General features: G+C 41.5%; 56 protein-coding genes (1 of these 56 running past the window's edge). 45 read left to right on the top strand and 11 right to left on the bottom strand.

Annotated features, from left to right (window positions below; all coding sequences use genetic code 11):
- The 12 genes from AB4160_RS17165 to AB4160_RS17110 form a co-directional block, all read left to right on the top strand.
- Positions 1 to 806: the 3' portion of an HD-GYP domain-containing protein gene (locus tag AB4160_RS17165; RefSeq protein WP_372005632.1), read on the top strand. 400 nt of this gene lie to the left of the window's left edge; 806 of the gene's 1,206 nt are visible here — the last part of the coding sequence; the start codon falls outside the window, past its left edge; its stop codon occupies positions 804 to 806.
- Between the two features lie 30 nt (positions 807 to 836).
- The gene (locus AB4160_RS17160) at positions 837 to 1,658 is read left to right on the top strand and encodes an SDR family oxidoreductase (protein WP_102440417.1); all 822 of its coding nucleotides are present in this window, start codon (positions 837 to 839) and stop codon (positions 1,656 to 1,658) included.
- An 88-nt stretch (positions 1,659 to 1,746) separates the two neighbouring features.
- On the top strand, positions 1,747 to 1,980 hold the full coding sequence (locus AB4160_RS17155) for an RNA-binding S4 domain-containing protein (protein WP_372005630.1): 234 nt from the start codon (positions 1,747 to 1,749) through the stop codon (positions 1,978 to 1,980).
- Positions 1,981 to 1,990: 10 nt separating this feature from the next.
- Positions 1,991 to 2,383 (top strand): ribonuclease E inhibitor RraB, encoded by a 393-nt coding sequence (locus AB4160_RS17150; protein ID WP_102440415.1) that lies wholly within the window; start codon positions 1,991 to 1,993, stop codon positions 2,381 to 2,383.
- Between the two features lie 131 nt (positions 2,384 to 2,514).
- Complete coding sequence (locus tag AB4160_RS17145; RefSeq protein WP_102440414.1) at positions 2,515 to 4,500, top strand: NERD domain-containing protein kinase family protein; 1,986 nt, start codon at positions 2,515 to 2,517, stop codon at positions 4,498 to 4,500.
- 107 nt (positions 4,501 to 4,607) lie between these two features.
- Positions 4,608 to 5,075 carry an N-acetyltransferase gene (locus AB4160_RS17140; RefSeq protein ID WP_102532116.1) on the top strand — a complete coding sequence of 156 codons (468 nt, stop codon included), beginning with the start codon at positions 4,608 to 4,610 and terminating at the stop codon, positions 5,073 to 5,075.
- 372 nt (positions 5,076 to 5,447) lie between these two features.
- Positions 5,448 to 5,801: a hypothetical protein gene (locus AB4160_RS17135; protein WP_102440412.1), complete on the top strand. Its 354-nt coding sequence runs from the start codon at positions 5,448 to 5,450 to the stop codon at positions 5,799 to 5,801.
- Between the two features lie 572 nt (positions 5,802 to 6,373).
- Positions 6,374 to 7,753 (top strand): DASS family sodium-coupled anion symporter, encoded by a 1,380-nt coding sequence (locus AB4160_RS17130; protein WP_102440411.1) that lies wholly within the window; start codon positions 6,374 to 6,376, stop codon positions 7,751 to 7,753.
- A 249-nt stretch (positions 7,754 to 8,002) separates the two neighbouring features.
- A complete protein-coding gene (locus tag AB4160_RS17125) occupies positions 8,003 to 8,764 on the top strand; it encodes a TSUP family transporter (protein WP_102440410.1) in 762 nt (253 codons plus the stop codon).
- A 76-nt stretch (positions 8,765 to 8,840) separates the two neighbouring features.
- Entirely contained in the window at positions 8,841 to 10,100 is a 1,260-nt protein-coding gene (gene sbcD / locus AB4160_RS17120; protein WP_102440409.1) for an exonuclease subunit SbcD, read from the top strand.
- Positions 10,100 to 13,897, top strand: coding sequence for an SbcC/MukB-like Walker B domain-containing protein (locus AB4160_RS17115; RefSeq protein WP_372005628.1), 3,798 nt, complete (start codon positions 10,100 to 10,102; stop codon positions 13,895 to 13,897). The genes sbcD and AB4160_RS17115 overlap by 1 nt, the downstream gene beginning before the upstream one ends.
- Before the next feature lie 436 nt (positions 13,898 to 14,333).
- Positions 14,334 to 15,608: a peptidoglycan DD-metalloendopeptidase family protein gene (locus AB4160_RS17110; RefSeq protein ID WP_372005664.1), complete on the top strand. Its 1,275-nt coding sequence runs from the start codon at positions 14,334 to 14,336 to the stop codon at positions 15,606 to 15,608.
- 60 nt (positions 15,609 to 15,668) lie between these two features.
- Here the strand turns inward: AB4160_RS17110 and AB4160_RS17105 are convergent, their stop codons facing one another.
- From AB4160_RS17105 to AB4160_RS17090, 4 genes are all read right to left on the bottom strand, one after another.
- Positions 15,669 to 16,103: an HNH endonuclease gene (locus AB4160_RS17105; RefSeq protein ID WP_102440406.1), complete on the bottom strand. Its 435-nt coding sequence runs from the start codon at positions 16,101 to 16,103 to the stop codon at positions 15,669 to 15,671.
- 41 nt (positions 16,104 to 16,144) lie between these two features.
- Positions 16,145 to 16,828 carry a M48 family metallopeptidase gene (locus tag AB4160_RS17100; RefSeq protein ID WP_102440405.1) on the bottom strand — a complete coding sequence of 228 codons (684 nt, stop codon included), beginning with the start codon at positions 16,826 to 16,828 and terminating at the stop codon, positions 16,145 to 16,147.
- A gap of 101 nt (positions 16,829 to 16,929) precedes the next feature.
- Positions 16,930 to 17,367: a DUF3010 family protein gene (locus tag AB4160_RS17095; RefSeq protein ID WP_102440404.1), complete on the bottom strand. Its 438-nt coding sequence runs from the start codon at positions 17,365 to 17,367 to the stop codon at positions 16,930 to 16,932.
- 79 nt (positions 17,368 to 17,446) lie between these two features.
- Entirely contained in the window at positions 17,447 to 18,814 is a 1,368-nt protein-coding gene (locus AB4160_RS17090) for a DEAD/DEAH box helicase (protein WP_102476081.1), read from the bottom strand.
- A gap of 118 nt (positions 18,815 to 18,932) precedes the next feature.
- Between AB4160_RS17090 and rssA the strand changes: the two genes are divergently transcribed.
- The 6 genes from rssA to AB4160_RS17060 all read left to right on the top strand — a co-directional run bounded on the left by rssA (position 18,933) and on the right by AB4160_RS17060 (position 25,146).
- Positions 18,933 to 19,907 carry a patatin-like phospholipase RssA gene (rssA, locus tag AB4160_RS17085; RefSeq protein ID WP_102476082.1) on the top strand — a complete coding sequence of 325 codons (975 nt, stop codon included), beginning with the start codon at positions 18,933 to 18,935 and terminating at the stop codon, positions 19,905 to 19,907.
- Positions 19,908 to 20,313: 406 nt separating this feature from the next.
- A complete protein-coding gene (gene nrdD / locus AB4160_RS17080; RefSeq protein WP_372005625.1) occupies positions 20,314 to 22,434 on the top strand; it encodes an anaerobic ribonucleoside-triphosphate reductase in 2,121 nt (706 codons plus the stop codon).
- A gap of 146 nt (positions 22,435 to 22,580) precedes the next feature.
- Complete coding sequence (nrdG, locus tag AB4160_RS17075) at positions 22,581 to 23,054, top strand: anaerobic ribonucleoside-triphosphate reductase-activating protein (protein ID WP_102440400.1); 474 nt, start codon at positions 22,581 to 22,583, stop codon at positions 23,052 to 23,054.
- A 139-nt stretch (positions 23,055 to 23,193) separates the two neighbouring features.
- The gene (locus tag AB4160_RS17070) at positions 23,194 to 23,550 is read left to right on the top strand and encodes a YibL family ribosome-associated protein (protein ID WP_076540062.1); all 357 of its coding nucleotides are present in this window, start codon (positions 23,194 to 23,196) and stop codon (positions 23,548 to 23,550) included.
- Between the two features lie 86 nt (positions 23,551 to 23,636).
- Positions 23,637 to 24,251, top strand: coding sequence for a GTP cyclohydrolase II (gene ribA / locus AB4160_RS17065; RefSeq protein ID WP_076540064.1), 615 nt, complete (start codon positions 23,637 to 23,639; stop codon positions 24,249 to 24,251).
- Positions 24,252 to 24,279: 28 nt separating this feature from the next.
- On the top strand, positions 24,280 to 25,146 hold the full coding sequence (locus AB4160_RS17060) for a hypothetical protein (RefSeq protein ID WP_372005623.1): 867 nt from the start codon (positions 24,280 to 24,282) through the stop codon (positions 25,144 to 25,146).
- 118 nt (positions 25,147 to 25,264) lie between these two features.
- Here the strand turns inward: AB4160_RS17060 and AB4160_RS17055 are convergent, their stop codons facing one another.
- The 5 genes from AB4160_RS17055 to suhB form a co-directional block, all read right to left on the bottom strand.
- Positions 25,265 to 25,615 carry a VF530 family DNA-binding protein gene (locus tag AB4160_RS17055; protein ID WP_102476086.1) on the bottom strand — a complete coding sequence of 117 codons (351 nt, stop codon included), beginning with the start codon at positions 25,613 to 25,615 and terminating at the stop codon, positions 25,265 to 25,267.
- Positions 25,616 to 25,729: 114 nt separating this feature from the next.
- Positions 25,730 to 26,395: an AAA family ATPase gene (locus tag AB4160_RS17050; RefSeq protein ID WP_102440397.1), complete on the bottom strand. Its 666-nt coding sequence runs from the start codon at positions 26,393 to 26,395 to the stop codon at positions 25,730 to 25,732.
- A gap of 42 nt (positions 26,396 to 26,437) precedes the next feature.
- Positions 26,438 to 26,740, bottom strand: a complete 303-nt coding sequence (locus AB4160_RS17045; RefSeq protein WP_102440396.1) for a PilZ domain-containing protein — start codon at positions 26,738 to 26,740, stop codon at positions 26,438 to 26,440.
- Positions 26,741 to 26,887: 147 nt separating this feature from the next.
- Positions 26,888 to 27,295 (bottom strand): phosphate-starvation-inducible protein PsiE, encoded by a 408-nt coding sequence (locus tag AB4160_RS17040; RefSeq protein ID WP_076540074.1) that lies wholly within the window; start codon positions 27,293 to 27,295, stop codon positions 26,888 to 26,890.
- Positions 27,296 to 27,489: 194 nt separating this feature from the next.
- On the bottom strand, positions 27,490 to 28,293 hold the full coding sequence (gene suhB / locus AB4160_RS17035; protein WP_076542340.1) for an inositol-1-monophosphatase: 804 nt from the start codon (positions 28,291 to 28,293) through the stop codon (positions 27,490 to 27,492).
- Positions 28,294 to 28,442: 149 nt separating this feature from the next.
- On the opposite strand from suhB, the gene trmJ reads away from it, so the two are divergent.
- From trmJ to AB4160_RS16955, 16 genes are all read left to right on the top strand, one after another.
- Positions 28,443 to 29,180: a tRNA (cytosine(32)/uridine(32)-2'-O)-methyltransferase TrmJ gene (trmJ, locus tag AB4160_RS17030; RefSeq protein WP_102440394.1), complete on the top strand. Its 738-nt coding sequence runs from the start codon at positions 28,443 to 28,445 to the stop codon at positions 29,178 to 29,180.
- 24 nt (positions 29,181 to 29,204) lie between these two features.
- A complete protein-coding gene (gene cysE, locus AB4160_RS17025; RefSeq protein ID WP_102476087.1) occupies positions 29,205 to 30,026 on the top strand; it encodes a serine O-acetyltransferase in 822 nt (273 codons plus the stop codon).
- Between the two features lie 313 nt (positions 30,027 to 30,339).
- Entirely contained in the window at positions 30,340 to 30,801 is a 462-nt protein-coding gene (gene iscR, locus AB4160_RS17020) for a Fe-S cluster assembly transcriptional regulator IscR (RefSeq protein WP_076542338.1), read from the top strand.
- Between the two features lie 79 nt (positions 30,802 to 30,880).
- The gene (locus AB4160_RS17015; protein WP_102440392.1) at positions 30,881 to 32,095 is read left to right on the top strand and encodes an IscS subfamily cysteine desulfurase; all 1,215 of its coding nucleotides are present in this window, start codon (positions 30,881 to 30,883) and stop codon (positions 32,093 to 32,095) included.
- A 39-nt stretch (positions 32,096 to 32,134) separates the two neighbouring features.
- Positions 32,135 to 32,518 (top strand): Fe-S cluster assembly scaffold IscU, encoded by a 384-nt coding sequence (gene iscU, locus AB4160_RS17010; RefSeq protein WP_076542320.1) that lies wholly within the window; start codon positions 32,135 to 32,137, stop codon positions 32,516 to 32,518.
- Between the two features lie 14 nt (positions 32,519 to 32,532).
- Positions 32,533 to 32,856: an iron-sulfur cluster assembly protein IscA gene (iscA, locus tag AB4160_RS17005; RefSeq protein WP_102440391.1), complete on the top strand. Its 324-nt coding sequence runs from the start codon at positions 32,533 to 32,535 to the stop codon at positions 32,854 to 32,856.
- Between the two features lie 60 nt (positions 32,857 to 32,916).
- On the top strand, positions 32,917 to 33,441 hold the full coding sequence (gene hscB / locus AB4160_RS17000) for a co-chaperone HscB (protein ID WP_102440390.1): 525 nt from the start codon (positions 32,917 to 32,919) through the stop codon (positions 33,439 to 33,441).
- An 89-nt stretch (positions 33,442 to 33,530) separates the two neighbouring features.
- Positions 33,531 to 35,393 carry a Fe-S protein assembly chaperone HscA gene (gene hscA, locus AB4160_RS16995; RefSeq protein ID WP_102440389.1) on the top strand — a complete coding sequence of 621 codons (1,863 nt, stop codon included), beginning with the start codon at positions 33,531 to 33,533 and terminating at the stop codon, positions 35,391 to 35,393.
- Positions 35,394 to 35,401: 8 nt separating this feature from the next.
- Complete coding sequence (fdx, locus tag AB4160_RS16990) at positions 35,402 to 35,737, top strand: ISC system 2Fe-2S type ferredoxin (RefSeq protein ID WP_102440388.1); 336 nt, start codon at positions 35,402 to 35,404, stop codon at positions 35,735 to 35,737.
- 287 nt (positions 35,738 to 36,024) lie between these two features.
- Positions 36,025 to 36,432: a GFA family protein gene (locus AB4160_RS16985; RefSeq protein WP_102440387.1), complete on the top strand. Its 408-nt coding sequence runs from the start codon at positions 36,025 to 36,027 to the stop codon at positions 36,430 to 36,432.
- Between the two features lie 15 nt (positions 36,433 to 36,447).
- Entirely contained in the window at positions 36,448 to 36,930 is a 483-nt protein-coding gene (locus AB4160_RS16980) for a Rid family detoxifying hydrolase (RefSeq protein WP_102532190.1), read from the top strand.
- Between the two features lie 92 nt (positions 36,931 to 37,022).
- Positions 37,023 to 38,426: an amidohydrolase family protein gene (locus tag AB4160_RS16975; protein ID WP_102440385.1), complete on the top strand. Its 1,404-nt coding sequence runs from the start codon at positions 37,023 to 37,025 to the stop codon at positions 38,424 to 38,426.
- Between the two features lie 126 nt (positions 38,427 to 38,552).
- Positions 38,553 to 39,200 carry a TetR/AcrR family transcriptional regulator gene (locus AB4160_RS16970; RefSeq protein ID WP_102519477.1) on the top strand — a complete coding sequence of 216 codons (648 nt, stop codon included), beginning with the start codon at positions 38,553 to 38,555 and terminating at the stop codon, positions 39,198 to 39,200.
- Between the two features lie 148 nt (positions 39,201 to 39,348).
- Positions 39,349 to 39,780 carry a nucleoside-diphosphate kinase gene (ndk, locus tag AB4160_RS16965; protein WP_102440383.1) on the top strand — a complete coding sequence of 144 codons (432 nt, stop codon included), beginning with the start codon at positions 39,349 to 39,351 and terminating at the stop codon, positions 39,778 to 39,780.
- 784 nt (positions 39,781 to 40,564) lie between these two features.
- Positions 40,565 to 43,192, top strand: coding sequence for a TonB-dependent receptor (locus AB4160_RS16960; protein ID WP_372005620.1), 2,628 nt, complete (start codon positions 40,565 to 40,567; stop codon positions 43,190 to 43,192).
- Between the two features lie 426 nt (positions 43,193 to 43,618).
- Complete coding sequence (locus AB4160_RS16955; protein WP_303445926.1) at positions 43,619 to 46,333, top strand: TonB-dependent receptor; 2,715 nt, start codon at positions 43,619 to 43,621, stop codon at positions 46,331 to 46,333.
- Positions 46,334 to 46,497: 164 nt separating this feature from the next.
- On the opposite strand, the gene AB4160_RS16950 is transcribed toward AB4160_RS16955, so the two are convergent.
- Together AB4160_RS16950 and AB4160_RS16945 are read right to left on the bottom strand one after the other, a co-directional pair.
- The gene (locus tag AB4160_RS16950) at positions 46,498 to 46,860 is read right to left on the bottom strand and encodes a TraR/DksA C4-type zinc finger protein (RefSeq protein WP_076542304.1); all 363 of its coding nucleotides are present in this window, start codon (positions 46,858 to 46,860) and stop codon (positions 46,498 to 46,500) included.
- A gap of 333 nt (positions 46,861 to 47,193) precedes the next feature.
- Positions 47,194 to 48,150, bottom strand: coding sequence for a tRNA-dihydrouridine synthase (locus AB4160_RS16945; protein WP_102476091.1), 957 nt, complete (start codon positions 48,148 to 48,150; stop codon positions 47,194 to 47,196).
- A gap of 314 nt (positions 48,151 to 48,464) precedes the next feature.
- On the opposite strand from AB4160_RS16945, the gene AB4160_RS16940 reads away from it, so the two are divergent.
- From AB4160_RS16940 to recR, 11 genes are all read left to right on the top strand, one after another.
- A complete protein-coding gene (locus AB4160_RS16940; protein ID WP_303445925.1) occupies positions 48,465 to 48,926 on the top strand; it encodes a hypothetical protein in 462 nt (153 codons plus the stop codon).
- A 155-nt stretch (positions 48,927 to 49,081) separates the two neighbouring features.
- Positions 49,082 to 49,915, top strand: a complete 834-nt coding sequence (locus tag AB4160_RS16935) for a DUF692 domain-containing protein (RefSeq protein WP_372005617.1) — start codon at positions 49,082 to 49,084, stop codon at positions 49,913 to 49,915.
- The gene (locus tag AB4160_RS16930; protein WP_372005615.1) at positions 49,915 to 50,664 is read left to right on the top strand and encodes a DUF2063 domain-containing protein; all 750 of its coding nucleotides are present in this window, start codon (positions 49,915 to 49,917) and stop codon (positions 50,662 to 50,664) included. The genes AB4160_RS16935 and AB4160_RS16930 overlap by 1 nt, the downstream gene beginning before the upstream one ends.
- A gap of 349 nt (positions 50,665 to 51,013) precedes the next feature.
- Positions 51,014 to 51,379 carry a YbaN family protein gene (locus AB4160_RS16925; protein WP_102436336.1) on the top strand — a complete coding sequence of 122 codons (366 nt, stop codon included), beginning with the start codon at positions 51,014 to 51,016 and terminating at the stop codon, positions 51,377 to 51,379.
- A 158-nt stretch (positions 51,380 to 51,537) separates the two neighbouring features.
- The gene (apt, locus tag AB4160_RS16920) at positions 51,538 to 52,089 is read left to right on the top strand and encodes an adenine phosphoribosyltransferase (protein WP_198589273.1); all 552 of its coding nucleotides are present in this window, start codon (positions 51,538 to 51,540) and stop codon (positions 52,087 to 52,089) included.
- A gap of 219 nt (positions 52,090 to 52,308) precedes the next feature.
- Positions 52,309 to 55,023, top strand: coding sequence for a DNA polymerase III subunit gamma/tau (gene dnaX / locus AB4160_RS16915; protein WP_372005613.1), 2,715 nt, complete (start codon positions 52,309 to 52,311; stop codon positions 55,021 to 55,023).
- Positions 55,024 to 55,153: 130 nt separating this feature from the next.
- Positions 55,154 to 55,483 carry a YbaB/EbfC family nucleoid-associated protein gene (locus AB4160_RS16910; RefSeq protein ID WP_076542292.1) on the top strand — a complete coding sequence of 110 codons (330 nt, stop codon included), beginning with the start codon at positions 55,154 to 55,156 and terminating at the stop codon, positions 55,481 to 55,483.
- Positions 55,484 to 55,604: 121 nt separating this feature from the next.
- Positions 55,605 to 56,000, top strand: coding sequence for a GFA family protein (locus AB4160_RS16905; RefSeq protein ID WP_102436332.1), 396 nt, complete (start codon positions 55,605 to 55,607; stop codon positions 55,998 to 56,000).
- A 114-nt stretch (positions 56,001 to 56,114) separates the two neighbouring features.
- Complete coding sequence (locus tag AB4160_RS16900; protein ID WP_102476095.1) at positions 56,115 to 56,612, top strand: hypothetical protein; 498 nt, start codon at positions 56,115 to 56,117, stop codon at positions 56,610 to 56,612.
- Positions 56,605 to 56,835, top strand: a complete 231-nt coding sequence (locus AB4160_RS16895) for a helix-turn-helix transcriptional regulator (protein WP_102436328.1) — start codon at positions 56,605 to 56,607, stop codon at positions 56,833 to 56,835. Before AB4160_RS16900 ends, AB4160_RS16895 begins: the two co-directional genes overlap by 8 nt.
- A gap of 219 nt (positions 56,836 to 57,054) precedes the next feature.
- A complete protein-coding gene (recR, locus tag AB4160_RS16890) occupies positions 57,055 to 57,654 on the top strand; it encodes a recombination mediator RecR (RefSeq protein WP_076542258.1) in 600 nt (199 codons plus the stop codon).
- The last annotated feature ends 17 nt before the right edge of the window (positions 57,655 to 57,671 follow it).

Raw genomic sequence — 57,671 nt, 5'->3', positions numbered from 1 at the left:
TACTATTAACCCATTTACATGAAACCAAACAGCCACAAATTGGATTAGTTAACTGTGCTGATAAAGAAATAAACATGGCTCAGCATGGGATCTCGGTTGCTGTGTTATCCATTTTAATGGGGCACAGCCTTGAGTTAGCCCCTGCGCAAATGCGAGATCTTGCGTTAGGCTGTGTGTTTCATGATATTGGCAAATTAAAAATACCTGATGCCATACGTCGCAAACGCATTGATTTAACTAGTCACGAGCGAAACTATATAAAGACCCATCCCAATATCGGCTATGAAATGCTAGATAGAAGTGGTTTATTCCCTAAAGCCATGTTGGATATTGTGCTACATCATCATGAGTATATCGATGGTAGTGGTTACCCCAATAAACTCACCAAAAATCACATTCCTTTATTGACCCAAATCGTGATTCTAGCGAATGACTATACGGTATTGTTAGAAAGCACAGGCTCAGCACAATTGGCATTAGGCACCTTATTTAAAAGCCGTGCTGATAAACATGATAAAGCCTTGATTAGCATACTAGTGAAAACGTTAGGCGTTTTTCCTCCGGGCTCCATTGTTAAATTGTCCGATGGTAGTATCGCCAAGGTAATGATGACATCAACCGCATCTAAGCAGCCCCATGTAGTTAGTTGTTCAGCTCATGGTACTCAGGCCAGATTTAGATGCTTAATTGATGAAGGGGTAACGATTGTTGAGACGGTAAAACTAGAAGATTTATCAAAAAAACTAGCTAACTTGCTAGAAGTTCACGCCCCTGTATGTTTTTATGTTTGCCATATTAATGATTAATTTTAGCGTTTTTTAACCCGTGGGATTTTCATGAACTGTATTGCAATTATCGGCTGTGGTTGGTTTGGCCTGCCATTAGCGACAAGATTAGTTAAACAAGGTTATCAGGTTAGCGGCACTAAGCGAACCCAAGCCGGTTGTGAGCAGTTATCCTCACTGGGTATTGATGCTTATAAGCTAGATTTAAGTGAGCAAAATATTGAAGCAACACAGCTTGAAGGCTTACTTGAAGCCGATGCGTTAATCATTAATATTCCGCCGGGCCTGCGCCGAGGTGAAAGTCATTATCTTGAGCATATTCAAACCTTGGTCAACTTGATTGCACCGCGCCAATATCAGCGGGTGATTTTTATCAGTACCACAGGGGTTTATCCTGCTAAAAATCGCATAATGACCGAAGCGGATGCTGCGGCATATGATGATAAAAGTGCAATATTATTGGCTGCGGAGTCGTTAATTGCTGCAATGGATAATGCTTGTATCGTGCGCTTTGCAGGCTTAATTGGCCCTAAGCGCCATCCGGGTAAGTTTTTTGCTGGTAAAACCGATGTTAGCGGCGCAAATGTCGCGGTTAATTTGGTTCATCTTGATGATTGCATTCAGGCAATAGAGGCCATATTGGCGGCGACGAGCTCAGGGAAAAATGTGTCGAGCTATTACAATTTAACTGCGCCGAGTCATCCTACTCGCGTTGAGTTTTACCAAGCAGCGACTGCTGACTTGGGCTTAGCAGCGCCGCAATTTAATCAAACCCAATTAGCCAGTAAAGTAATAAATGGTAATTTGATTTGCCAACAGCTTAATTTCAACTATATTCATCCCGATCCGCTAAAAATGCTAGCAGCTTGTTAATTGATAACTCGTTAGCGGCGAGATGGTTGGTATTAAGCAGTGATCAGGTATAATGCAACCCATATTTATGATTAAAGGCCAAAATTGAATGAGCAGCCAAGTTGCACAATTCGCACTTTTGAGTGGCGATGAGTTTGTTGAGTTATATAAAGTATTAAAAGTACAAGGTTTAGTCGATGGTGGCGGTGCAGCTAAGCATGTCATCTCTGAAGGCTTAGTCACAGTAAACAACGAAGTTGACACACGTAAGCGTAAAAAGTGTGTCGTTGGTGATGTCATTGAATTTAATGGCGATAAAATTCAAATTCTTGCCACAGCATAAGGATACAAGCATGCAATTCCCTGATGATGACAATGGTAAAATGTTAGCCGCAATGGCTGAGTCTGGTATTGACTTAACTGTAGCACTTGATGTTGATTTCTTTTTGATTTTTGATGATCAACGCGATGCAGAATCAGCATTAGAAGCACTCGCAGCAATGGGCTCAAATGGTGAGTTAGAGCTTAACTTTAGCGAAGAAATCGAAAAGTGGGAGCTGATTGTTTGTTTAAACATGGTGCCAACTTATGATGACTTGGTGGCTAAAGAACTTGAGTTAAACACCTTTGCCCAAGAGTTTGACGGCATGACAGATGGATGGGGCGTAATGCAACATCAAGAAGGTGATGACGAGTTTGCTGATGATGAGCATCAATGTGACGACAACTGCTCACACACCCACTAGTTAGCCTGTTAAAATATTGAAAACAAAAACCACCAATTAGGTGGTTTTTTTGTGTCTTTATATTATAGGATGGAGCCATATGCAGTTAAGGGAAGTTAATATCCCGCAGTATTTATGGAGTCGCATTTTAAATGGCAAGACACATTAGCTTTGGTACCCCAGTCAATGATGCCGAACGTTGGGCATTTTCTCTTTTATCTGACGAACTTCCTGAAGATTATCTCCTTTTAACCAATGTAGAAATTCCTACTCAAACTGGCCAAGCAATGGAGGTTGACGCCTTAGTTGTCGGTGAGTTTGGTGTGTATGTGGTTGACGTAAAAGGCTACATTGGTCGCTTAAACGCTGGTTTACATGCTTGGTCACTGGATGGTCGTCATGTGGACAATAGTTTATCAAAAGCCAATTATGTCGCCCGAGTATTAGCGGGTAAATTAAAGAACAAAATTCCTGTGGGCGTTTATGCTCCTTGGTGTCAGGGCATGGTGTTTGTTACAGGGCGTAAAGGCGAAGAAATTCTGGTTGAAAAAGATACCGGTAAACTGAGTATTTATACCCCTGCAAAAATCATCGCCGCGTTAACCAAAGAGTGGGGCTTAACGGCGCCGCATATTCATCCTGTGACCGACACTCAAAAAGAAATGGTATTAGACACCATAGGCCAGGTGGCACTGGTTGAGCAACGTAACAACAAAATTCAAGATTTCATTAAGCTCAAATGTTTATTCCTGCAGCAAGGCTTGGAAGTTTGGCAATCAGAATATAATCCGGGTGGCTGGACCGCGCCATGGCTGTTGAAAATACTGGTGACCAGTGAGTTTGACGACAGTATTGATGCCAATTATCACGAGCAAAAATTGCGTGATGAATTTAAACGGATTCAGTCACTTTCAGGTTGTAGCTGCGTGCCTTTTTGCGCGCCACTTATTCAAGATGGTGAACAGGTGGTCTTGCCCATCAGAATGCCCCGTGGTGTGCCACTGAATATTTTTGATATTGGACAGCAAACCACTTATCAGCTGTTAGAAATTCTGCGCCGCAGTGTCACCGGCTTACAGCAAATCCATCGCCGCGGTTACACCATAGGTGGCTGGGAAGATAATTGTATATTTATCTCAGATGACGCTGACGTTGAATTTATTGATATTAAAGATTCACTTAATACCAGTGAAGATATACAAGCTTATGCCACGGCCTTTTTAGAATTAGCTGAAAAAACCGTACAACCACGTATTTACCAATGGTATCGCGCTGCAGCCAAAGGCAGCACCATTGACCTTGACGCGATTCGTTGTGATTTATCTGCAGTTATCGATTTAGGTGTGTGTGACACTTTACCGCACAAAATCGTTATCGAGCAGGGCGCGGTGGTTGATCATCATTACCGCCTCGATCACTTTATTTCAGCAACGCCTCGCAGCCAGCTATGGCGGGCATTGCATTTACAAGGGAACTTCCCATGCTGCGTCAGTGTTTATCAAGATGTGGATAACCAATGGCACACCCTGAGTAACATGTATCGCAGCCTGGCTAAAATTTATCATCCACATGTTGAGCGTGTGCTGGCATTTGGGCAATTGCCACAGTCGGATGATTTATTCATTGCTAGAGATTGGGTACAAGGGGTCGCGCTAGATGAAGTGGCCACAATACAAGTGGGTCAACCCAGGTTGTGGTTTATTCAACTATTAACAGCACTACAATACTTGCACAGTTTAGATATTCACCATGGGGCCATTTGTCCTAAAAATATCATTTGCCGAGACGGTAAGGCTACCTTAGTAAACTTTGGTATAGGTTCTGATATAGCTGCCAGCCATTACGCTGCGCAATATGCCGATCCGACTATGTGGTCTGTAGAAGGCGATGCTGAAAAAGATTTATATGGCTTGGTCGCAAGTGTTGTCGATGCGATTTCTCCAGAGTCGATTAAACAAGGCAGTGGCGCAGATGCCATGATTAACGCCTTAATGAGCTTTGATAAGCAGTGGCTTGGCGAAGGCTTTTTTGAGGCTTGCTTAAGTATTTTGAAATTTGAATTTCGTATCGTTCCTAACCGCAGTTATGCCGAGCAGTTAGGGCTCGATGAAGTTGAGTATCAAAACTCTGGCTTGTAGTTATCTTGATTTATAGCCCTTCAGGCTTATGTGAAGGATGTTTGCCCCAAAAGCCGGTACAAGCCGTATTGGCTTATATGATTCGAGGATAATGTAAGAGGGATCCCATGATTATTAAACGCATTACTGCTGAACGACTTGATGATGTTTTGCCTCTGTTTAGCCAATATATGCATTTTTACGGGGTTGAGCAAGCCGTGACTGAGTATGCTACCTATTTGCTGGAACGGTTAAATAATCAAGAAGCGTTTATTTTTGGGGCTTACACTGAAGCGGATAAAGCGATTGGTTTCGTGCTTAATTATCAAAGTTTTTCATCCACAGAGCTAGGTAAAGTATTAGTGTTAAATGATCTATTTGTTGAGCCAGACTATCGAAATCAAGGCGCCGCTAATTTACTTATCCGATGCTCTATTGAATTGGCTCGCGGTATTCAAGCCGTAAGGGTTGATTTAAGCACCGCGAAAGTGAATTTTCCTGCTCAATCTGTCTATGAGAAAATTGGCTTTGTAAAAGATAGCCGCTTTTTTTCGTATAGCTTGTCGGTTAAAGATCATCCTTTGCTAAATGAATAGGCACAAGTGATGTGTAGCTTAGCGTGACTTTATAATTTTCTTGTTGGTTACTTTAACTAGAACGGCACTTCTTGGCTGATAAACTCGAAAAATACAGCGCCCCTATAAAGCCCATCAGTTTTTAGGCATGACACCACTAAAGGCCTTTATGAGTAATGATGTGATTAAAAAACGAATATCGATAGCGATGTTGGCCAATATAAAGCCCATTTAAGCGGCCTATTTGAAGGGTGAATCATCGCCAGTATTCTTATACTACACTTGAGTCATGCAAATTAGCTTGTGGTAGGGTCATATCCTTCATATGGGATTTATTCAATTGCTGTAAGTTGATTAAAATAGCTATAACTTACGATATTGAGGTAACACCTGATGAGCTCTTTTAAAAAAACACTACTCGTTTCAACTTTGAGCATCGCCGCGCTGACAGGTATGGCGCATGCAAGTGATCTATCATGCACTGTTGCTGGTGGTGATGATATCACCATGGCTAATATTGATATTTTACGTTCAAATGAACCTGTGGTTAACATTGATGGCTATAAATCGCCGATCTTAAGTAATATTTATCGCATCGATGCAGTTGATGGCCAGGACATCAGCGAAACACCCACTTACCTTTTATACAATCATTACCCGCTAGCTGATCATAAGTTATATGCCAAGGTTCAAGTGCACGGTGAAGAGGCCGTTACTGGTTACTGCATTGTGACGGGTGAAATCTAAGCTCGCGTTATTGCATCGTATAATCGCATAACGACTAATACTCAGTAAGGCGGATGTGCCTTACTGAGTTTTTATTTTACTTTTTTAACGCCCCTATTGAGCATTCCTGCTGCTAAAGGATCTTTTTTGCTAAGCTAGTTTTACTATTAATAGCCCGTCACCCATCACCCATCACCCATCACCCATCACCCATCACCCATCACCCATCACTATTTTATCATTTCTCTAAACGGCATTTAAAACCACTTATGGTTATTACAGATCACGAAACGCTAATTAACTTTGTCTTATTACAAGTTTATCCTGGGCCAGCTAGATCTATGTCACATTATTTAAACGCTAATAAACATTCAGTTTGAGAGTACTAAATGGCGAATTCCGTCAATTTGAAACTTAATAACCACAATACATCTAGTGTTACTATTGTTGCGCGTCACAACAGTGGCTGGTAATGGGATTCATCTCACGCCGCGCAGGCTTGACTATGTAATCAAGCAACCAAAAACAATGCTTTATCTTACCTATTACTCTGTTTACATTGTTGTCATTAAAAAATAAGGGAGAACGCTTTAATGGAAAACTGCCCAACAAAGTCGACGACAACCAAAAACAATAAAACTGACTTCATCATCTTGTTTGGCAACATTGCCTTGTTTGCCTTGCTATATCATTTATTACCCTTTGAACAAGGGGTCAATACCGGTCTATCGCTACTTATTTTTGCAGCTATTCTATGGTTAACCGAAGCGATTCATATCAGTATTACCGCCATTTTAATTCCGATATTAGCGGTGTTTTTGGGGGTGTTTGATACTTCCACCGCCATGAGTAATTTTGCTAACCCGATTATCTTCTTATTCTTTGGTGGTTTTGTGTTGGCGGCGGCGCTAAATCATCAGGGCATTGACCGCTTAATTGCGCAAAAGGTGTTGCTGCTGTCTCAAGGTAAGTTGAGTATTGCTTGTATGTTACTGTTTTTAGTGACCGCAGTGCTGTCGATGTGGATCAGTAATACGGCAACAGCCGCAATGATGCTGCCACTAGCCTTGGGTATTTTGCATCAACTGGATTTTAAACAGTACCGTAAAACCTATTTGTTCGTGCTACTGGGAATCGCGTATTCTGCCAACATTGGTGGAATTGGTACCCTAGTGGGCAGTCCGCCTAATGCCATTGCTGCGGCACAAGTGGGCTTAAGCTTTAGTGATTGGCTCGAGTTTGGTTTAATCACTGTGGCTATTATGTTACCAAGCATGTTAATCGCGCTTTATCTATTTTTAAAACCTGATTTATCGACTGTGTGTGAGATAAAAACAGAAAATGTAAAAATGACCGTTAGTGCAAAATTAACCCTGATTATATTTTTAGCTACAGTTTGTGGTTGGATATTCAGTAAACCATTAGCCCAAGCACTTGGTGGGATCAGTAAGTTTGATACCATTGTTGCTTTAGGTGCGGTAGTTGTGCTTGCCAGCCTTAAATTAGTGGACTGGAAAAAAATCGAATCGACCACGGACTGGGGAGTACTTATCCTGTTCGGCGGTGGCCTCACGTTAAGTGCAGTGTTAAAAGCCACAGGCACCAGTGTGTTTCTAGCCCACTTTGTGACAGATATTTTTGGCGATGCCCACATGGCGCTATTTATGATTGCAGTGATTACCTTTGTGGTGTTATTAACTGAGTTTGCCAGTAACACGGCTAGCGCCGCATTGCTGGTGCCAGTTTTTGCTGCAATTGCTGAGCCCTTAGGTTTATCGCCAGTGATGATTTCAGTGGTGATTGGTATTGCAGCTTCTTGCGCCTTTATGTTGCCTGTCGCCACCCCGCCTAATGCCATTGTCTTTGGCTCAGGTTATATCAAGCAATCTGAAATGATGCGTGCAGGTATGATTATTAACTTCATAAGTATGTTGGTGCTGTTTTTAATCACCAACTTGTTCTGGGGCTTTTAATTGCACTGTTAATCACAGTTAAAAAGCGCAATCACTTTACTCACTAATAAAAAGGTAACTTAGGTTACCTTTTTGCGTTTTTTAGCCGATATCTGTCAACAATTATTAAATGTTCACAGGCTCAGTGTTATTAAAAATAGCGACGTAAACGTTTGGATAAACTAAGGCACAATCTAATGCAGATAGCTTTTGAATTTTGCTATTAAAGCAGGTCTAATAGCGTATTATTTTGATTTATAGACCTATCTAATGTTCGAGTTAACCCTACAAATTGCTGTTATATTATTTTTCGTCGCCATATTGGCGGGTTTTATTGATGCCATTGCCGGTGGTGGCGGTTTACTCACTATTCCTGCATTGATGTGGGCGGGTTTACCGCCAGCTGCGGCTTTAGGTACTAATAAGCTGCAAGCTTGTGGCGGCAGCTTTTTTGCTAGTTTGTACTTTATTCGCAAAGGCATGGTTGACTTAAAACAAGCACGCTTATCCATTGTGTGCGCGTTTATTGGCGCTGCAGTGGGCACCATTATTGTACAAATGATTGATGTCACCGTATTAGAACTGGTATTACCATTTCTTATCCTCGCCATTGGCTGTTATTTTTTGTTTTCTAAAAAAATCTCAGAAGAAGATAAACAACAAGTGCTGACACCTGCCATGTTTGCTTTTACTGCCGCTCTTGGGGTGGGGTTTTATGATGGATTTTTTGGACCCGGAACCGGCAGTTTCTTTGCTTTAGCCTTTGTGTCACTGGCAGGTTACGGACTGGCTAAAGCCACCGCCCATGCCAAAGTGCTTAACTTTGCTACTAATGTGTCATCGTTAATCTTTTTTATGATTGGCGGCCAAGTGGCGGTTTTATTAGGGCTTATTATGTTAGTCGGGCAAGCTATCGGCGCAACTTTTGGCTCACGCTTAGTGATGACCAAAGGGGTAAAAATTATTAAACCGCTGGTGATCACCATGGCATTTTTAATGAGCTTTAAATTATTGTGGGCGCAGTACGGGTAAGTGACTTATATCTCCAGACTAATTAAGCGTTTTATGACAGATTTCAATAACAACACATCGAACAGAAAAGGTTTTCATGCGCATTATTCACACATCTGATTGGCACCTTGGTCAAAACTTTTACGGTAAAAGTCGCGCTGTTGAGCACAAGGCATTTTTGCAGTGGTTGTTAGCACAAATTAGCCAGCATCAGGTTGATGCACTGATTGTCGCTGGCGATATTTTTGATACTGGCACGCCGCCAAGTTATGCCCGCAGTTTGTACAATCAATTTATTGTCGATATTCAAGCAACAAATTGTAAGCTTATCGTTCTTGGTGGTAATCACGACTCTGTTGCTACCTTAGGTGAGTCAAAGCAGTTGCTGGCGTGCTTAAATGCCACGGTTATCCCAGGTGCGCTTGATAACGCAGCTGAGCATGTGTTGTTAGTGGCTGATAGTCATGATCACCCCTGCGCGATTGTATGTGCGCTGCCGTATTTACGCCCTAGAGATATAGTATTAAGTGAGTCGGGTGAGTCCAGTGAAGATAAACAGCGCAAGTTAGCTAATGAAATCGCCGATTTATATCAGCGCTGTTTTGCTCATGCCCAAGCAATTAATAACCAGCAAACTACGCCATTACCCATTATTGCCACAGGGCATTTAACCACAGTGGGTGCCAGCACCAGTGAGTCAGTGCGAGACATTTATATTGGTAGCCTTGATGCATTTAATGCCAACTTGTTTCCTGCAGCGGATTACATTGCACTAGGCCACATTCATCGACCGCAAAAAATCGCCAAAACAGAGCATATTCGCTATAGCGGCTCGCCAATCAGTTTAAGTTTTGATGAACTTAACAGTCAAAAAAGTGTGTATTTGGTTGAGTTTGATAAGGCTAAATTAGCCGAGGTCAGTGCCCTTGAAGTGCCCAAGTTTCAAGCCATGGCAAGTGTAAAAGGCAGCTTGGCCGAAATCGCATCCCAGCTTGAAACCTTAGTTGAGCAAGGCAGCGATCAAGTCACTTGGCTGAGTATCGAAGTGGCCGAGCAAGACTTTTTAACCGACTTACAAAGCCGAATAGCCGAATTGACCGACGCCTTACCTGTAGAAGTACTGCAACTTAAGCGTGCTCGTAGCCAGCGCCAACAGCAAATTCAGCAAATGGATAATGAAACCTTAACTGAATTAAGCGTCACAGAAGTGTTTGAGCGCCGTTTAGCCCAAGAAGACTTTTCAGAACCCGAGCAGCAACAGCGACTTGAACGGGTAAAACAACAGTTTGATATTATCCTTGATGAAATGAATGAGCAGCTTAATGGCACAGCGCAACATGTTGAGGAGGCAAAATAATGAAAATCCTTAGCCTGCGTTTTAAAAATATTAACTCATTAAAAAATGAGTGGAAAATTGATTTTACCCAGTCGCCATTTAAAGAAAACGGCCTGTTTGCCATTATTGGCCCTACAGGCTCGGGTAAAACAACCATTTTAGATGCTATCTGCTTAGCGCTGTATCATCAGACCCCGCGCTTAGGGGTAATTTCAAAAAACACCAATGAGCTCATGACTCGTGGCACCAGCGATTGTCTGGCCGAGGTTGAGTTTGAAGTGAAAGGTAAGGCGTATCGCGCCTTTTGGAGCCAACGACGCTCCCGTGGTCAAGTTGATGGCAATTTACAAGATGCCCAAGTTGAGTTAGCGCAACTTGAAGATGGTAAAATTCTTGCCAGCCAAATTAAGCATAAAACCGAATTAACCGAAGCCATTACCGGATTAGATTTCGCGCGATTTACTAAATCGATGATGTTATCCCAAGGTCATTTTGCCGCCTTTTTAAATGCCAAAGCTAATGAACGGGCTGAGTTACTTGAAGAGCTTACCGGCACAGAAATATACGGGCTTATCTCGGAGCAAGTACATCAAAAATTTAGCCAATCAAAGCAGGAGCTTGCCTTGCTTGAAGCTAAATCAAACAGCGTTGAATTACTAGATGATGACAGTATTAGCCTTAAACAAATAGAGCAAACTCAGTTAATTGAGCAAGCCGATTTATGCCAGCAACAACTGCAGCAACTGCAGCTGCAAGTCACGTGGGCTAAGCAGCTTGAGCAAGCAACTGAGCGACATCTTGCCAGTGAGCAACAATTACAACTAGCGCAGACTGAACTTAAAGCCCAGCAAGCCAGTTTAGCTAAGTTAGCTGCCAGTGAGCCAGCTGAAAGCTTAATTCCGTTATTTGAAGGCATGAGCAAACTTGAAAACAGCCATGCACAGTTGCAAAAGCAGTTACAGCAGCGCAATACTGAGCTTGAACAGGCCAGCGCACAATTAAGTCAAATCGCCACTGAGCAACAGTTGCAGTCTCAGCACTTTAGTTTAGCTAAGCAGCAACATACGGATTTAGTGACGTTAATTGATACTCAGGTGCAGCCACTTGATAATCAAATTGAGCAAGTGAGCTTTAAACATGCTCAGCAGTTACAGTCTCAGCAGCAACAAACCCAGCTGCTAGAGCAATTACAGCAAAAGCAGCAGGCCATCGGCGGACAAATACAAACCGTTACGGCATTACAAGCCCAGCAGCAGCAAGTCATCAACCAATATCCCCAGGGCAAGTTGATCCAAACTCGCCTTGGTGTGTGGCAGCAGCAATATGCTAACTACGCCGAGCAAGTGACTCAGCAAACTAAGTTGACGCAACAAATTGCCCGTTTTCAGCAACAGCAAATTCAGCTCCAACAGCAGCAAAGCACACTGACAGCGCAAGTAACCAGTGAGCAACAGTTACTTGGACAATATCAACTCAGCCGCCAACAAGCCCAGCTGCAATTACAGACCTTGTTAGCCGGTGATGAAGAAGCACTCATTGAGCAGCAATATAATGACATAGTGACTCAGCAGCCAAAGCGCAGTCAGCTTGAACACTTGTCGACCCGTTACAGTGAATTGCAATTAGATCTTAATCAACATCGCCAGCAAAACGCGCAAACCCAACACGATATTGAGTTAAAGCAAGCTGAGTTAACCCAAATACGAGTCTTGTGGACAGATAAAAATCAGCAGTTAAAAGACTTAACAAGCTTGCTAAAACAAGAGCAATATATTGCTGATTTAACCCAGCATCGGGCTAAGTTAGTAGAAGGTGAGCCATGCGCCTTATGTGGCTCGTTGGATCACCCTTTAGTGAGTGAATATCAAGCGGTTGATTTGTCGCAAACAGAGCTGCGCCATCAACAAACTAGCGCGCAATTAGATAAGATTAAAACCCAAGGCGAGCAAGCTAAATTGGCATTGCAAACCTTGCAGTTACAATATGAGTCAGCCTCACAAGCGGTGGCTAAGCTAACGGCGCAGAGTCAGCAATTACAACAGGACTGGCAGCAAACTTGTCAGCAACTTGGAATTGCATTTGCTATTGATGATAGCCAGCTGAGTGATTATGTAGCGCAAATGGCGCAGTTGCAGCAAAACTTATCCCAGCGATTAGCCGATATCAGGCAGGCTAAAACTCACCTGCAACAACAAAACGATCAGTACCAGCAAGCGAATAACGCCGCTGAGCAACAACAGCACCAATTAAGCTTATTAGCCCAAGAGCATACAAGCTGCAACAATGGCTTACAGGACGCTGAGCTGCAGCTTATTGAGGTGAATAAAACCCTTAATAACCTAGTGACTGAATTAAGCGATTCAATTGCGCAAACCGCAGAGTCTATGCCAGATATGGCTGGGTTTAAAGCGTGGTTAAGCGCCCTTGAACAACAAATAATGCAGTGGCAGCAAGCAAGCGATCAGCAACTTGAAGCACAGCAGCAATTACAATTATTGCAGCAGCAACAGCAAACCCAGGCGAGTCAACTAGAAGAGGCGTTGCAGCAATCACAGTCGCGGCAAGCGCAATTAACTGAAGTTGCAGCGGAGTTAGCCAAGTTGACGAGCCAAAGGCAGCAGCTATTTGCCGATAAGCAAACATTAACTGAAAAGCAGGCTAGCCAAGCCATGCTTGAGCAAGCAGAAAGCCAGTTAACAGCGCTACAAAGCCAATTGAATCAATATCAGCAGCAGCAAGATAATGTTAAGGCGCATATTGAAGCCGTTAATAAACAAATTGCAGTGGCATTGACTGAGTTAACCGCGGCAACCGAGCAGTGGCAGCAGCAATTAAGCCAAAGCCCATTTGCTAGCCAAGCGGAATTTGAGCAAGCCATTATTCCTCAGGCTGAGCGTGAGCAGTTAATTAACTTGCAGCAGCAACTTAATGAGCAGCAGTTAAAAGCGCGCACCTTGGTAGAACAAGCCAAGCAGCAATTAACAGCGTTAATGACCCAAGCAGAGCAATTTGGTTATGAGCAGCTAACGACTGAAAAGCAGCAACAAGGCTCAGACAAAGTCTTACTTCAAGGGGCTGATCTAGATTCAGAGCTAAAGTCAGAGCAAGAATCTGCGCAAGGCTATTTAGCACAGGTCAGTTTGCAGCATCAGCAAGTCGAGACCCAGTTAGGTGAGATAAAACAAACCTTATGGCAAGTGAACCATTTACTGGATGACGATAAACAAAAGCGCCTAAGTCAGCAGCAAATGCTGTTAGAGCTTAACCAAGCCAAACAAGCTTATGATGATATCGCCTATTTACACTCACTCATCGGTTCGCAAAAAGGCGATAAATTCAGAAAGTTTGCCCAAGGGCTGACATTAGATCATCTGGTTACTTTGGCTAATCGGCAGCTGGATAGGCTTCAAGGACGCTATTTGCTTGAGCGCAAACAATCAGTAGATCTAGAGCTGCAAGTATTGGATACCTGGCAAGGCGATGCAATTCGAGATACTCGCACCTTATCAGGTGGTGAAAGCTTTTTAGTCAGTTTGGCATTAGCGTTAGCGTTATCGGATTTAGTCAGTCATAAAACCAGTATCGACTCGTTATTTTTGGATGAGGGCTTTGGCACCTTAGACAGTCAAACCTTAGATACCGCCCTTGATGCGCTAGATAACCTTAATGCTTCAGGCAAAATGATTGGTGTGATCAGCCACATTGAAGCGATGAAAGAGCGCATTGGGGTGCAAATTAAAGTGCATAAAATGAATGGACTTGGAGTCAGTAAGTTGCAGAGTGAATATAAAGTTAATAGCGATGTCGAATTGGCTTAAGTTTGTTATCGCTCAGACTCGCGGCTAGGCTAACAACTAAACCGTCACTTGAGGTTAATGCAGCCGCATTAGCCTCATTATTTGCTTTGGGGTAGGGTTATTTTTAGGTCAATAAATTCTAATGATAAATCAACCATGCTGAGTAAAAAGCTGCCATTGTTGCAGCGCTTTTAGGTTAATTAAGCGAGTTATAGATGTAAATTAAAAACATCATGACTGATAACAGTCTTTTCCCATCTCAGTTACTTTCAATTGCCTAGTTCAAAGTTATGCAGGCGTGGTGAGTTTTTATATTTGTATTTGCAGTCTTTTTTGATATAACTCCCCCTTGGTATATAGTACTTAAGCACTCATTAAACTAGTGCTTAAGTATACATTCTTTTATACGTATATTAATACGTGCAGTAGGGCGGACACGAGATTGCTTTCAGCTCAAATGGATAAGCTACAAACGCTGGTTGGTAAAGCGCAAAACTTACCCACATTACATCGGAAATTATTGCTAGCAAGCGTGTTTATTGTCGCGGCGGCATTACTGTGGCCAACCCCGCAAGAATTTGCCTCACAGCGGATCCCTGTTGCCCTTGATATCGAAGCCTTGATCCCACAGGTAGCCAATCATACTCCGGTTGAAATTAGTGAGCCGGTTGCGCCGACATTTGAACGTATTATTGAGCAAGGTGACACCTTAAGTCAGTTATTTGAAATAGCTGGTATTGGTCAACAGACCATGTACAAAGTGCTTGAAGCTGATTTAAATGTACTGGCATTAGATACATTATCGCCGGGTAATCGTATTCGATTTTGGCAAGACGAAAAGCAAAAACTAACCAAACTAGAGTTGTATTTTAATCCAGCTTACCAAGTGGTATTTAGCCGTTTTGACGATGGCAGTTACGAGGTTAATGAGGTCAATATAGAAGGCATTTGGCAAAACCGCATTATTAGTGGGGATATCAATGGCTCATTTTATTTATCGGCCCAGCGCTCAGGTTTAACTGCAGCGCAAATACAAACCATAGAAACGCTACTTTCAAGCAAGCTAAATTTCTCCCGTGATTTGCGTGCAGGTGATCAATTTTCAGTATTAATGAATGATCAATTTATTGAAGGCGTATCCACCGGAGCCAGTAAATTAGAAGCGGTGCGTATTGAAACCAGAGGTAGAAATATTAGCGCCTTTCAAAATGTGGATGGTAATTTTTATGATGACAAAGGCCAAGGTCTAGCCAGTGCCTTTCAGCGAATACCGCTGGAAAGGCAGTATCGCTTATCTTCACATTTCAATCCGACCCGTAAGCACCCTGTTACTGGTAGAACCTCGCCACATAACGGTACTGACTTTGCCACTCCTACTGGCACCAGAGTGGTAGCGCCGGGGGATGGTGTGGTGTCAATGGTCACTAATCATCGCTTTGCAGGCAAGTATATTGTGATTGAACACGACAATAATGTTAGAACCCGCTATTTGCATATGTCGAAGTTCTTGGTCAGAAAAGGCCAGCGGGTTAAACGCGGGCAGGTGATTGGCTTATCAGGCAGCACAGGTCGGGTGACGGGACCACATTTACATTATGAGTTTCATGTTAATGGTCGCCCAGTTAACCCAATGAAGGTGAGTATCATTGAAGCCTCGGTATTGCCTAAAAAGCAAATGAACGCCTTTAAGCAACTGGTGAAAACCAAACAAATGATGATGGATTTAGGTTAACCCATTTAATCTTTTTATCGTTAAATTAAAACCACTTTTAATTCGTTTGAAAGTGGTTTTTTATTTGCGCCATTTGGTTTCTGAGTGATTTGATTTACCAAGGTTACATTGATCGCATAACACTTGTAGGTTATCGATATCGAGCGCAAGTTCAGGATATTTGGAGCGAGGTTTGATGTGGTCAACGTGCATGACTGCGCCATGTTGTGGGCTAGTGCCGCAGCACTGACAAACTGAGCCGTACTTTTCAAAAGCGTTTAGACGCAGGCTTAACCATTTTTGAGATGAATAAAAAGATACCGATTTGGGTTCTTCAAATGGGATTAACTCCCAATCATTAAATTCGCATGGCGCCAGATCGGGTCCCATCAAACCCACCGAAAACCCTTTAAGTTGATTATCCTTAAGCCAATTACGAATGGCTTTCATGGCTGCTTTTTCGGTTTTGTATTTTCGAGTGCGACGATTGTCGCCCCTAAAGCTTGCTACATACATTAATACCCTCCTAAGAAAATAGGTTTATGAATATCTTAAGCTTAATAAGGGGCTTTTCCTAGCTCAATACAGGTCAGTAATAAGCGTAAGTCGAATTCCAGCTGGTGGTAATCGCTGGTCATATATTCGCACAGTTGATAAAAAGCTTTGTTGTGATCTTTTTCTTTAAGGTGGGCTAATTCGTGCACCACCACCATTCTCAGTAATGGCTCAGGCACATGGCGTAGTCGTGATGAAATTCGAATTTCATTCTTAGCTTTGACCTTACTGCCTTGTACGCGATTGGCGTAGGTATGTAGGCCTAAGGCTTGATGACTGAGGGTGATTTTGTCGTCAAAAACCACTTTAGAAAGCGGCGCAGACTGTTTTAAGAATTGCTGTTTAAACACCATGGTGTAGTCATAAAGCGCTTTATCAGTGCGTATATCGTGCACACTTGGGTAACGCTTTAATAGCACGGCAGCTAAGCTGTCATTGGCAATATAGCCTTTTACCTGTTCGATGGTTTGGGCTGAATAACCGGCAATGTATTTAAGCTGGGCTGTTTGCTGTTTTTTGGCCTTTACCTCATCACTGGTTACCAGGCTTGCTAGGGCTTGCTTAGCCGCCAGTTTAGTCGCTGTAGCTTGATTAACCGCTTTTACCGTCATTTGCGGCGGCGCACTTGGTCTGACTTTTTTTGATGTAACAGGAGTGGAAAATGAGGCGGATTTTCTTGAATTCATAGGGATATTTATTGCTTACTTTAAGCTTATCAGTAAGCTGCTTTTACCCACAAACAGGCCATAAAGCAGCTTACTCACAAGAAAATCTAATTCAAACTGAGTTAGATTTTGCCATACATGTGGCGGTTTTGCTGAGCGTATGCGGCTTCAAAAGCAGGTAATTGCACACGTTTAAGCTCAAGGGTATCAAGATCGGCTTGTGGCGGATTACGCTTTAGCTCTTCTTTGATAGTCACTGGGCTAATAATCGCTACTGGTAATTCAGTAATTTGAATTGCTGCTTCAAGTTTAAAGCTAGTAGCAGAGCCGGAGAACTTGCCTTTTTGTTCACGTTCAATAATCACGATTTCATCAACTTTGTAATCTTCCATTAATTTATGGAAAGCAAAATGAAATTCACGAATTGATTCTGTTTCAACAGATTTTGAAATGCTGAACGAGATTTGACGACATTCCGGTACGTTGAATGACTCTTTCTCATAATTTAATAAGCTGATGATGGCTTCGCCACCTTTTAATTCTACACCACAAATCTTCATGTTATACCTTACTTAGAGCGAGTTTATTTGGCATGTTGTTGAGCTGTGCTCAAATATGTTCATGCTGTCAAAATTACGGTTATTCTTCGTCACTGACAATTGAATCATCTGTTTCGATAATTTTTGCTGGTTTTGCTTTACGGCGCATTGGTGCGTCACCAATATCAATACCGGTGGCAAAGCGCTTGTCGCGTTTAGGTGCCACTTTTGGCTTCTTGCTAGCGACACGCTTGGCATTACCTGTATTGGCATCAGCTGATTTTGCATTGGCGCTTGATGCCTTAGGCTTGTCTCTTAAGCCTTTAAATTTAGCTTCAAGGCCTGCGATAGTTGAGAAGTCAAAGTTCTTACGTAAGAACACCTGTACTTTCTTAAAGCTATCCCAGTCTTTCGGGCCTACTAATGAAATAGCATCGCCTTTAGCGCCTGCGCGGCCAGTACGGCCAATACGGTGAACATATTCTTCTGCAAACTTTGGCATGTCAAAGTTAATTACTAATGACACATTTAATAAGTCTAACCCGCGAGAAGCAACATCTGTGGTGACTAAAATCTTTTGTTGGCCACGGCTGAATTTGTCCATAATTTGATTACGTGCTGACTGACTTAAGTCACCACTGAGCGCAGCGGTTTCTAGCCCTTCAGCAGACAATAGTTTGGCGAGTCTGTCAGTGTCTGAGCGAGTTGCAGTAAAAATGATCACTTGCTTGTGTTGCTCATGTTTTAAAATATGCTGCAGCAGGGCTTGTTTGTGATCAAGGTGGTCAACTAAAAAGATGCGCTGAACAATATCTTTATGCTCTGCATGCGATGCGCCAATAGCCACATGGCTAGGGGTCTTTAATAATGTTGCGGCGATATCATTGATGTCATCGTGATCTAATGTCGCTGAAAACATCAAGGTTTGTCTGCGCTTATGATCTGCAGCGTCATTAATGGCTTTAAGTTGTGGCGCAAAACCAAGATCTAACATGCGATCGGCTTCATCAAGTACCAGTAACTCTAAGCCATTTAGGTATAAGTGGCGCTGTTGAAGATGATCGGCAATACGCCCAGGTGTTGCCACAATAAAGTGTGGGTCACGAGATAGCGATTTTGCTTGATCGTTAAAGTTCTCGCCACCTAAAATACTAATGGCTTTATATTGGGTATTGGCAACCAGTAAACGTAATTGACCATAGACTTGCTGAGCAAGTTCACGGGTTGGCAATAAAATCAGAACGCGAGGGTCTTTTTTAGAGAGGGCCCTAGTCGATATTACCCGCTGCAAAGCAGGTAATAAAAACGCCAGGGTTTTACCTGAACCGGTTTTAGATGATGCCATTAAATCTTTACCCGCTAGGGCAATTGGCAGGGCTTGCTGCTGAATTTCTGTTGGCTCAGAAATGCCCATATGCTTTAGACTGTCTAGTAAGCGTTTATCTAAAGAAAAATCGGTAAATAACAAAGGTAAATCCCCTAAAAAATGATAGCCAGATATTATAACGTGTAAGCGACTTGATAGCCAACAGCTTAAGCGTAAGATAAGCTACTTAGGTGTGCAAAAATGGTTAAGGGTTTGGTAAATGTCTAAGGCTTCAAAAGAAAATAAATCATCACTTCGTGTTGGGATCGCCCTCGGTAGTGGCGCGGCTAAGGGCTGGGCTCATATTGGGGTGATAAAAGAGCTGGCCGCCATGGGGATCCACCCTGAAAAGATTGCTGGCTGCTCTGTTGGGGCTCTGGTGGGCGCAGCTTATGCTAATGATCATTTAGAAGAGTTACATGAGTGGGTGAGTGGGTTTTCTAGTTGGGATGTTTTAGGCTTAATGGATTTAAGCTGGCGCAAAGGTGGCTTAATCAGTGGTGAAAAAGTATTTGATGTTTTAGCTGGTCGAATAGGCGATCTAAAAATAGAGCAATTGCAAAAGCCGTTTGCGGCAGTGGCGACCGATTTATATTCTGGCCAAGAAATTTGGTTCAAAGAAGGCGATTTACGTCATGCGGTAAGAGCCTCGTGTTCAATGCCGGGCTTTTTACCCCCAGTACAATTGCATGATCGCTGGTTAGTGGATGGCGCAGTGGTAAACCCTGTGCCAGTGTCAATGTGCCGCACCATGGACGTTGATGTAGTGATTGCAGTGGACTTAAATGGTCACCGCCGTAATAGTATGCATATGTTGCCTCAACAAATGACCAGCTGTGCGCCCACTGAAATTGAAAAGCAATTAGTGGCCAAAGAGCCAGAGTCGGCGTTTATGGATCTGCTAGGTAAAGGTAAAGAGTATATAAATAGTTTTTCAGAAAAGTTTTCCACAAGCACGAAATCTCACCCTGGGATGATTGCGGTGATGTCGCAATCAATGGATATTTTAGAGCAGCGCCATAAACGCGCCAGATTAATGGGCGATCCACCGGATGTGTGTTTAGTGCCACAGCTTGCTGATATCGGTACCATGGAGTTTCATCGTGCTGATGAAGCGATAGAAGCAGGCCGTCAATCTGTGCGCCAATCTGCGCATTTAATTTATGCAGCCCTTGGTATTAGCCCAAATGATTAACGCCAATTAAAGCGCTTTGCTTTAATCATACTGATTTTTAACGGTTGAAATGACCTGTTTAAGCATCAATATACCAGTATAAATCTGTGATAACTATTTGTATAAATCTGCGATAACTATTCGTATAAGCCTGCAATTACCAGTTTAAATCTGTAATAAATAGCAATCTATTTATAGGCGTTTCAGCACTCAGTAGCTGCTTTTTATAACCTGGTCAAGTTCAACTTTTCTAAATAGTGTTGAGCTTGGCAGTAATTTTTTTCATTTTGTTCCCCTTCATCAAAACATGATCTAGATCATGGATTTTTAGTGCCTATTATTGCTTAATGCACCATATATTGTGTTTGTTGATAATTATGTGTGGATATATAGTGTTTATATCCTGTGCATAAAAGGAGTAAAAGTAATGCCTGTAGTAATTAAAAGGGACGGTTGTCGTACTCTATTTGATGAGTCGCGGATCAAGGATGCCATTGTTGCAGCAATGGAAACTGCTACAGGTAGTGCTGATGAAGACTATGCTTCAACAGTCGCTTGTGTGATTAGAGATCAAGTTGCTAACGATGAAGAAGTTGAGATCCATCATTTACAAGCTTTAGTTGAAAACTTATTAATGGAAGGTCCTCATAAAGAGGTTGCGCGTCATTATATTGAGTATCGTCACGACCGTGATATTTGCCGTGAAGCCAAAAGTAAATTGAACTGCGAAATTCGTGGTTTGGTTGAACAAAGCGACGCGTCGATTTTAAATGAAAATGCCAATAAAGACGCTAAAGTTATTCCAACTCAACGGGATTTACTTGCTGGCATCGTGGCCAAACATTATGCCAAGTCGCATCTATTGCCAAAAGATATTGTTGCTGCACATGAGTCAGGTCAACTGCATTATCACGACTTAGACTATGCACCATTCTTCCCAATGTTTAACTGCATGCTAATTGATTTAGCTGGCATGTTAACCCATGGTTTTAAAATGGGTAACGCTGAAATTGACACCCCTAAATCAATTTCAACTGCGACTGCAGTAACTGCGCAAATTATTGCCCAAGTGGCTAGCCATATCTATGGCGGCACCACCATTAACCGCATTGATGAAGTATTAGCTGAGTTCGTTCAAAAGAGCTATCAAAAGCAGTTGGTTATCGGTAAAGAGTGGGGCGTAGCAGATGTTGAAGCCTTTGCCATGGCGCAAACTGAAAAAGAATGTTACGACGCATTCCAGTCTTTAGAATATGAAGTAAATACCCTTCATACCGCCAATGGTCAAACGCCATTTGTGACCTTTGGTTTTGGCTTAGGCTCGTGCTGGGAAGCGCGTTTAATTCAAAAGTCGATTCTTAAAGTACGTATGGCAGGTCTAGGTAAAAACCGTAAAACAGCGGTATTCCCAAAACTGGTTTTTGCTATTCGTGATGGCCTAAATCATAAAGCTGCTGATGCTAACTACGATGTGAAGAAGTTAGCATTAGAGTGTGCCACCATGCGCATGTATCCAGATATTCTTAATTATGAACAAGTTGAACGCGTTACTGGTTCATTTAAAACGCCAATGGGTTGTCGTTCATTCTTAGGAACTTATGAAGAAAATGGTGAGTTAATTCATGAAGGGCGTAACAACTTAGGTGTTGTCAGCTTAAACTTACCTAGAATCGCCATTGAAGCCAAGGGCGACGAAACCGCTTTCTTTGCCTTATTAGAACAGAGAATGACACTCGCTCGTAAAGCACTCGATACCCGTATTGCCCGCTTAGTGGGTGTAAAAGCGCGTGTTGCACCAATCCTATATATGGAAGGTGCTTGTGGTGTTCGTTTAAATGCAGATGATGATGTGTCTGAAATCTTTAAAAATGGCCGCGCGTCAATCTCATTAGGCTACATTGGCTTACATGAAACCATTAATGCACTTTATGGTACTGATGAGCACGTGTTTGATAGCGAGCTGTTACGCACTAAAGCCATTGAAATTATCTCAGTGATGAAGCGCGCGACTGAAGCGTGGAAACAAGAAACAGGTTATGGCTTTAGCCTATACAGCACCCCAAGTGAAAACTTATGTAGTCGTTTTTGCCAGCTAGATGCCAAAGAGTTTGGTGTGGTTGCAGGGGTTACTGATAAAGGTTACTACACTAACAGTTTCCATTTAGACGTCGAAAAGAAAGTCAATCCATACGATAAAATTGAGTTTGAATTACCGTACCCAGAAATCACCAATGGTGGCTTTATTTGTTACGGTGAGTTCCCGAACATGCAGCACAATATTGAAGCATTAGAAAACGTCTGGGATTACAGTTACACCAGAGTGCCTTATTACGGTACCAATACCCCAATCGATGAATGTTATGACTGTGGTTACGTTGGTGAGTTTAACTGTACCAGTAAAGGTTTTGTGTGCCCTAAATGTGGCAACCATGAGCCAAGCCGTGTGTCGGTAACCCGTCGTGTATGTGGTTATCTAGGCAGCCCTGATGCAAGACCATTTAACTATGGTAAGCAAGAAGAAGTTAAACGCCGCATTAAGCATTTATAAATAGCAAATTCATGAAGTTAGCAAAGCTAATTCCGTGATTAACCCAACAAGGCGCTTTAAGCGCCTTGTTTTGGTTTGGCCTTAGTGATGCAAATAGGTTTACAGCGTGAGTGTTTACGCGACAATGAGCAGTAAGAGAAGTGATTATGAATTACCATCAGTATTTTCCTATCGATGTGATCAACGGCCCAGGTACCCGCGCGACCTTGTTTGTTTCAGGTTGTGAGCATCAATGCCGTGGTTGTTATAATCAGTCTACTTGGGATCCTCGTTCAGGCCATGAATTTAGCCAAATGATGGAAGATCAAATTATTGCTGATTTAAATGATACTCGTATTAAGCGCCGTGGTTTATCACTTTCTGGTGGCGACCCATTATTCCCAGCTAATCTCGACAGCATTTTGTCTTTGGTTAAACGGGTAAAACAACAATGCCCAGATAAAGACATTTGGCTATGGAGTGGCTACAAGCTCGATCAAATGTCCCTCAAACAACTGCAAGTATTAGACTATGTAGATGTGTTAGTGGATGGCAAGTTCGAGCAAGATTTAGCGGATCCCAGTTTGAAGTGGCGTGGTAGCAGTAATCAAATTATTCATGATTTAGTTCAAATAGATTAACCATAAGCTGCTGTGGATAATGTGTTTCGTCTAACGAACTGTTATACTTCGCCTCCGTAAACGTGTTGGATTGATACAAGTGCTGTGTTTGAGCATGTTATTGTGTCAGTGGCACAATGTTGAAATTTAAGGTAACACAATGAATTTAAAAGAAGAACTGCAAGCATTAAACGATAAAGCAGAAAAGTTTCGCCGTAAACTTGCTGCTGCACAAGCCCGTGAAGATAAAGCGGTTATCATGCAGTTTAAAAAAGAGATCGCGACAGTAACAAAACGTATTGCAAGTTTGAAAAATCAGCAATCACGTCAATTAAACAAAGCCGGTAAAGATGTAAAAGAACTAAAATTTAGTCGTGTGCTGACCAAAGCGGAACAAGCAGACATGGGTAAATTAAAAAAATCAGTTAAAGGATTAGTTGTTGTACATCCAATGACTGCGCTTGGCCGCGAAATGAATATTAAAGCAGTAACTGGTTTTGCCCCAGCAAAATTCTAATCCAGTTTATCCCTATTAGTTATGACGTAAGTCAGTTGCATGGATGATGAGACTCATAAATTGAGCGTTGTCTGAAAGGTTGGTCAATGTCGATTAAATATATCGCCACTTCTAAGTTACCTACGCCTTGGGGCGTATTTGCAATGCATGGTTTTGAAGATACCGAAACCGGTAAAGAACATGTTGCGCTAACGTTTGGTGAGCTAAATGCTAATGAGCCAATGTTAGGTCGTATTCACTCTGAATGTTTAACCGGTGATGCCTTGTTTAGTTTGCGTTGTGATTGTGGTTTTCAGCTGCAAACTGCAATGCAAAATATTGCTGAATTAGGCCAAGGTTTTATTCTTTATTTAAGACAAGAAGGCCGTGGCATTGGTTTACTGAATAAAATCCGAGCCTACGAACTGCAAGATCAAGGTGCCAATACTGTTGAAGCTAACGAACGTTTAGGTTTTGAAGCTGATATGCGTAAGTACGATATGATTGAACCTATGTTAGCTCAAATTGGTGTTAGCAAAGTGAAGTTAATGACCAATAATCCACGTAAAGTGAAGGCCATGCAGGCAGTTGGCATTGAAGTGAGCGAAAGAGTTCCATTGCAAGTGGGCAAAAACCGTTACAATGAAGCATATTTAAAAACCAAATCAACCGAGTTAGGTCATATGATGACAGAACACCATTTTATTGATGACAATAAATAACAGTTGACGAAATAGCGTAGATTAAATCATGTTACTGAGTTGGTTTACTGGTTTTAAAGCAAATCAATTTCCATTATATAAAAGCGCTGTAATAGCTATTGCAGCGTTTTTTGTTGTTCAACCTTGTCAGGCTCAATTTGATGCTGACAACCCCGATCTTTCCCATTATGCTTTTGCAAATTATATTGGCAGCGGGATTTATCGCGCTTCTGGCCAGAGCGCTGCAGTGGCCAATATTCCTTTCGCATTTGATATTGAACAGGCCGATGATCACCTGCTGACCCTAAGGTTGCCAGTTTCATTGGGCTTTTTTAATTACTCTTTTAGTGACTTGCCAGAAGGTGAACTACCCGATGGTGTCGGCACTATGACCATAACCCCAGGGATTGAGTACAAATGGTTTTATGACGAGCAGCTCACCCTAGAAACCTATTTAGATTTGGGCTACGGGCATAACTTTTCAAATTCCAGTAATGTGGGGATTTTCTCTACTGGTTTTTCAGCGTTATATGAATTGGCACAACCCAAATATAATCCGGTGTGGGTTAACCGAATTTATTATGCTGGCTATAAAAGCAGTATCAATGACAGCTCTGATGGCTATTCTGTATTGCAATCTGGCATTGATTTTGGCTTAAATCAACGCTGGGATTGGGGTGAGTATACCGTTGAGCCACGCTTGTTTGTAGCGGGGCGCTGGTATTTCGATAAACTTAAGTTTGTTACCCCAGTGCAAGAAAATGTGCTTACGCAATATTCCTATGAAGTGGGAGTGACATTAGCCTTGTCTAAGCCGTTAGGTTGGGGATGGTTCAGTACAGACCGATTTGGTATGAGTTATCAAACTGATGGGGAGTTACAGGTGTGGCGATTAATTTTTGAATTCCCTATGTAGTTTCATCGGTTACAAAAAAGCCTGATGGTTTAACTAAACTATCAGGCTTTTTTGTACTATTTACCGAATAAACAGGTAGTTAGAGGTTTGTTTCAGACCGCTTGTTTATCAATGGTGTTTATTTGCCCCAAATATCAGCATTAACACCTGCAGTGCATTTATTATTTTGCGCTTTGGACACAGGTTTGGCACCCGAGCCTTGATGAGCCTTTGTCGTTGATTTTGCTGCATCATAAACTTTAGGAGCAGGCAAAGGCAGCTTGTTGGTTTTTAGCCATAAGTATTCAACTTTATCACGGGCCCATTCGGTTTTTCTTAAAAACTTGAGGCTGGATTTAACACTTGGATTATCTTGAAAACAGCGAATATTAATGCGGCTGCCTAATTCTTCCCAGCCATACTTTTCCACTAATTCAGTGACAATAGTTTCTAATTTAATTCCATGAAGAGGATTGTTTGCTTGAGTCATGTACGCAGCTTAATTTACCAATTTGCCGACATTATAACATTGGCTTGCTGATGACGTTAGTGCTGAAATGTTTCAGTGCTAAGTTAACCACACTGAAACTTCAGCATATCAGACCTAAAACTCGAAGCTATTATCTGGTGGAATGGCAAAAAGCTCTTCGGCTATGGCGCGAATTTCTACTGCTGCTTTACCTTCAGGGTCAATCTCAAGCACTGACGAGCCACTTTCTTCGCTGTCATCATAAATATTACGATTGAAGGTAATGGCATTTAGCGCTTTTAAGCCAAATGATTGCACTACTTCCTTGGCCTCTAAAATACGCTTAAATTGCGATGGCAGAGCAGGGCATTGACTGACGACTATTGCAGCCACCATTTTTGGGTTGACCATTTTACAGGTGCTTAGCATGTCCTCCATGTGTGGAAGCGTTTTTAAATCACGTCTTTTGGGCCTAAGCGGAATGAGTACGTAAGTGGCGACTGACATCGCTGCGCGCATGGCAAGGTTATCTTGACCACCGCAATCGACAATAACGTATTCAAAGCGCTCATTAAGACTAAGTAAGTCATTACGGATTTTGCCGTATAATTGAATGCAATTAATGGGTTTTAAACTGGGGTGTTCATTTCTGGCTTGGATCCAATCTGAGGTGGTTTTTTGCGGGTCACAATCAACCATCAATACACTGGCATTGAAGGTTTCGGTTACATATACAGCGAGGTTTTGCGCTAAACAACTTTTGCCACTACCACCTTTTTCGCCGCCGACTAATATAATCATAGTATCACCTTAATGTTAAAGATATTGCACTGCTTTAAGCGTTTAAAGCAACTGCATGGCAATATGATAACTCTGTGGATTTGACTCAAGGCAACGACATACTTGGCCTTTGATGGTATTTTGTTTGTCAGTGTTATGGTTGAAGGTGACTGCGATTAAGTCGCCTAAGGCAAACGGCGCTTTATAGTCGATTAAAATTCCTTTACGGGCTAAATCGATACAAATGCCAGCATCTTCCTGGGGCTGGCCATTAGCGTCAATCCAATGCAATAAAACTCGCTCGGCTTCCATATCGACTCTTAAAGAAGCTCTTTTTTCTTCAAACCCTATAGGCTCATTTGACATAACCTTATCGCTCCCTGTTTGCTTAATCCATCATAAGTATTAGTCATTATTAGTGATAGTAATCAACATCGTTAAAAAAAGCGATAAGTAAGTCACTTATCGCTTTATTTGTTGATATAAATTAACAAAGGTGTCTACTCTGTGAGCTTAGTCGAAATCTTTGCTTTTAGGGTAGGGCAGTTTCAGTTGTCCCCAGCGAATGACAATGACCGTGGCTGCTAGCACAATCGTTGAAACAGAAATCGCCAGTATGCGCCAGTCATCCATATCTTTCATATCAAGAATTAAGTAACGGGCCAGTGCCACAATAGCAATATATAGTGGCATGCGGATAGGTAGCTTACCTGACTCGAGGTAATTGACCACCATGGCTAAGACTTCAAGATAAATGAAGAGTAGTAGCAAATCGGCAAGTTCTACGGTTCTAATATCGAACATATGCATCACCTCTTCGCCAATGGCAAAGACGGTCGCAAGAGAAATAATGAAAAGAACGATATGTTCGACGCCTTTAAGGCTTTTAACACCTATTTGGCGGAGTATAGGGAGTGGCATGATTATTACATCTCTTATTATAAATTTGATTGATAATTCAGTATATTCTGCTAGATGGAATAATACTGAGTGATCTAGTTCAAATAATATAAATTTATCCCAATATCATCACTATTTAGCAGTGCCATTGAAGGCTAAAGAACTGCAGATACAAAAAAGCCGCCATAAAAGGCGGCTTTTGGCGTTAATTGAAATTAGCGTTTTAAGCCTTCATTTAATAAAGGACGCATAATTTTAACTAACTCGGAAGTCACTTTAGGAGAACCTGCAACAATATTACCTGAAGTCATATAGTTATGGTTTCCGGTAAAGTCAGCTACAGTACCGCCAGCTTCACGACAGATTAAGTCGCCTGCTGCGATGTCCCAAGGCTTAAGACCGATTTCAAAGAAACCGTCAAAACGACCCGCGGCAACATAGGCTAAATCAAGTGCTGCTGAACCGGTGCGACGAATGTCTGCACATACAGGGAATACTTCACCTAAGATGTTTAGGTAAGATTCAGTGTGTTGGCGAGCTTTGAACGGGAAACCAGTACCAATAATGGTGCCATCAAGTGTTTTAACATTAGTTACACGTAGACGGAAGTCATTAACTTTAGCGCCTTTACCACGAACGGCAGAGAACAGTTCTTCGCGTACAGGATCGTAAACAACGGCAACTTCAATTTTGCCTTTGTATTGAACAGCGATAGAAACTGCGAAATGAGGGATACCACGAACGAAGTTGTTGGTACCATCCAAAGGATCAACTATCCACACATAATCTTTATTGGTGCCACGGTTTTCACCGTTTTCTTCGCCAACAATCGTATGATCTGGGTAAGATTTACGAATTTGGTATGTAATGGTAGATTCAGCTTCCTTGTCTACACTCGTAACAAAGTCATTTAGACCTTTTGAATCAATCTCAACATTGTCGAGTTCAGTGTAGGCGCGCATAATAGTTTGGCCCGCAGCGCGTGCAGCGCGCGTGGCAATAGTCAGCATCGGATGCATAGCAATCCCCTGGATGTTAAAGAACGAATAAATCAGCGGCATATTATACGCTTTTTGACAGTTATATCAAATGCAGATTTTCATATAACGAATTAATTGCTGCTTGTGTTACTATTCCAAAATAGTTTTTTAAAGAATAAAGTAGTTTCATGCTGAGTAATATACGCGTTGTTTTAGTGGGTACATCACACCCTGGTAATATTGGTTCTACAGCAAGAGCCATGAAAACCATGGGGTTATCAAATTTATATTTGGCTGAACCAAGAGTTGAGCCTGATGGGCAATCTATTGCACTTGCTGCTGGCGCAGCAGATTTAATCCGAGATATCACTATTGTTGATTCTTTAACAGATGCAATCAAAGACTGTAGCTTAGTCATTGCAACCAGTGCCAGAAGTCGTACTTTAGATTGGCCAATGCTAGTGCCAAAAGAAGCAGGTGAAAAACTTGCTCTTGAAGGGATAAAAGGGCCTGTAGCGATTGTCTTTGGTCGTGAGAACCACGGGTTAAGCAATGAGGAATTACAAGAGTGTCATTATCATGTAGCCATACCTGCAAATCCAGAATATAGCTCATTGAACTTGGCGCAAGCGGTACAAATCATTTGTTATGAAACCCGCATGGCCCACCTTGCGTTAGATGAAAAAGCAACGGTTGAAGAAGAATACCCGTTAGCAGAAGACTTACAGCGTTTTTATGTACACCTTGAGTCAACACTAACAAAAACTAACTTCATTATTAAGAATCATCCAGGGCAGATTATGACCAAACTTAAACGTTTATTCGCCCGTGCAAGGGTTGAAACTGCGGAGATGAATATTCTGCGCGGTATTTTGACTTCAATCGATAAAAAAGTCGCGAAATCAGACGAGAACAAAGATTCATAACGTTAACGTATTAAGGATTGTTATATGGGCGTGATTGCGCGACTAAAAGAAGATATTGAATCTATATATCACCGCGATCCCGCGGCGAACAGTAGTTTCGAAATATTAATGAACTACCCTGGTATGCAGGCAATTTGGATCCATCGCATCAGTAACAAGCTTTGGAATGCAAATTGGCGTCTGCTATCTCGATGTTTGTCTACTTTTTCGCGTTGGTTAACAGGGGTCGAAATTCATCCTGGTGCGACTATTGGCCGTCGATTCTTTATCGATCATGGTATGGGCGTTGTGATTGGTGAAACAGCCGAAATTGGTGATGATTGTACGCTTTATCATGGCGTTACCTTAGGTGGCACAACATGGCAAGCGGGAAAACGTCACCCAACACTGCAAAATAATGTGGTGGTTGGTGCTGGGGCACAAATTCTGGGGCCTATTACGATGCATGATGGCGCAAGAGTTGGCTCAAATTCAGTAGTGGTTAAAGATGTTGCTAAAGACACTACTGTAGTGGGTATACCTGGCCGTGTGGTATCAAGTCCTTCAGCGCAATCGAAAGAACAAACTGAGCGTAGAAGCGCCATGGCGAAAAAATACGGCTTTGATGCCTATGCAGTGTCGCCAGACAACCCAGATCCTGTTGCCAGTGCCATTGGGCAAATGCTTGATCATATGCATTTAATGGACTCTAAAGTACAAGAGATTTGCCAAGCGGTGCAAACCATGGGCGGTGAAGTCTGTACTGAAAAGCTACCAGAGTTGAATGTTGACGACTTTACTGAAGCTGAACAAGAAGCGGCTGAAAAACGTACTCAAGAAATTGATAAGTTTGACCCGATTATATAATCAGTAGACTTGAAAATGACACAATCGACACCTACTTATCTGGGTGTCGATTTTTTATTTCTGTACTGCAAATTTTAACAACTGAAGCATTTTTGTAAAAGTAGGACGAATTTATCACAAATTAGGGCTTTTAATGGCTCGCTGGCATTGAATCTTGCACTATAAAAAGGTTAAATAGCCCTGCAAATTTTAAGACCTAAATTGTTAGATGTGAACGAGAGATAATACTTGAGTAAATTACTTGGTTAAATACTTGACTAAAATACTCGGGTATGGTGAAATTGCTCTATGGTTTATGGGAGCAAATAACGTTATGAAACTGACATCAAAAGGTCGCTACGCAGTGACAGCTATGCTGGATGTTGCAATTCACTCAGCTACCGGGCCAGTTCCCTTAGCGGATATTTCTGAGAGACAGGGGATATCGCTTTCCTATCTTGAGCAACTTTTCGCCAAGCTTCGTAAACATGGTCTTGTATCAAGCGTGCGTGGTCCTGGTGGCGGTTATCGCCTAGGCCAAGAAGCCAATGATATCTCTGTAGGCATGGTTGTCCATGCTGTTGACGAGTCTGTCGATGCGACTCGTTGTCAGGGAAAAGGGAACTGCCAAAGTGGCACCCGCTGTCTAACCCATTCGCTATGGGGTGACTTAAGTAAACAAATTTCAGATTTCTTAGATGGCATTACACTTGCTGGATTGATGCACAAACGAGATGTTCAATTTATCTCACTAAAGCAAGATGAAATGCAGAATGAACATAGAGTTAGTTTATAATTTCCTGTTCATATATTGATAACTATTTATATGTACGTTGTTAGTAGCCACCTTTGGGCTACTCAGTACGGAGTGTATGATGAAGCTTCCTATCTATTTAGACTATGCCGCAACAACCCCTGTCGACAAACGCGTTGCCGACAAGATGGTGCAATTTATGACAATGGACGGTGTGTTTGGTAACCCAGCATCTCGTTCTCATCGTTATGGTTGGCAAGCCGAAGAAGCAGTTGATATTGCTCGTAACCAAGTAGCAGATTTAATCAACGCTGATCACCGTGAAATTGTATTTACATCTGGTGCGACTGAATCAAGTAACCTTGCCATTAAAGGTATTGCGCATTTCTATCACAAGAAAGGCAAGCACATCATCACTAGCAAGACAGAACATAAAGCAACGTTAGATGTATGTCGTCAGCTTGAACGTGAAGGCTTTGAGGTCACTTACCTTGAACCAAGTGCAAACGGTTTAATTGCATTGTCAGTGATTGAAGCTGCCATGCGTGAAGACACTATTTTAGTGAGCATCATGCATGTAAACAATGAAATTGGTGTGATTCAAGACATCGAAGCCATTGGCGAATTATGTCGCTCAAAAGGTATTTTCTTCCATATGGATGCAGCACAAAGTGCTGGTAAATTACCGATTGATGTACAAGCAATTAAAGTTGATTTGATTTCAATTTCTGGCCATAAAATGTATGGGCCTAAAGGCGTAGGTGCATTATATGTGCGCCGTAAGCCTCGTATCCGTTTAGAGTCACAAATGCATGGTGGCGGACATGAACGTGGTATGCGTAGTGGTACATTAGCGACACATCAACTTGTTGGTTTAGGCGAAGCAGCCGCGATTGCTAAGCAAGATATGATTGAAGACAGTGCCCGTATCCTTCGTCTACGTGACAAGTTATGGAATGGCATCAAACATATTGAAGAAACTTATATTAATGGTGACATGCAGCAACGTTATTGCGGCATTTTCAACGTCAGCTTCAACTTTGTTGAAGGCGAGTCATTAATGATGGCGCTTAAAGATTTAGCGGTTTCATCTGGGTCTGCATGTACTTCAGCAAGCCTAGAACCAAGTTACGTATTACGTGCACTAGGCTTAAATGATGAAATGGCACATAGCTCAATTCGCTTCTCAATCGGTCGTTTTACCACTGATGAAGAAATCGAGCATGCAATTAAAGTAATTGATGAATCTATCGGTAAATTACGTGAAATGTCTCCATTATGGGAGATGTTCAAAGATGGTATCGACCTTGATCAAGTTCAATGGGCACATCACTAATACATTATTATCGATAGCGATAAACGGAGCAGAATTGTTATGGCTTACAGCGAAAAAGTAATCGAACATTATGAAAATCCACGTAACGTTGGTTCATTTGATAAAAATGATCCATCAGTGGTAACCGGAATGGTAGGTGCACCCGCATGTGGTGATGTAATGAAATTACAACTTAAAATAGGCGAGAATGGCATCATTGAAGATGCTAAATTCAAAACTTATGGTTGTGGTAGTGCCATTGCATCAAGCTCATTAGTAACAGAATGGGTTAAAGGCAAAACTGTTGAAGAAGCCGCTACGATTAAAAATGCAGACATTGCAGAAGAGTTAGCGCTTCCACCAGTTAAAATCCATTGCTCAATTTTAGCTGAAGATGCTATTAAAGCAGCGTTGGATGAGTACAAATCAAAGCAAGATAAGTAATACCTGGAGTTAAGATGGCAATTACAATGACCCCAGCTGCGGCTGATAGAGTTAAATCTTTTCTAGTAAATCGTGGGAAAGGTTTAGGTTTACGCCTTGGGTTAAGAACATCTGGTTGTTCAGGTATGGCTTATGTCATCGAGTTTGTCGATGAAATTAATGACGACGATGAAGTTTATGACATCGAAGGCGTTAATATCATCATAGATGCCAAAAGCTTTATTTATCTGCAAGGTATAGAGTTAGATTTTGTTAAAGAAGGCCTAAACGAAGGTTTTCAATTTAACAACCCTAATGCCAAAGGTGAATGTGGTTGTGGTGAAAGTTTCACTGTTTAGTTAATCTATACTATGAAGCTTGTATCGCAAATCACCAATCAAAGAGCATGATATCTGCCAATGAATTATTTTGAGTTATTTCAATTTTCACCTTCCTTTGATATCGATATCGCCCAACTTGCAGAACGCTACCGCGAACTGCAACGGGCGGTTCATCCCGATAAATTCGCTAATGGATCTGAGCAACAAAAATTATTATCCGTGCAGCGTACTGCACAAGTTAATGATGGTTATCAGACTCTCAAGAATCCGCTCAGACGTGCCGAACACATATTGAGCCTTCGTGGTATTGATATAAGCCATGAAACCACCACAGTTAAAGACACTGCATTTTTAATGCAGCAGATGGAATGGCGTGAAGCATTAGAAGATATCGAGCACAGCCAGCAACCCGACGACTTAATCAGTGACTTATTTGACTCTTTTGCTGATTTTGAAAAGTCACTCTCGCAAAGCCTTGCTATTTTACTGGTTAAAGACACCGATAATGATAATTTATTAGCGGCAGATCAGATCAGAAAGCTAAAATTTATGGCAAAATTGCAAGATGAACTCGCTAAAATTGAAGATTCATTACTAGACTAATGGATTGGTAAACTTAATGCTCTGTTTTTAACAGAGCATTTTGTTTTGATTTAATCGATGAATGTTCACTAATAAACTATTGGATTACTATGGCCCTTTTTCAAATCGCTGAGCCCGGTCAAAGCGCCGCGCCCCATCAGCATCGTCTCGCTGTTGGTATCGACTTAGGTACCACAAACTCTTTAGTAGCGGCTGTTAGAAGTGGCGAAGCATCAACATTAGTTGATGATAACGGACAGCATTCTCTTCCTTCTGTGGTCCATTATAATGCCGAATCTATTGATGTTGGTGTTAATGCGCAAGCACAATCTGCCCAAGATCCTAAAAATACCATTGTTTCAGTAAAACGTTTTATGGGTAGAAGCCTTGCTGATATTCAAGCAAAAGAGCAACAGTTACCCTACGACTTTAGCTCAAGTGACAATGGCTTACCGATTTTTAATACTGCTTTTGGCGCTGTTAACCCCGTGCAAGTCTCGGCTGAAATTTTAAAGCCTCTTATTGCTCGCGCCGAGTTGACATTAGGTGGCAATCTTGAAGGTGTGGTGATTACCGTACCGGCTTATTTTGATGATGCCCAGCGTCAAGGCACTAAAGATGCAGCAGAGCTATTAGGTGTTAAAGTATTACGTTTACTCAATGAGCCAACGGCAGCAGCAATTGCCTATGGTTTAGATTCAAAACAAGAAGGTGTGATTGCCATTTACGACTTAGGTGGCGGCACATTTGATATTTCAATACTGCGCCTAAATCGCGGCGTGTTTGAAGTATTAGCCACTGGTGGTGACTCTGCGTTAGGTGGTGATGACTTTGACCATTTATTGCAAGCACATCTACAGCAAGCTTTTGGTTTAACTGATTTGTCTGCCACGCTTTCACGTCAATTATTGATTGAATCGAGAAGAGTTAAAGAGCACTTAACCACATCTGAGAGCTGCATAGCATCGATTACGTTAGATAATGCTGAGCGCGTAGAAACACAAGTGACTAAAGCTGATTTTGAAACATTGATCAGTTCACTGGTGAAAAAAACCATTGCCAGTTGTCGCCGCACGTTACGTGATGCCGATGTCAGTACTGATGAGATTATCGAAACTGTAATGGTTGGTGGTTCAACTCGCGTGCCTTTAGTACGTGAACAAGTTGAAAATTTCTTTAAGAAAACCCCGTTAACCTCAATCGATCCTGATCGCGTGGTTGCCATTGGCGCTGCGATCCAGGCTGACATTTTGGTGGGTAACAAACCAGAATCTGACTTATTATTACTTGATGTTATTCCATTGTCTTTGGGTATCGAAACTATGGGTGGGCTGATTGAAAAAGTCGTCACCCGTAACACCACCATTCCAGTGGCGCGAGCTCAAGAGTTTACCACCTTTAAAGATGGTCAAACGGCGATGGCATTTCATGTGGTGCAGGGCGAGCGTGAAATGGTTGACGATTGTCGCTCATTAGCGCGCTTTACCTTAAATGGTATTCCAGCACTTGCAGCCGGCGCTGCGCATATTCGCGTGACCTTCCAAGTGGATGCAGATGGTTTACTTAGCGTAACCGCTATGGAAAAATCAACCGAAGTGAAGACCACGATTCAGGTTAAACCTTCATTTGGTTTATCTGACTCTGAAATAGCGACTATGCTGAAAGATTCAATGAAGCATGCTAAAGATGACATTAGCCGTCGTATGCTAGCTGAGCAGCAAGTTGAAGCGTCTCGAGTAGTGGAAACACTAACCGCAGCATTAGCAAAAGATGCGGACTTATTAAATGAGCAAGAGCGCAGTGCTATTTATAGCGCCATTGAACAGTTACAAGTGACCGCTCAAAGCGATGATACTGACGCGATTGAAAAAGCGATTGAAGCGTTAGATGCACAAACCCAAGAGTTTGCTAATCGTCGTATGGATAATTCAATTCGAACAGCACTGAAAGGCCAGTCTGTCGATAATATATAGGTGAACAAATGCCGCAGTTAGTATTTTTACCCCATGAAGAGCTGTGTCCTGATGGAGCAGTTCTTGAAGCAGAAATAGGCGAAACGATTTTAGACGTTGCTTTAAAAAATGGCATTCATATTGAACATGCTTGTGAAAAGTCATGTGCCTGTACCACTTGTCATTGTATCGTCCGTGAAGGCTTTGATGAGCTAGAAGAAAGTGATGAATTGGAAGATGACATGCTAGATAAAGCTTGGGGTTTAGAGCCTGAAAGTCGTCTAGCTTGTCAGGCTAAAGTGGTTGATACTGATATGGTTATCGAGATACCAAAGTATACCGTTAATATGGTCAGTGAAGGCTAGAATCTTCAAATACAGTTAACGGGTGTAATAAATTGAGCAACGTCTATATCTATAGAGGTTGCTTTTTTTTGGACAATTTTTAGAAACAGTTAACTTTTCTTTGCGTCATTATTCATATCCCCCTTCGCTCGATATTCTTTATGTTCGTTATGCTAATTATCTCTAAAGCAATTTACTTCTTTACTCATTGACACGATTTTAAGTTGCAATGTTGAATTAATGTAACTATCTTGTTTGTGAATTTGCATTCGCAAACTAAGTTGGCATCATTTTATCTAGAGGACTATATGAACATCACCGGACATTGCCATTGTGGTGAGTTAGTTTTTACTGCCAAGGTTTTACCAGAAAAAGTTGTCATCTGTCATTGCACTGATTGCCAATTACTATCGGCTAGCGCCTTTAGGACGGTAGTGATGTCAGAAGTTGACGGTATGAATTTTATCAAAGGCACGCCAAAGGAATACATCAAAGTTGCCGAAAGTGGTAATCAACGAGCCCAAGGTTTTTGTCAGCAATGTGGCTCAGCAATGTACGCCACTTCCGTTGGTGATAAGTCTAGGGTGTATGGAATTCGTTTAGGGGTTGTGGATCAAAGAAATGAATTAACGCCGGTTATGCAAATCTGGCATCGTTCAGCACAACCTTGGTTGAATACTTTAAATGACATAAGCACATTTTCAACAACACCATAATATTAAGGGATGACAATGAAATTGATCGTCAGTTTATCTATTTTAGCGAGTTTTTATGTTAATGCTGTGCAGAGTTCTGAACAGAAAGTGCTGCCAGTAAATCTTGGTAGCTATTCAGAGGGTGAAGTTAGTTTTTTAAATACCCAGCAAGGTGACATGACCTTGCCATTTTCTGAAGGGGTGAAAGTCGGCGGGACTGTCTATTTATCTGGTCAAATAGGATTTAACCCTGAGACTAAGACCTTAGTTAAAGGTGGCATCGTTGCGGAAGCTCAATCGACATTATTAGGCATTAAAGGGTCTTTAGGTCGAATGGGTTATGAAATGAAAGATGTGGTTAAGTGCACTGTGATGCTTACGGATATTGAAGATTTCTCAGCATTTAATCAGGTATATAAGCAGCATTTTAGTTCCCCATATCCCGCAAGAAGTACTATGGCAGTCAAAGGTCTCGCTCTTGGTGCCAGCATTGAAATTGAATGTATTGCTGCAAAATAACAATAAAAACCGCCCCTAATGTGAATCTAGATTTACATAAATCTGTTTGCACGATATCATCTTGTTCAAAATAAATTTGAATAAGGTTAAGGATGAATCAATCTAAATTGTTTTGCACATTAGGTATGCTGCTTTACAGTATTTCTTTAAGTGCTGTGGCGAGTGGTTATGTATCATATGATCAACCTAAAATTGCAATTACCAATGTCAATATCATCGATGGCACTGGCAGTAAAATTAAGGAAGCGCAAACTGTTGTTATTGAGGCTGGGAAAATTAAAACGATAATGGCTTCTGCTTCGACAACGATTGCAGAGGACGTCACTATCATCGATGGTAAGGGAAAAACCTTAATTCCTGGCCTGATCATGATGCATGAGCATATGTTTTATCCCACCGGAAATGCCCATTACACCGAAATGCTCCACAGCTTTCCCAAACTTTACCTAGCTGGCGGTGCAACCACGGTAAGGACTGCTGGCACCACTTCACCTTACGGGGATTTAAATGTAAGAGATGCCATTAACTCAGGTGACACTATTGGGCCTGCTATGGATGTTACTGCGCCGTATTTAAATGGTCCTGGGCTGCCAATTCTAAAACTCAAAGCGCTGCGGGATGCAGAAAATGCTAAGGCAATGATAGATTACTGGGTTTCTGAAGGGGTAACGTCATATAAAGCCTATATTAATATTCGTACAAAAGAGCTTGAAACAGTCATAGAGCAAGCGCATTTGCGGGATCATAAAGTGACAGCACATCTTTGCTCTATTACTTACCGAGAAGCCGCTGAGATGGGAATTGATAACCTTGAACATGGTTTCTTTGCCGCAACTGATTTTGTTAAAGACAAACAGAAAGATATGTGCCCAGAAGGGGCACATCAGTCATTAGTTGATTTAGATATTGATTCACCTGAGGTCAATGATCTCATTGCCTATTTAGTCGAAAAGAAAGTCGCTATTACTTCTACGCTAACTATTTATGAAACGTTCACAAAAGGGCGACCACAAGCCTACCCATTAGCATTAGAAGCGCTTATTCCACAAGTTAGGGAGCAGTATCAAAATCGTTGGCTCACTATCTCTCAGCAAGAAGATGCTACTTGGCCTGTCGTGTTTAATAAAATGATGCAATTAGAAAAGAAGTTTGTTGCAGCTGGCGGCTTGTTGATGGCCGGAACGGATCCTACCGGTTATGGCGGGGTCGTCGCTGGATTTTCAAATCAACGTATGATTGAGCTACTTTATGAAGCAGGCTTTAGTGTCGAAGAAGTGATTAAAATCGCCACCTTGAATGCAGCAAACTATCTTAATAAGCAGCAAACTATTGGCTCAGTTGAGGTCGGTAAAAATGCTGATCTAGTATTAATAAATGGCGATTTGAGTGTTGATATTAGTCGTATTCAAGACATGCCAGTAGTATTTAAAAATGGCATTGGCTATGACACTAAAAAAATCGTTGCTGATAATAAAGCGATAGTAGGGTTACATTAACTTAACAGCGCAGTAAATGACCTGTTGAATTAGAGTTTAGCCAGTAGAAATTGTATGATGCTTAAGGTAACAATACACTGGGATTGTTACCTTGGTTTCCTCCCTGATTTCGAACTGGAAAAATGCATGTCAGCCATAGATTTACGCCCAAAACAAAAACGTAGCCAAGTGACTCATGATAAATTTCTGCAGTCTTTACAAGATGCATTAAAGGTTAAGTACTTTGAACATATCAGTATTAAAGAATTAGCTGAAGGTGCAGGGGTGTCTGTAGGGACGTTTTATCGTCGATTTGAGAACAAAGAAGCCTTGTTGCCTTTGTTATACGATGACTTTGGGCGCGAATTATCTCAATGGGTTGATGAATTAGAATTGATAGAGTGTGAAACCTTAGAACAGCAAGTTTTGTTGATGTGTCAGCAAACATTTGATTTTCTTGATAGCAGACGCAGTGTTTTTAGAACTATTCATCTTAATGCGCGATTGCATCCGGACACTATTTTTTCTAATCCTACCTTAAGCAGGAATGAAACCTATAATCGACTTTCTAAGCTGTTGTTGAAGTTCACTGTGACCATAGCGCCATCAAACGTTGAGCAACAAGCAGCCGATATGGTTATTTATATGCTGATAAATAGTTTGCTGGATAAGATCTTATATCCTACATTGACCCCAGCAATTGCATGTTCGATGTCTAGTGCTAAATTTGTGGAGCAGTTACCTAAAATGCTATTGGGCTATCTTAATCAATCTTTCCAACAGCATTCGTTGTAAGTATGAGTTTAATCACAATTTTTGTATAACCTAGCTCACATGATTACAATTTGGTTATGTGACGCCGATAACACTATGCATTACAGGCTAAATTACGTATAATCCGCGCGAATTTTAAAATATATTTGTTATTTAAAGGAAGCTCACAATGGCGATCGAACGCACTTTTTCAATTATTAAACCAGATGCAGTTGCTAAAAACCACATCGGTGCTATCTACAACCGTTTTGAAACTGCTGGTCTTAAGATCATCGCTTCTAAAATGGTGCACCTTACTAAAGAGCAAGCAGAAGGTTTCTACGCTGAGCATAGCGAGCGTCCTTTTTTCGGTGCTTTAGTTGCATTCATGACTTCTGGTCCTATCATGGTTCAAACGCTTGAAGGTGAAAACGCTGTTCTAGCTCACCGTGAAATCTTAGGTGCGACTAACCCAGCTGAAGCTGCTGAAGGCACTATCCGTGCTGATTTCGCAGAAAGCATCGATGAGAACGCTGCTCACGGTTCTGATTCTGTAGCATCTGCTGAACGTGAAGTTGCTTACTTCTTCAGTGCAGAAGAGTTGTGTGCACGCACACGCTAAATTCTACATTGATTTTAAAAAGGAGCCTTATGGCTCCTTTTTTTATTCCTAAAAAATATGTTTAACAAAAGGTTTTGATGAAAAATAGACTAGCTTACTTACTTCCCTACATAAGCTAGCTTTAGTTATGCCTCTCTTGTCATTTAAATTGCTCGGTTACATCTAATACTCTCAGTGTTCATTTTTACACGAAAAAACTCTACCAACTCTCATCTTTACCGCCGAGACTCAACGCAATTGATTTCCGAGAACATATACTAAAGAGATAAAACAATATTTAGAATTCATTTAGATCATACAATTAACATTGCTTGAAATTTATTATGTATTTACTGTCATTATTTATACGTTTATTAAATATTATTTGAACTTTACAAAGTTATTTTTTGATACCTAGGTTGTCAAATTGTTAATAAGGTTAAATTCTTTGTGTTATGTTGTTTATTAATTATTTAAACTTTTATCTATATTTAACTCGATAGGTTGATTTTTGATCTAATTTAGTGTTACGCGCAACAAAAGTGCAAACTTTATATTTATATTTAGCAACAACTGTTCATCGTGTATCTGTAAGTAGTTGTTTTTATGTGATTAACTTAATTTGTAACACGATCTCATTTTATGTTGTATCTTACGCAATCCTATTGGTTATTTATTTGTGAAATTTGTTGACTAAGGTCGCCTTATTTAACAATAATGACTTTAGTTGACTAAATTAGTTAACCTAAAAATTATAAATATAACGTTGTGGGTTTATTTGAAACATGACGAAGGGAGTATAATAATGAGTTCATTATCTTTAACTGCTAAGGCTATTCGCCGTGGCTTATTTACTGTAGCTGCAACAGCGGTCGCAACAACTTCATCTTTTTCTGTTAGCGCTGCTGAAGAAGCTCAAGTTGAAAAAGTAGAGCGTATTGCCGTTACTGGTTCACGCATTAAACGTACAGATATGGAATCGGCTAGCCCGTTAACCGTTATTGACGCATCAGCAATTATTGCTTCTGGTGCCACTTCTATTGATGACGTATTACAGAAGATGACCTCTTCTGGCGGCGCGATGACTAACGCTGCCGTAAACAACGGTTCTGGCGGTAATGCTCGTGTAAACCTTCGTGGTTTAGGTTCTAACCGTACCTTAGTTCTTGTTAACGGCCGTCGTATGATTGCATCAGGTACTGGCGCAGCGTCTTCAGTTGATTTAAACACAATCCCAGTTTCTATGATCCAACGTGTTGAAGTACTAAAAGACGGCGCATCAGCAGTTTATGGTACTGATGCTATCGCTGGTGTAGTTAACGTAATCTTAAAACGTGATTTTGATGGTTTTGAGCTAAATGTTCAAACGGGTATTTCAGGTCAAGGTGATGCAGATGAATCAAGCATTGACTTCACTATGGGTAATACCTTCGATAAAGGTAACGTTGTAATCAACGCTCAGTACACCAAGCGTGGCGATGCAAGCCAAGCAGACCGTGACTTCTCTGATTGTCCTATCGCAGAAGGTGCTGACGGCCTATATTGTGCTGGTAGTTCATATTCTGAAGGTGGTCACATTTGGGGCGCTAATGGTGCTAATTTAAGTGGCCGTGGTGGTGAGTATCATGAATTTACTGATGCAGACCGTTATAACTACTCTGCTTCTAGCTTCCTATCTACACCAATGGAACGCTTAAATTTAAGCATGGCTGGTACTTACGAGCTTTCAGATAACATTATGTTCTTCTCTGAGGCGATGTATTCTAAGCGTTGGTCTGATCAACAAATGGCGCCTCAGCCAATTTGGAACAGTTCGCCATGGGAATACAAGCCTATGTCAGACGGCGGATTTATGACAGATGACTTATTACCATGGGTACAACCAGGTGAAGAAGTTAGCTACGGTCGTCGTATGGTAGAAACCGGTTCACGTGATTTCTCACAAGTTGTTGACACTGTTCGTCTAGTTGTTGGCCTTGAAGGTGAGTTCGATAATGGTTGGACTTGGGATGCGTCTTACAACAAAGGTAAGAATGACTCAGTTGATACACTCGCTAACTTACACAACATTGGTTCAATCAATGACGCTGTTTTAGAAGGAAGCTTTGATCCATTCCTACAGTCTTCTTGGATGGGCGAGAGCATTGCACCATTTATTTACACTGAAGTTAACTCTGGTGGCAGTGAGTTAGATATCGCTGCAGCATCACTTGCTGGTGACATTGTCGATTTACCTGCCGGTACCATGGGCTTTGCTGCAGGTTACGAGTTCCGTAAAGAATCTGCTTACTACACGCCTGATTCACTCACTGCGCAAGGTTTAGCGAACGACCCACGTGTTGAAGCAACAGCCGGTTCATTTGATGTTAATGAGTTTTATGCTGAATTGGCTATCCCATTATTAAGTGGTTTACCTTTGGCTGAGCAAGTTGACTTAAGCGCTGCTATTCGTTACTTCGATTACAGCACTTTTGGTTCTGATAATACTTGGAAGTTAGGTTTAACTTGGCGTTTGTTTGATGACTTAATGGTTCGTGGTGTGCAATCAACAGCATTCCGTGCTCCAACTGTATCTGAGTTATACGGTGGTAAGTCTCCTTCATTTGACCAAATTGTTCACCCTGCAACAGAACAAACTCAAGCAGAAGTAACAGTTGGTGGTAACGAGCTATTAACCCCAGAAGAAGCTGATATCACCACTGTTGGTTTAGTTTACTCACCAAGCTTTGTTGAAGGTTTATCTTTAACTGTTGATTACTACAACATTGAAATCAGCAACACGATTACATCCGTTGATTCTAACTATGTAGCGAATCAGTGTTTAGATGCTAATGGTAATACTATCAATACTGGTACAGCATTATGTCAATCAGCTAACATCTCAATGGACCAAACTGGCCGTATTAAGTTTGACAATGGTTTACAAAACATTGGTGAAACTAACACTGCGGGTTATGACGTAAACATTGCATATACTTTTGACGCACTAGGTTTAGATTGGAAAGCAGGTCTTGATACTTCTATCTTAGATACCTATGAAGAATTTGACCAAGACGGCAATGCAGTTGATTACAAAGGCTTCATTACTGGTGGTGTTGGTGCTTATGCTGAATTTAAAACCAACTTCAACTTAACTGCAGCTGGTGATGATTGGTCAGCTACTTATGAAGCGCGTTACATTGATGGTATGGACTCATTTGCTTGTAAAGATGATCCAAGTGATTGTTACGCGCCTTCAGTTGACTCAATCGTCTATCACGATATCTCAGCATCATACGATGTGACTAACAATGTAAGATTATCTGGTGGCGTGAACAACCTATTAGATGAAGAGCCACCTTACTACACTGGTAACAATGACTCTAATACCGATCCATACACTTATGATGTACTAGGTCGTTACTTCTTCGTTAGAGCAAGCGTTAAGTTTTAAGCTAACGTTTATAAGATAATTTGTTTGTCTTAATGAAAACCCCAACCATTCATTTGGTTGGGGTTTTGTTTTATCTATAGAACAATCCCGTATCGTTTACTGATCTTTCTTTGCAGTGTTACCAGCGGTTAATTTTTTAAACTCTACTTTATCAATTGAAATGATATGTATCAAGTGTTTGCTTGGAGGCTTTCTTTTTGGTCGCTGGTCTCAAGTTGCTGTTTAATGGTGTTATTTTATGTTCTGGTCGTTTGTTTGAGCGAGCATCTGTATCAATTTGTGCTCTGGCAGTTAAAAAGCTGTGACTAATGTTGAAGGTTAAGCGTTGATTTAACAGTATCGAATCGAGGTTTTAACTTCAGTACAACTAAATAAAACAATAATAAGTCAATGCGTTAATGATATTTAACGTCCAGGGAGATTTACATGAGTACAATGACATTAACAGCAAGAGCGATCCGTCGCGGTTTGCTTGCAGCAGCTGCCACATCAGTTGCGTTTTCGGGGGTCGCTTTTGCAGAAGAAGTGGCTGAAAAAGTAGAGCGTATAGAAGTAACAGGTTCACGTATCAAGCAAGTTGATATGGAAACTTCTTCACCAGTTACCGTATTAAGTGCTGCTGATATTGCATTAACAGGTGAGAAAACAGTTGCTGATGTATTAAACAACTCTTCTATAAATGCATTTGGCTCATGGCGTGGTACGTCAGGGTACGGTTCAGGAGCTAGTGCAACGAGTTCTGTCAACATGCGCGGGCTGGGCGCTCAAGCAACGCTAGTACTACTTGATGGTCGTCGTATGCCTGGTACTAGTTCAAGTTCAGGTGCCACTGCTGATACCTCACAGATCCCATTAGCTATTGTAGAACGTATCGAAATCTTACGTGACGGCGCTTCTGCTGTTTATGGTTCTGATGCTGTTGCTGGTGTTATTAACATTATTACTAAAAAGGAATTTGATGGATTCCAATTAGATTTCAGTACCGAGCAACCTTCAGTTGAAGGTGGTGATGCTAACCGTTTCTCAATTGCCACAGGCTTTAATACTGATAAAGGCAATATCACTTTTACTTATGAGTACTATGATACTAAATCAGTCATGGACCGTGATATTTGGAACATGGATGATCCATCTTATGGTGATTACAGTTCATTCAGTTCTGTGCCAAATGGTTATTATAACACTGGTGTTCAAGACACTAATGAAGATGGTACTCCAGCCTTTGATGATGATGGTGAACCAATCTATGTTTACGATTTTTATTCAAACTCTGACATGTGTGACCAAACTGAGAATGTCTCAAATGGTATCGGTGAAGACAATAGTGGCCGTTGTTACTACAGTTATGGTGAAGTAACCAAATTATTTGGTGATATGGAACGTAATTCGTTCATGACCAATTTTAATTATCAAATCACTGATGACATTCAATTCCGTGGTCGTGGTTCAGCATCGCTAAGTGAAACAAATACTCGATATGCTGGTACGCCAGTCTCTACTAATTACCCTGTCTTAGCTGCGGATAACCAATACAATCCGACTGGTAAAGACATGACGCTGTACATGCGTTCGGTACAAATCGGTGAACGTGATACGTTAACAGAAACCAACAACTTTGATATTTTAGGTGGATTTGTAGGTTTTGCTGATGTGGGTAATGGTATTGATTGGGAATTAAATGCCCAATACTCTGGTTCTACAACTAACTCGTTTAATTACAATTTGATAAATGACAGCATTATTCAAAGAGAGTTAGATACAGGTAATTACGATATTTTCAATACTACCGGTATGAGCTATGAAGATTGGGATCAGCAAATGACAGCGCTTTACAGTGCTGCGAATCATACTGGTGTTTATCAAGGTCAATTTGATAGTACTCAAATTGACGGTTTAGCTTCAACATTATTAGTGGAAAACGATACCATTTCTTTAGCAATGTTAGTTGGTGCTGAATATGAAATGATTAACTTCAAGCAAATGTCAGATCCTGAATCTGCTTCAGGTATTATTTCAGGCGGTTCAGGTGGTGATGATGTTGATGCTGAGCGTGATCGCACCGCAGCATATACTGAAATTCAATTAGGCCTACCAGCGAATATTGATGTATCTATGGCTGTTCGTTATGAAAGATACGAGCAATCAGGTACGTTAACTGGCGCGAGTGGTGAAATCGTTAATTCTTCAACATTTGATGCAGTAGTACCTAAGTTAGGCGTCAGTTGGAGACCGGTTGATTCATTACTTGTTCGTGCAAGTTATGGTGACTCCTTCCGTGCGCCAAATATGGGTGAGATGTTCTCTTCACAATCACTTAGCTTTGAAACCGCGTATGACTCAGTTTGGTGTGAGGCTAATAATGACTCTGACGCTAACTATTGTGCAACAGCTAATCAGCATAAAACCTGGTTTGGTGGTAACCCAAATCTAGAAGCTGAAGAAGGTAACTCGCTAACTTTAGGTGCAGTTTGGAATGCGACTGATGCTTGGAGCATTGAGCTTTCTTACTATGACATTACCTACGACAACAAAATCGAAGCGGTTAGTGCAACAGATGTTATCCGTGATGAAAAAATTAACGGTAGTTCAGAGTTAGTTCACCGTGGAAGTGATGGAAAAATTGAGTACCTAGAAAGTGGTTATATCAATATGTCATCAGTTAAAACCTCAGGTTTTGACTTTGCAACCACTTACAATGTTGAAACAGGTTTTGGTGACTTCAACTTTAAAGTTGATTTAACTCATATCCTAGAGTTTGAAGAGCAAGCGAATGCAGAGTCTGAAGCAATTGACCTAGCTGGTATTCAAGATTATCCAGAATGGCGTGGTAACTTTGCCGCAGCTTGGTATTACAACGACTTTAATGCTGCTTGGACTACGGTTTATATCGGCAGTCAGTCTGGTGATTACTGGCGTGATCTTGGCTACAGCTATATCACAGATACTCCTGATTACTTTAAGCATAATTTCCAAGTCGGTTACACACATGACTGGGATGGCACTGTAACAGTAGGTGTTAACAACCTGTTTGATGAAAAAGCGCCAACTTGGTATGACTTTGCGGGCTATCGTGATGTGAACACAGGTCTATATGATGTATTAGGTCGTACTTATTATGTTCGCTTAAGCCAAAAGTTCTAAAATAGTTTCTCCTCCCTGAAACCCAAAAACCTCCGCTTGCGGAGGTTTTTTTTATTTGCGAATAACAACTTTGTGGCTGGATTAGACTATAAATCTGGGTCGGACCATAAATGACGATGAATTGCTATCAAGAATAGAAAGCACTTTAAACCATTAATCAAGCTTTAATGACTTAGCTTAAGCTCATGACGATGTTGTTGGTTGTACTTTTCAGCGCAGTGAGCACAGCGCTGCTCTGTGGGATCGGCGGCCAAGCGCTCCGCTTCAATGTCAGACTCACAGTCAGAACATAAACCATAGAGGCCAAGTTCAAGCTGGCAAAGAGCGGCATCAAGACGGGTTAGTTGTCCAAATAGAGGGGTGTCAGTTAATCGCTGCTCACTCATGAGTTCAATCAACTCGGTCAAACTCATATTAAATTGAACTTGAGCAGAAGGCTGAGTTTGTTGGTTTAATTGATGTACAAGTTCATATTTTAACTGTGCTTCTCGTTGCAATAATATTTGTTGTACGTCTTGAGTGTTCACAAGATCACCTAATTAGTTTGTTCATTTCACTGGTTATCCAGTCTACCGTTAATCAATATGCTTACTATGATGGAGATCAATTGAGAGTTAATTTGGGATTTCAGTATTAGGCTTTATTTATATAGTGTGAACTAAGTAGGTAACTAAACGCGCAAAATCTTATATTTTGTGCTGTAAATTAAGCAAGATAGCGAAGGGGATAGCTCAATGATGGTCTGTATCGGGGCAAATTACTGACTCAAAAAGAATAATGCAGTTTGTTTAACCGAAAACCCATCACAGAAATGAGTTCTCAGTTAATGAAAGCTGTTAATGCTAAAAAGACTGCTTAAGTTAGCCGTTAGTCGCTAACTGTTGTTCATGGGCTTTTTCTAAAATGGCAATGATACCTTCAGCCGTTTTAAGCACTCTGAGCTCTCTGAATAACACATCAGCTTCAGGGTACTGTTTATTCAAATAAGTAAACCATTGCTTTACTCGGGCAGGGTAATAATCAATTTTCTTGTTAACCAACTGCTTTTGGGTGTAGTTCAGTAACAAATTTAGCGTTTGTGACCAAGTGTAAGGCGCTTCAACGCCTTTTATGGTGGCAGCAAGGTTTGGCAGAGACATTGCCCCGCGCCCCAGCATTATGCTGTCACAGCCTGTAACTGCCATACAGCGCTTAGCATCATCACTATTCCAAATCTCACCGTTAGCAATAATAGGGATAGGTAAACGCTCACGCACCTCGGTTATGTATTCCCAATAAGCAGGCGGCTTGTAACCGTCAGTCTTACTGCGAGCATGAATAGCAAGCTCGGTAGCACCCGCTTCATACACAGCGATAGCGTTTTCCATAAATAATGATTTATCTTCGTAACCGAGACGGATTTTAGCAGTAACAGGTTGATCTGCTGGTACTGCATCACGCATTGCTTTGACTATATCGTGAATTTTATCCGGGTATTGCAGTAATACTGCGCCGCCATTACTGCGGTTAACCATTTTAGCGGGGCAACCAAAGTTAGCATCAACACCGCATGAGCCTAGCTCAACCGCGCGCTGGGCGTTTTCTGCCATCACTTGCGGATGTTGCCCTAATAATTGAATTCTTACCGGGGTGCCTGATGCGGTCAAACCGCCATTACGCAGCTCAGGGCATAATTTATGATAAACCTTCTCAGGAAGTAACTGATTAATCACCCGCACAAATTCGGTTACCACCAAATCATAAGGGTTGATTTCAGATAAAATTTCTCGCATCAAATCATCAATGACGCCTTCCATCGGAGCTAAGACTACGTGCACAGTACTACCTGGTTAACTATAAAAGGAGCGCTATTCTAGCGAGTTTAATTTTTTATACAAATTCATTTCAAGTATTTGAATTCACTGTTATCTGCTGCAACTTAATATTTAATCTTTTATATCAAGTTGATAGATGAATATTTTGTCCTATCCTTAATCATTAGAGAACTTCTCTAGCAATATTTTTAATAAAAAATGATGATTTAGATCAATTAATGTGAAATAAAAGTAGCAGGTTGTAGGTCTATTCATCTGTAAGCCAGCACTGTTTGTTGTTGGTCATCATTATTAAGTTTGAATTTAAGGAAATTATTATGAACTCAGTAAAGCAAACAACAGTCGCATTGGCATTAGGTGCAGTCGTATTAACCGCTGGCGTATCTACGTCTGTAGAGGCTAATCCATTTGGTTTTGAGCAAATGAATTCAGGTTATCAGTTAGATGGCGGCGATAAAAAAGCTAAAGAAGGCAAGTGCGGTGAAGGTAAATGCGGCGGCGATATGAAAAAAGCCAAAGAAGGCAAATGCGGTGAAGGTAAATGCGGCGGCGATATGAAAAAAGCCAAAGAAGGCAAATGTGGCGAAGGCAAGTGTGGCGGTGACATGAAAAAAGCCAAAGAAGGCAAATGCGGTGAAGGTAAATGCGGCGGCGATATGAAAAAAGCCAAAGAAGGAAAATGTGGCGAAGGTAAGTGCGGCGGCGAGATGAAAAAAGCGGCTGAAGGTAAAGCCAAAGAAGGCAAATGTGGTGAAGGTAAGTGTGGTGGTGCTAAATAATCAATCTGATTATTAGCAGGCTGATTTAGCAGCAGAAATCGATTTATAGCTTTCATGCCGATTAAATCTACGCCAATATAAGGCCTGTTATACAGGCCTTTTTAGTTGGTAACTTTCATTAATTTAACTGATTAATTGTGTGTTTGAGGTGATAAATGGCAAAACAAGCAACAGTGGGACTGGGTTTGCGCCGAGAAATGCTTGATGAGTTTTGTCAGCATGTGCCTGATGAAATAAACTTTTTCGAAGTGGCGCCTGAAAACTGGATGACCCTAGGCGGTAAGTTTGGTAAGCAGTTTAGGCAACTTACAGAGCAACATGAATTTTTTTGCCATGGTTTATCTTTATCTATCGGCAGCCCACATGCGTTAGATACTGAGTTCGTTAAGCAAGTAAAACGCTTTTTAGATAGCCATCAAATCAATATCTACTCTGAGCACTTAAGTTATTGCTCTGGTAGCGGCCACATGTATGACTTAATGCCGATCCCCTTTACCGAAGAAGCGGTAACTTATGTTGCAAAGCGTATTAACCAAGTTGAAGATATTTTAGAGCGGCCGTTTATTTTAGAAAATGTGTCTTTCTACGCTGCGCCCGGCGCGAAAATGACTGAGCAGCAATTTGTTAATGCTGTGCTGGATGAGGCAGATTGTAAACTGCTGCTTGATGTTAATAATATTTATGTAAACTCAATAAACCATCAATATGATGCCGCTGAATTTCTCAGCTCAATGCCGACCAAGCGGATTGAATATATGCATATCGCGGGTCATTATGAAGAATCATCCAAGTTAATGGTCGATACCCACGGCGCTGATGTGATTGATCCTGTTTGGCAATTATTGCAACAGAGTTATCAGCAACATGGGGTGTTTCCGACATTATTAGAGCGTGACTTTAATATCCCCAAAACCGCTGAATTACTGCAAGAGATCAATCAAATTCATCGCTATCAACAAGCCGCAAAAGCGATCAAAAGGAGTGCTTAATGGATTTTATTAACACTCAACAAGCCTTTATGGATTATATTCGCGATCCCAGCAAGCCACTGCCACAAGGCATGACATTTGAGCGAATGAATGTTTACCGTGAGCTATTTTTCAATAACATCAATGGCTTTGTGTCAGGCGCGTTTCCGGTACTGAAAAGTCTTTATACTGATGATGCATGGACCAAACTCATTCAACAGTTTTTTGTAAGTTTTGACTGTAAAACCCCCATATTTATTGAAATATCCCAAGAGTTTATCTGTTTTTTGCAAACTCAATATCAGCCTGCGGATTACGACCCTGCCTTTATGTTGGAGCTAGCACATTACGAATGGCTAGAGTTATTTATTGCCACTGTTTTCGATGATGTTAATGAGCAGCCAATTGCCAAAGACTTGATTACCGAGCTACCGCTAAAGCTGTCAGTGACCGCCACTGTGGCGCAATATCAATATGATGTGCAGCACATCAGTGTCGATTACCAACCCACAGAGCCCAGTGAGCAGGGGCAAAGCTTTTGTGTTTATCGCGATGAACATGATGAAGTTAACTTTTTAAAGTTAAACCCATTAACAGCCCAAGTGTTAGCCTATATTGCTCAAGCCGAGCAATGTTACTTTAATGATGTATTGACATGGCTTAGCGAGACCTACCCACAGATGACGCCGGAAACCTTATCTAATGGCTGCTTGCAAATGTTGCAACAATTGGCCGACAAAAGGGTTATCTGTTCGTTAACACAGGCTTAAACAGTGGATAAAACTCCTACTTAATTTGTGGTTTATATTAAAAGTCTTTTTACATACAATAGCGCGAATTTTGTGATCCAGTTCACGCTGCTGTAAGGCGGCCAACATTACTGTTAGGAAGTAAAAACTATGAGTCAGCCGTTTAAAGACCCATTTAACATTATGTATTTTATTGGTTTTATTCTTGTTTTATTGTTACCAACGCTACCAGCGTCTCTATCTGCCTTGCGACTTGCAGGCTTAATTTAACAGCCAATCTCAGTTATTATACCGCTCAGTTAAGTCATAGAGTCGGTTATCCAAAAACCATTCTATTGAATGGTTTTTTTTGATTTGGGCTTGGAGTCATATGGCGTTAAAACGAGGCTTGTTCCTCATTACTGGTTTAACGAGCTTAACGCTTGGCACCATTGGTATTGTGGTGCCCTTATTACCAACAGTGCCTTTTATCTTGCTGGCTGCTTATTGTTTTGCCCGCTCAAGTACGCGGATGCATCACTGGTTGATGACTCATCCTTGGTTTGCTCAAGGGTTAAATGATTGGCAAGATAAACGAGCAATCAACAAACGGCTGAAGAAAAAAGCCATGATAATGACCACCTTAAGCTTTGTTGTGAGCATTTTAATTGTGCCATTAGTTTGGGTGAAAGTGATGCTCGCTTGCATGTTATGTTGCCTACTGGTTTATCTGTGGCAGATCCCAGAGTTAGATTAAAAGTTACCTTTAATTTGCTCGTTAGTTGCAACTATCTTAAAACATGCTTAGTATCACTGCCATTGAGTGATATGCCAGAAACTATATTTTCAATTTCAAGCTAATGATATTGAAAATGATGGCTATTAAAACATTCCTTTTACAATAGATTATCTAATATGACTATGAACTCAGAACGTTTAGCGCTTATCAAAAACAGTATTAAAGCTATTCCTGATTACCCAATCCCAGGCATTATGTTTCGCGATGTCACCAGCCTTTTAGAAGACTCTGAAGCTTATAAAGCCACTATCGCTTTATTTGTAGAGCATTATAAAGATCAAGGTTTCACTAAAGTTGTCGGTACTGAAGCGCGTGGATTTTTATTCGGTGCGCCATTAGCATTAGAGCTTGGTATTGGTTTTGTACCCGTACGTAAGCCGGGAAAATTGCCGAGAAAGACGATTGCGCAAACATACGATCTTGAATACGGTAAAGACACCTTAGAAATTCACGTAGATGCGATCACCCCTGAAGATAAAGTATTGGTCGTTGATGACTTACTTGCTACAGGCGGCACCATTGAAGCAACGGTAAAATTAATCCGTGAATTAGGCGGCGAAGTTAAGCACGCTGCATTTGTTATTTCTCTGCCAGATATCGGCGGCGAAAAACGTCTTGAAGGTTTAGGGGTTGAGTTATTGACCTTATGTGAGTTTGAAGGCGAATAGCCAAGCACGCATAATATGTTAGCGGCTTTGTTGAGCTTAACTCAATAAAGCCTGATTTTTGCTCTGCATCGATTGAATCTTCAGCAAATTATCCAGCCTTTTAGAGTAGCAATAGCCTGTGATTGATGAGCATGCTATTGTTATTTTTATTTTCGGGTACAATTAATTACCATTGGTATTATTTAGATCATCCCGTTTCATTAAAGCTTGGGGAATTCCATGTCTTATCAGGTGTTAGCCCGTAAATGGCGCCCTGCCAAATTTGAAGAAATGGTAGGGCAGTCACATGTTCTACTGGCACTTACAAATGCACTCACACAGCAACGATTACATCATGCGTATTTATTTACTGGCACTCGAGGTGTGGGTAAAACCAGTTTAGCGCGCCTATTTGCTAAGGGGCTTAACTGTGAGCAAGGGGTCACTTCGACACCTTGTGGCGTGTGTTCAAGTTGTGTTGAAATTGCCCAAGGCAGGTTTGTTGATCTTATTGAAGTGGATGCGGCCTCAAGAACTAAGGTCGATGATACCCGTGAGCTACTTGATAACGTGCAATATAAGCCTTCAAGAGGCCGTTACAAAGTCTACTTAATCGATGAAGTACATATGCTGTCTCGAAGTAGTTTTAATGCCTTACTGAAAACCCTTGAAGAGCCGCCTGAGCATGTGAAATTTCTACTGGCCACCACAGATCCGCAAAAATTGCCGGTGACTGTGTTGTCTCGCTGTTTACAATTTAATTTAAAAAGTCTGTCTCAAGATGAAATTACTAAGCAGCTAGATTTTATCTTAACTCAAGAGCAATTAACCTTTGAGCCCCAAGCATTAACACTATTGGCAAAAGCGGCTAACGGCAGTATGCGTGATGCCCTGAGCTTAACCGATCAAGCGATTGCCTTTGGTAGCGGCCAAGTGATGCACCAACAGGTGCAAACCATGCTTGGCAGTATTGATGCCCAGCAAGTCTTAGTGCTGCTAAAAGCCTTATGTGATGCCGATATTGCTAACTTAATGCAAACTATTCAGCAAGTGCTGAGTTTTGGCGCAGATGCCGATGAGGTGCTGCGCAGTTTATTGGAATTACTCCACCAAATTACCTTAACGCAGTTTGCGCCAGCCGCGGCGCAGCAGTCGTTATACAGCGAACAAATTTTAGCCTTTGCTCAGCAATTAACCCTTGAGCAAGTGCAGCTTTACTATCAGTTATTGTTAACGGGTCGCAAAGAATTAGGCTTTGCTCCTGATCCTAAATCAGGTCTTGAAATGGCGTTACTTAGAGCCGTGGCATTTGTACCTGAAAAGCCCGTTAAACGTTGGCACACCGATGAGCCAGTAACGATTTCATTGACACCAGACCCCGTGACCCCAGAAACGGTTAAATCGGCGCCGGTTAGCTCGAAGGCTGACACTGCTACAAATAATGCAGGCGCTTCAGTTGCAGACAATGAAGCAATAACGGCTACTAAGCCAGCCCAAGTAAGCAATACTGCAGTTGATAGCAGTTCTGTGTCTGCGGCAATAACGCTGCCACAAACTGCAAGTATCGCAGCTGAGGACGATAATCTAAATGCTGCTCCCGAGATAGCCGCAGAGCAAGCTATTATCCTTAGTCAAGCTGACAGTTTAGGTTTCAATCAGCAAGCAGCGACTGAAACGCAAGCAGTTGACTCAGGCGTTATTGCAGCGCCAGCAGTTAACGCCGCTGCAGTAGAAACACCTAGAGTAGAAACGCCAGCAATTGAAACTCAGCCTGTCACATCAACAACATCGTCAAATGAGATGCCCATTGATGCCTACGAGCAGTTTGCTCAGGCAAGTGACGAATCTTATGCTGAATTTGATAACGACGATCACAATCAATATCAGCAGGCAGAAGCAAGTACTCCGCAAGCTAATGTTCAGCAAACTAGTGCCGCGCAAGCTAAGCTTGAGCAAACAACCGTTGATACTACAGAAGCTGACTTAAGCGACATGGATGCTTTACTTGATGCTGTGCTCGCTACCAATGATTCATTAAAGGCGGAATTAAATTCGCTAGCCGAAGAAGGTGAACAAGCAAAAAAGCAACAGGCGGTAGCCAATCCAAGTATTAAAATTCCTGCACCCAAAGCGAAAATGCAGTCGATTGAAAATACCGCCACAGTTGATGCTACTATTGATGTAACCACGCAAGTAAACACAAGTGCAGCAAATGATGCAGCAGATAGACCGCCATGGGAAAAGCCCACTGAATTACCTGCAGCTTCAGTTTTAACTGCAATAGCAACAACTGAGCCTGAGGTGAGCCATAGTGCAGCAACTAACATGGCAGTTGACAATGCACAAACTACTATCGCCGCCGTTGAAGTGCCAACAAGCGCTGTTAATGAGGAGCCGGGAAGTCGTCAGCATGCACACACTGCCATAGCGTCAGCTGAGAATAATGCCCCAGTGGCTGAGACAGCAGTCGCTCACGTATCGACTGAAGTGGCATTAAACGGTCACCATGAAATCTCAGGTGATAGCCTAGATTTGCACTGGTACAAAATTATGTCGCAGTTAAGCATAGGCGGCAGGGTAAGACAGCTCGCCGTTAACTCGGTATGCCAACGACTGGACAATCCGATCCCGTTATTACTTAAACCGGATCAAAAACATTTATCCGCCGAAGTGGCGATTGAGCAATTACAAATTGCCTTATCGGAGCTTTTGGGCGAAGACACAAAGGTGCAAATTCAGGTTGGGCTTGATCCACAACATGAAACCCCACTTGAATTGCGTAAAAGATTTCATCGAGAGTTATTAGCTAATGCAAATTACGCTTTAATTAACGATGACAAAGTACAATGGATGTTTACTCGTTTAGCGGCTCAGCTAAATCCAGATACTTTAGTGTATCCGGTTGAAAAGCTACAGGCGATAGGGCAACAAATTCCAGCATTGACTGTTCAATAAAACAGCTAAAGCGTTATAGGCGTCAAAACTTTGATAGCAATAGCCGCGGATTTATTGCCAATTTATTTTTTTTCAGTAAGATTAGCCCCACTTTGGCTGCTTGCTAATAACCTAATTAAGAGAAAAGACTATGTTTGGAAAAGGCGGTATGGGCAACTTAATGAAACAAGCCCAAATGATGCAAGACAAAATGGCTAAAATGCAGGAAGAAATCGCACGCACTGAAATGACCGGTGAAGCGGGTGCAGGTTTAGTTAAAGTGACCATGACGGGTTCACACAACATTCGTAAAGTTGACATCGACCCTAGTTTGATGGAAGACGACAAAGAAATGTTGGAAGATCTTATTGCTGCAGCATTCAATGACGCAGCACGTCGCATCGAAGAAAACCAAAAGACTAAGATGGCTGAAGTCACTGGCGGTATGCAATTACCTCCAGGAATGAAAATGCCATTCTAAATCTTAAAGGTTTTAAGATTCAAAAGCCCAAGTTTATCTTGGGCTTTTTTGATCGCGTTTCGTTCAGATTAAATTTTCTGCTAAATTGTACCGCCATGTCAGAGTCTTATAAGGATATATTATGCTAACCAAGGTCGGTGAAACCGTTATAAAGTCGAAACACTTAGCCAGTTGTCATTGCGGCGCGGTTGTATTATCACTTTCATTACCCAATGGCATTGAAAAGCCAAGACGCTGTGATTGCTCAATTTGTCGCAGAAAAGGCGCCATTGTGGGCTCGGTAGAATTAGCTGGCATTCAAATCGTAAAAGGCGCGGATGCTCTCAAGTTATATCAATTTAATACCCACACTGCTAAGCACTACTTTTGTCGCCATTGCGGTATTTATACCCACCATCAACGTCGCTCTAATCCTACAGAATATGGCTATAACATTGGCTGCTTAGAAGGTGTTAATCCTTTTGATATTGATGATGTTGTGCTTAACGATGGTATAAATCACCCCGCAGACAGCTAAGCGATAAAAGCATTAATTTGTTAACTCAAGGTTAAAAATATTTGACATGGTTGATTGTTAGCCTAAACTAAAAGCGTGTCAAAAATAGTTAACACCAAGTGAGGTTTAATTAACATGAGTAATGCAAATAAATTACTGCAATGGCTGCAAGAAACGAGCTTTCGAGAAGTCACTTTATCCGTTGATTTACTGGTAACGGGCTATATTTTCTATTTTTATGGTAGCAGCTTATTTCATGCTAGCCCTGAAGAATTAGCTTCAATACAGTGGATTTCAGGTATCTTTTTAGAAATTATAATTTATTCAGTAGTGCTAATGGTGGTGAGCTACATTGCTCTGGCATTAATCACAGACGATGAACTGTCACAACCTATGGATGTACGCGAAAAACAAATTAATCTCATTGGCTATAAGTATTCAGCGATTATTTTGAATGTAGGCGTGATACTGGCCATAGTGCAATACAGTGTTGAAGCCAATGACCTTGGTCTATCACAATTGGGCTTTGCTCATGCGCCGCTGCATATTTTAGTGGTGTCTTTTTTGTGTGCTGAGCTGGCATTTTATGTGGTGCAGCTATACAAGGGGCGTACAGGTGATATTTATGAGTAAACCGGCGATTTCTAACGCTATCCGCACCTTGCGTTTTTTAAATGGTGAAATGACACAAAAGCAGCTTGCTGAATTAATAGGTGTCACTAGGCAAACCGTGATGGCCATTGAGTCTAATAAGTATTCACCCACTCTTGAAGTGGCTTTTAAAATTGCTGAAGTGTTTGAACTGCCGCTAGATCAGGTATTCAGTTATCACCCCGAAAGTGATACTAAGTCCTAGCACTAATAGTTAGCAAGCTAGCTAGCCTTGGCAACAGTTAATACTGACAAAGAAACGCTAACCGAACTGACGAGTTCTGTGTTGTGAGTAGCATTAGCAATAACATCATTCTTTTGTCGCAATCATAATTACAGTACCATACGCACATTGATGCTGATTGAATGGTTTATTAACTTAAATCAGCACGCTTAATTAATAAAATAAGGCAATGAAGTATTTATGAAATTTAGTCCACTGGTTGATGAGCTTATCGAATCTTTGCGCTGCTTACCGGGTGTCGGACCAAAATCAGCCCAACGCATGGCGTTTCAATTATTAGAGCGTAACCGCAAACAGGGCCATAAATTAGCCAGTGCGTTAGAACGTTCAATGAGTGAAGTGGGGCATTGCCAAGCCTGCCGTACCTTTACAGAAGAGCAGCTATGTCCGATCTGTAGTAGCCCTAAACGGGGTAATTCAGAAGTAATTTGTGTGGTTGAAACCCCAGCTGATGTGTTAGCCATTGAAGCGGGTGGCCATTTTAGCGGCCGCTATTTTGTGTTACTTGGGCATTTATCACCCCTTGATGGTGTGGGCCCTGAAGAGCTTGGCTTAGCGTTATTAGAGCAACACCTTGCATCAGATGATGTCACAGAGTTGATTTTAGCAACCAACCCCACAGTAGAAGGTGATGCCACGGCGCATTTTATTGCTGATATGGCCCGTAGACATAATGTAGTGATCAGCCGAATCGCCCACGGAGTCCCTGTTGGTGGTGAGCTTGAGTATGTTGATAGCACCACGTTAGCGTTGTCATTCAATGGTCGTATTCCGCTGTAGTTGCGAACTGTAGTTAT

This window comes from Shewanella sp. 10N.286.51.B8 (assembly GCF_041469325.1).
Classification (GTDB): domain Bacteria; phylum Pseudomonadota; class Gammaproteobacteria; order Enterobacterales; family Shewanellaceae; genus Shewanella.
Note: the sequence above shows the minus strand (reverse complement) of the source record. Positions and strands in the feature narration are given on the sequence as shown.

Bases quoted from the DNA above. Each gene is read 5' to 3' on its own strand.
- AB4160_RS16955 (WP_303445926.1), top strand. From the start codon at position 43,619: ATGAGTACAATGACATTAACAGCAAGAGCGATCCGTCGCGGTTTGCTT.
- hscB (WP_102440390.1), top strand. From the start codon at position 32,917: ATGAATTATTTTGAGTTATTTCAATTTTCACCTTCCTTTGATATCGAT.
- nrdD (WP_372005625.1), top strand. From the start codon at position 20,314: ATGCCTGTAGTAATTAAAAGGGACGGTTGTCGTACTCTATTTGATGAG.
- AB4160_RS16975 (WP_102440385.1), top strand. From the start codon at position 37,023: ATGAATCAATCTAAATTGTTTTGCACATTAGGTATGCTGCTTTACAGT.
- rssA (WP_102476082.1), top strand. From the start codon at position 18,933: ATGTCTAAGGCTTCAAAAGAAAATAAATCATCACTTCGTGTTGGGATC.
- AB4160_RS17050 (WP_102440397.1), bottom strand. From the start codon at position 26,395: ATGATTATATTAGTCGGCGGCGAAAAAGGTGGTAGTGGCAAAAGTTGT.
- AB4160_RS17160 (WP_102440417.1), top strand. From the start codon at position 837: ATGAACTGTATTGCAATTATCGGCTGTGGTTGGTTTGGCCTGCCATTA.
- sbcD (WP_102440409.1), top strand. From the start codon at position 8,841: ATGCGCATTATTCACACATCTGATTGGCACCTTGGTCAAAACTTTTAC.
- AB4160_RS17015 (WP_102440392.1), top strand. From the start codon at position 30,881: ATGAAGCTTCCTATCTATTTAGACTATGCCGCAACAACCCCTGTCGAC.
- AB4160_RS16930 (WP_372005615.1), top strand. From the start codon at position 49,915: ATGGATTTTATTAACACTCAACAAGCCTTTATGGATTATATTCGCGAT.
- AB4160_RS16900 (WP_102476095.1), top strand. From the start codon at position 56,115: ATGAGTAATGCAAATAAATTACTGCAATGGCTGCAAGAAACGAGCTTT.
- iscR (WP_076542338.1), top strand. From the start codon at position 30,340: ATGAAACTGACATCAAAAGGTCGCTACGCAGTGACAGCTATGCTGGAT.
- dnaX (WP_372005613.1), top strand. From the start codon at position 52,309: ATGTCTTATCAGGTGTTAGCCCGTAAATGGCGCCCTGCCAAATTTGAA.
- AB4160_RS17140 (WP_102532116.1), top strand. From the start codon at position 4,608: ATGATTATTAAACGCATTACTGCTGAACGACTTGATGATGTTTTGCCT.
- AB4160_RS16925 (WP_102436336.1), top strand. From the start codon at position 51,014: ATGGCGTTAAAACGAGGCTTGTTCCTCATTACTGGTTTAACGAGCTTA.
- AB4160_RS17060 (WP_372005623.1), top strand. From the start codon at position 24,280: ATGTTACTGAGTTGGTTTACTGGTTTTAAAGCAAATCAATTTCCATTA.
- AB4160_RS17045 (WP_102440396.1), bottom strand. From the start codon at position 26,740: ATGTCAAATGAGCCTATAGGGTTTGAAGAAAAAAGAGCTTCTTTAAGA.
- AB4160_RS17055 (WP_102476086.1), bottom strand. From the start codon at position 25,615: ATGACTCAAGCAAACAATCCTCTTCATGGAATTAAATTAGAAACTATT.
- trmJ (WP_102440394.1), top strand. From the start codon at position 28,443: ATGCTGAGTAATATACGCGTTGTTTTAGTGGGTACATCACACCCTGGT.
- AB4160_RS17150 (WP_102440415.1), top strand. From the start codon at position 1,991: ATGCAATTCCCTGATGATGACAATGGTAAAATGTTAGCCGCAATGGCT.
- AB4160_RS16910 (WP_076542292.1), top strand. From the start codon at position 55,154: ATGTTTGGAAAAGGCGGTATGGGCAACTTAATGAAACAAGCCCAAATG.
- fdx (WP_102440388.1), top strand. From the start codon at position 35,402: ATGCCGCAGTTAGTATTTTTACCCCATGAAGAGCTGTGTCCTGATGGA.
- AB4160_RS16935 (WP_372005617.1), top strand. From the start codon at position 49,082: ATGGCAAAACAAGCAACAGTGGGACTGGGTTTGCGCCGAGAAATGCTT.
- AB4160_RS17125 (WP_102440410.1), top strand. From the start codon at position 8,003: ATGTTCGAGTTAACCCTACAAATTGCTGTTATATTATTTTTCGTCGCC.
- AB4160_RS16980 (WP_102532190.1), top strand. From the start codon at position 36,448: ATGAAATTGATCGTCAGTTTATCTATTTTAGCGAGTTTTTATGTTAAT.
- AB4160_RS16905 (WP_102436332.1), top strand. From the start codon at position 55,605: ATGCTAACCAAGGTCGGTGAAACCGTTATAAAGTCGAAACACTTAGCC.
- AB4160_RS16960 (WP_372005620.1), top strand. From the start codon at position 40,565: ATGAGTTCATTATCTTTAACTGCTAAGGCTATTCGCCGTGGCTTATTT.
- AB4160_RS17155 (WP_372005630.1), top strand. From the start codon at position 1,747: ATGAGCAGCCAAGTTGCACAATTCGCACTTTTGAGTGGCGATGAGTTT.
- suhB (WP_076542340.1), bottom strand. From the start codon at position 28,293: ATGCATCCGATGCTGACTATTGCCACGCGCGCTGCACGCGCTGCGGGC.
- cysE (WP_102476087.1), top strand. From the start codon at position 29,205: ATGGGCGTGATTGCGCGACTAAAAGAAGATATTGAATCTATATATCAC.
- iscA (WP_102440391.1), top strand. From the start codon at position 32,533: ATGGCAATTACAATGACCCCAGCTGCGGCTGATAGAGTTAAATCTTTT.
- apt (WP_198589273.1), top strand. From the start codon at position 51,538: ATGACTATGAACTCAGAACGTTTAGCGCTTATCAAAAACAGTATTAAA.
- ribA (WP_076540064.1), top strand. From the start codon at position 23,637: ATGTCGATTAAATATATCGCCACTTCTAAGTTACCTACGCCTTGGGGC.
- AB4160_RS17115 (WP_372005628.1), top strand. From the start codon at position 10,100: ATGAAAATCCTTAGCCTGCGTTTTAAAAATATTAACTCATTAAAAAAT.
- nrdG (WP_102440400.1), top strand. From the start codon at position 22,581: ATGAATTACCATCAGTATTTTCCTATCGATGTGATCAACGGCCCAGGT.
- recR (WP_076542258.1), top strand. From the start codon at position 57,055: ATGAAATTTAGTCCACTGGTTGATGAGCTTATCGAATCTTTGCGCTGC.
- AB4160_RS17110 (WP_372005664.1), top strand. From the start codon at position 14,334: ATGGATAAGCTACAAACGCTGGTTGGTAAAGCGCAAAACTTACCCACA.
- ndk (WP_102440383.1), top strand. From the start codon at position 39,349: ATGGCGATCGAACGCACTTTTTCAATTATTAAACCAGATGCAGTTGCT.
- iscU (WP_076542320.1), top strand. From the start codon at position 32,135: ATGGCTTACAGCGAAAAAGTAATCGAACATTATGAAAATCCACGTAAC.
- AB4160_RS17145 (WP_102440414.1), top strand. From the start codon at position 2,515: ATGGCAAGACACATTAGCTTTGGTACCCCAGTCAATGATGCCGAACGT.
- AB4160_RS17095 (WP_102440404.1), bottom strand. From the start codon at position 17,367: ATGAAGATTTGTGGTGTAGAATTAAAAGGTGGCGAAGCCATCATCAGC.
- AB4160_RS17070 (WP_076540062.1), top strand. From the start codon at position 23,194: ATGAATTTAAAAGAAGAACTGCAAGCATTAAACGATAAAGCAGAAAAG.
- AB4160_RS17105 (WP_102440406.1), bottom strand. From the start codon at position 16,103: ATGTATGTAGCAAGCTTTAGGGGCGACAATCGTCGCACTCGAAAATAC.
- AB4160_RS16940 (WP_303445925.1), top strand. From the start codon at position 48,465: ATGAACTCAGTAAAGCAAACAACAGTCGCATTGGCATTAGGTGCAGTC.
- AB4160_RS17100 (WP_102440405.1), bottom strand. From the start codon at position 16,828: ATGAATTCAAGAAAATCCGCCTCATTTTCCACTCCTGTTACATCAAAA.
- hscA (WP_102440389.1), top strand. From the start codon at position 33,531: ATGGCCCTTTTTCAAATCGCTGAGCCCGGTCAAAGCGCCGCGCCCCAT.
- AB4160_RS16970 (WP_102519477.1), top strand. From the start codon at position 38,553: ATGTCAGCCATAGATTTACGCCCAAAACAAAAACGTAGCCAAGTGACT.
- AB4160_RS16895 (WP_102436328.1), top strand. From the start codon at position 56,605: ATGAGTAAACCGGCGATTTCTAACGCTATCCGCACCTTGCGTTTTTTA.
- AB4160_RS17040 (WP_076540074.1), bottom strand. From the start codon at position 27,295: ATGCCACTCCCTATACTCCGCCAAATAGGTGTTAAAAGCCTTAAAGGC.
- AB4160_RS17135 (WP_102440412.1), top strand. From the start codon at position 5,448: ATGAGCTCTTTTAAAAAAACACTACTCGTTTCAACTTTGAGCATCGCC.
- AB4160_RS17130 (WP_102440411.1), top strand. From the start codon at position 6,374: ATGGAAAACTGCCCAACAAAGTCGACGACAACCAAAAACAATAAAACT.
- AB4160_RS16985 (WP_102440387.1), top strand. From the start codon at position 36,025: ATGAACATCACCGGACATTGCCATTGTGGTGAGTTAGTTTTTACTGCC.